The organism is Nocardia sp. N2S4-5 (assembly GCF_044628355.1).
In the GTDB taxonomy this organism is placed as follows: Bacteria; Actinomycetota; Actinomycetes; order Mycobacteriales; family Mycobacteriaceae; genus Nocardia; species Nocardia wallacei_B.
The window spans coordinates 2171869-2229274 of sequence record NZ_JBIUPM010000001.1 but is presented as its reverse complement, the minus strand read 5'-3'; the positions used below and the strand labels follow the sequence as shown (position 1 = coordinate 2229274).

The following is a 57406-nucleotide window of genomic DNA, read 5'->3' as shown; positions in this document are numbered from 1 at the left end:
CCCGACAACTCCGGCATTCTGGTCGCCACCGGGGAACCCTTGCGCGCCAAGGCGTTCACGCTCTCCAGCCGCAAGTGGCCGCACCTGGCCACCCGCGAGGTCGCACTCGTCCGCGCGTCCTTCGGGCGTTTCGGCGACGACTCGCTGCTGTCCTGGTCCGACGACGACCTGATCGCCGCCGCAGCCGCGGACCTGTCGACAGTGACCGGTATCCCGATTACTCCCGTCGCCGCCCGGGTCCAGCGCTGGCACGGCGGCCTCCCGCAATACGCCCCCGGCCACCTCGACCGCGTCGCCACCATCGAAGCCGGTCTCGCCGACCTGCCGGGCCTCGCGGTCGCGGGCGCATACCTGCACGGCGTAGGCGTCCCCGCCTGCGCGGCCTCCGGTGCAGCAGCCGCCGAGCGCGTACTGGCACATCTCGGCTGACCGCATCGCCCGCTTGCCTCCGGCAGAGCGACCGCCGATCGCGCGTCCTTACGTCTCGGCTCATCGCATCGCCCGCTGATCTCGGGCACCGCGGTTGCCGAGCGGGTGCTTGCGCCCCCCGGCTGATTGTTTTGCCGGGTGGCTTTGGGTGCTGTGGGTGTCGAGTGCGTGCTTGCACAACGCGGCTGGCCGTATGGCCTGCTGACTTCGGGCACGGCGACCGCCGAGCGAGGGCTGGTGCACCTCGGCTGATTGTTTTGCCGGGTGGCTTTGGGTGCTGTGGGTGTCGAGTGCGTGCTTGCACAACGCGGCTGGCCGTATGGCCTGCTGACTTCGGGCACGGCGACCGCCGAGCGAGGGCTGGTGCACCTCGGCTGATTGTTTTGCCGGGTGGCTTTTGGTGCCGTGGGTGTCGGGCGCGCACTTGTACAACGCGGCTGGCCGTATCGGCCGCGGACTTCGGGCACGGCGGTTGCCGAACGGGTGTTGGTGCAACTTGGGTGATTGCTTTGCTTGGTGGTGATGGGTGCTGCGGGCTTCGGGCGCGTGCTTGCACTACCCGGCGTACCGTATCGCCCGCTGACCTCGGGCACGGCGACCGCCGAGCGAGGGCTGGTGCTCCTCGGCTGATTGCTTTGTCGGGTGGTCTTGGGTGCCGTGGGTGTTGAGCGTGGGCTCGCGCAACTTGGCTGGCCGTATCGCTTGGTGGTCTCGGACATGGTTGTCGCCGAGGGGGTGCTGGCACGTGTGCGCCGATTGCATTGTGTAGTGGCTTGGGGGCGATGGGGTGAGGTGATCGGCGGCGGGGTCGTGGCGGTGGGTGGTGTGGTGGGACGGAGGTGTGGTGTGTGGGTGATTTGTGGCATGCGTGGAGCGTGGCAGCGGATACCGACAGCTGGCGATTCCCGCACGCTTTGCCTTGTCGCGCACGGCGTTTCGGCGGCGAGTCGGGGTGCGGGAACATGCACGGGGTGCGGCGGTGCGGGGGTGTGATCGGCAGTGGCAGGATGGGGGCATGGCGCGACTCGATTACCAGGCTCTCAACTCGACCATCCGGTACCTGATGTTCTCGGTGTTCCAGGTGCAGCCCGGGGTGCTGGGTGAGGATCGGGAGGCGGCGATCAAGGAGGCGAGGGAGTTCTTCGACTCGCTGGGCGAGCGCGGCGTGGTACTGCGCGGCATCTACGACGTCGCGGGCATGCGGGCGGACGCCGATTTCATGATCTGGACGCACGCCGAGCGCATCGAGGAGTTGCAGTCCGCCTACGCCGACTTCCGCCGCACCACCGAACTGGGCCGGGCCAGCGCGCCCGTGTGGAGCAATGCCGCACTGCACCGCCCCGCCGAGTTCAACAAGAGTCACGTCCCGGCCTTCCTCGCGGGCGAGGAGCCGGGCAACTACATCTGCGTCTACCCGTTCGTGCGGTCCTACGACTGGTACCTGCTGCCCGACGAGGAGCGCCGCAAGATGCTCGCCGACCACGGCAAGGAGGCTCGCGGCTATCCCGACGTGCGCGCCAACACGGTGTCGTCGTTCGCGCTGGGCGACTACGAGTGGATTCTCGCCTTCGAGGCCCCCGAACTGCACCGCATCGTCGACCTGATGCGCGATCTGCGCGCCACCGAGGCCCGCCGGCACGTCCGCGAGGAGATCCCGTTCTTCACCGGGCCGCGCGTGGAGGTCGAGAAGCTGATCGCCGCCCTGCCCTGAACCGGTCACTTACACCGGCAGCCCCGGATTTTCGGGTCATGCGGAGGGTGCGGCTCCGGTCGTAAAGTTCATCCGTCCTCTCCGTCTGTTGCGTTGTCCGAGGGGTGCAGGCGCAACGAGATGGAGTTGATGCAGTACCGCTTGTCGGTCGGGGTCGGATAACCCTCCCCTTCGAAGACGTGGCCGAGGTGGCTGTGGCAGTTCGCGCACAGCACCTCGACGCGGCGCATGCCCAGCGAGTCGTCGGTACGCAGCAGCACCGCGTCCGAGTCGGCCGGGTCGAAGAACGAGGGCCAACCGCAATGCGAATGGAACTTCTCCGTGCTGCGGAACAGCTCCGCGCCGCAGGCCCGGCACGTGTACACCCCGCCGGTCTCGGTGTCGGTGTACTCGCCGGTGTAGGCACGCTCGGTCCCCGCCTCCCGCAACACCGCGTACTCCTGCGGCGACAACCGCGCCCGCCACTCCTGCGGCGAGAGCTGAATCTTCGGTGCCGGTAGTGAGGTATCGGAGTCGGAACTCATGCACACAGTCTAATGGCTGATGCTGCCGCCGGATGGTGTCGGCCGCATCGCACGAAGAAACGAAATAGGCCCGGCGTTTTCGCCGGGCCTATGTTCATCTACGACGGAAATTTACGCCCGGTCGAATTCTCCGGCTTGCACACCGCTCGTGAAGGCTTCCCACTCACTCGGGGCGAAGACCAGCGCCGGGCCGGTCGGGTTCTTGGAGTCGCGAACGCCGACCAGGCCCCCATCGAGGTGGGCTACCTCCACACAATCTTGGCCACCCCCGCTTCGGCTGGACTTGAACCACTTCGCCCCGGTCAGGTCTATGTTCACTACACATACTCCTTGGCTACCTGCCGCAGTAAATGCTTGCTGTCTGGCTGTGCCAATGCTACTCCGTGGATCGTGTCGAACGCCTTGCGATACCTCTGCACGCTGTCGGTTCGCTCCAGATACATGGGGCCCGTATAGCTTTCGACGTAGACCACGGGCGGCTCGTGTGGGTAGCCCCTACTGTCCACGCCGAAGTCGAGGAGGGTGAAGGGTCCGGCCGCGACACCCAATGGGAAGCCCGCAGAGTTGGGTAGTATCCGCACCCGCACGTTCGCGGGCATGTCGGCAAGGTGCCGGAGCTGCTTCGCCATGACGTGTGGGCCGCCGACGACACGGCGCAGAACTCCCTCGTCTACCACCAGATCAACCGACAGGGGAGACACCTTGCGCATGATCAGATGTTGTCGTTCTCGTCGAACCCGAACGCGCCGTTCGAATTCGGCGACGGTGTCCTCAGGGAAGAAGCGCGCATCGAGCGCTCGCGCGTAATCCGGTGTCTGGAACAGGCCGGAGATCACGTCCGGTCGGTAGATTCGCAGTTCCTCGGCCGCCGCTTCGAGACCCATGTACAGATTGAAAGTCTCTTTGATTGTGTCGCCGAACTGGTGCCACCAGTTGGGCACTTTCCCCTGCGCCGCCAGGACTTTCAGCGCGGGGAGCATGTCGCGGTGTTCGTACAGCTCGCACAGCGCCTCCAAGTGCTCGTCGTGGATCACCGATGCCGCGCCGGTTTCGAGGCGCTGTAAGGTGCCGTCGCCTACGCCGATTGCCTTGGCCGCGTTGCGGATCGACATGCCGTAGGCCTGGCGCATGTCGCGCAGGTAGCGGCCCAGTTGCCGCCGGGGCACGCCGGTGGTCGGGTTCGCATTCGTCGGTCGGCCCTTGGTCCCGCTCATCTGTGGTTCCTCCGTCGGTCGTGGATCACGTGTAGCCCTACTCGTGGATCACGGGTACCGAATTCTGTGGAACACCGCGCGGACTTATTTTGGATCATCCACTGGGACAACGTAGAAATTGGCGCGAATTACTAATCGGATGATCCAAATGAGTTCTGCGTGTGCTTCGATCCCCGTTGTGTACCCGGTTGCGCGGCTGACGTTCTCTCCCCGTCCGGCGCTGCGAGCCGGGTACACCCTACACCCAGCATCGAAGCCCAGGGAGTTGTTTGATGAGCAGAGCCAAAGGTGAACCGCCACAACATGTTCCGGTTCGAAAGTCGAACTCGTACGGGGAGGAGCCGTGAGCTGGGCGGAAGTGTTCAAGAGCCCGGTGGCAATCGGCTATCTGGACAAGGATGTTTCCGGATTACGGCAGTCTGCCGACGAAGAGAAAATACGTTCGCATGCAAAACGTTTGGGATACAACCTCGTGAAAACCGTCGCGTTCAGCAGTCGGACCGACCGGCCGATGCAGCGGCTGGTCAATGTGGTCGAACATCTCGGAGTCGAGGCCGTCTTCATTCCTGCGCTGCATCATCTCGACGGCTCGGACATTCCGCGGAAATTGCACGAGATCGCCACCGTCATCACGGTTGATCCGGAAAGCACATATCGGCGAATGCGCCGGAGAGCTGTGTCCGGATATCCGACGAAGTCCGAGTAGAGCACCTATGGAGGTGGGCTGGGTGAACGACAGGCATTTGCGGACGGTGACCGACCCGGCGACGCGGCGGGTGCGGGAACTCGCTGCGCGGGCCGGGCGGGCGGGTTATCGGCTGGTCCGCGGCTGGCCGCCACACGCGTGGCATCTGCTCGACGCCGAAGACGGCGAGCAGATCCACACGGCCGCGACGCTCGACCTGATCGAGCGGATCCTTGATGAGTGAGATGGATCCCGGCCAAAAGCATGCCGGGATGACGGGGCTGCGTATGCCGGGATGACGGGGCTGCGTATGCGCCGGGATGACGGGGGCTGCGTATGTCGGGATGACGGGGGCTGCTCCTGGCGGGATAGCCGGGGCTGTGCGTGGCGGGATGACGGGTCTGCGGGGGTTACGTGAGTGCGCTCGCTTGAGATTGCGTGCGGGGCTCGGCTCGGTTCTCGTCTTCGCCGGTTGTGTCGGAGATGTCGTTGCCGTTGTGGTGTTCGCCCGGGGATGCCGTCGACGGGGCAGTGGGCTCCGGCTGCTTCACGCCGTCGGGCAGCAGGAACACGGGGTCGATTCCCGAGCTCAGCCGCCCGTCGCGCCGGGCTGCCAGGTAGCGGTCGCCGAGCACGCAGAACACCACGATCAGCAGCAGGCTCCAGCCGAGGGTGACGCGCAGGTACTCGAGCGTGCGCCCGGTGCTCTGCCAGTGGTCGAGCAGCCATTTCTCGTAGGTCATGAAGCCGAAGATGGCCAGCCACGCCGGCCAGTTCCGCAGTACCGAATTACGCAGCGCCACCGTCATCAGGAACGGGAACAGGAGCATCGAGTAGTACTGCTGGCCCAGCGCGGTCACCACGAATTCGGCGGTCAGCAGCACGCCCGCGGCGGTGCAGATGAAGAACAGCTCGTCGTGCAGGTAGTAGCGGTACAGCAGCCACAGCGAGACCAGCACGACCGCGCCCAGCAGGATGCGGATGGTCCAGGTCAGCCACGAGTCCAGGCCCCAGTACGCGGCGCTGCCGGGGATCGAGCTGTTGAAGTAGTCGCGCGCCTTGAGCGAGTAGGGCAGGGTCCGGTGCAGGTAATCCATCGGATCCTTGATCAGCGGCCACGCGATCGCCATGAGCGCCACCGGCACGCCCAGCCCGGTGATGAACACTCGCCACTGCCGCCGTGCCAGCGGTATCAGCAACAGTGGCGCCAGCGTGGGTTTCACCGCGATCGACAGCCCCATCACCAGCCCGGCCACAAGGTCCCGCCGCCCGAGCAACAGGTGGATGAACAGCACCTCGGCCAGCAGAATGCAGCCGTTGACGTTGCCGAAACCCAGTGTGTTGATGACGGTTTCGGAGGCGAACATCAGCAGCAGCGTCAGCGGCGCGGCGTAGGAGCGCACGCTGAGCTTGAACAGCTTCAGCAGCAGGTACCACGCCAGCACGATCGCCACCGCGTTCAGCGCCACGAACAGCCACTTCGACTTCTCCGGGTCGATGACGGCGAGCGGCGCGACAAGCAGGGTGCCACTGGGCGGGTACAGGTAATGGGGATCGACGAGGTCGAAGTTCTCACCGTAGATCGGCTGGCGGTTGAGGAAGGCCAGCGACGCCCGGTAGACGGGCGCGAAATCGTCGGTGATGTTGAAGTTGGTGCCCTCGATGAATACCTGATGCAGCACGGTCATGACCGCGAACGGCCACAGTGCGAAGTTCAGGACCTCGGTGGTGGTCCGAGCAGTGCGAGGCTCGAGCTGGCGAAGGAACACTGGGGCACGGTACACCGGAAACCTCCGAATGGTTGCTCGGACCCGGTGTTCGGCGTGCGTTCGTGTCGCGAATACCGTCTCAGGCGGGGCAGGCGGTGCCGTCCTGCGGAAGCTTCGCGTCCTTCGCGTATTCGTTGATGTACCGCTGGGCGCAGCCGGTGTGGGTGAAGACCGGATGACCCCAGCCCTGCCACTCGACGGAGGCGGTGCGCGCCCCGGCCGCGCCGAGCACGCCGGTCACCGCGGGCCGTCCGTCGCCGCCCACCACCGGGTCCGCGGCGGCGCCCAGCACCAAGACCGGGCCGGAGTACTTCTCCGGCAGCTGCGGCGGACTGGGCACCGGCCACGCGCTGCACGCCATCAGCCGGGTCGCGGCGGCCTTGCCGAACGCCGGATATTGCCCGCCCCAGGCGGTCACGAGGTCCTTGGCCCGAGTCGGCGTGGCGGGCTGCTGGTTGTCGCTGCAGCGGGCGACGAACTGCCCGTCCGAATCGACGGCCGCCGATTCGCGCAGCACCAGGTTGTCGAGCGAGCCGCGATCGCCGCGCCCGGCGGCGGCCAGCGCGTCGGCGAGTTCGGTGATGTGGCCGACCTGGTCGGCGCGCGGATCGCCGAGGAAGCCGGAAATGGTGGTGAGCAGTACGCCCGCCGACAGGTCGCCCAGCTGCCCCGCCGCCGCGCGGTTCACCAGATCGGTCACGGCCGCACGGGGATTGGCGCCCAGCGCGCACCCGATCGCGGCACAGCGCTGCGCGAAACCGGTCAGCGCCGCCTCCGCGCCCTTGACCCGCTGCTCGGCCCGCCCGACCGCGTCGGCGTTGACGGCTTCGGGGGAGTCGAGCACCAGCCGGGAGAGGTGATCGCCGTATTTGGCGGCGTAGCTCATGCTCACCCGGGCGCCGTTGCCGGTGCCGAGCAGCGCGATCGTGTCCACCTGCCACTGCTTGCGCAGCTGCTCGATGTCGTCGGCGGCGTGCGCGGCGTCGAAGGTGCCCTGATACGGCTGCAGGAAGTCCTGGCAAGCGATGGTCGCGTCCTGGCTCAGCTTCGCCATGGTGTCCACGGGATCGCCGCCGCCCGGGGCGAATTGGCCGTTGTCGGCCACCGCGCGACGGGTCTCGAGGGGCATGCAGTCGATCGGCTGCGAACTGCCCATGCCACGGCGGTCCACCGCGACGATCGGGTGTTCGGCCAGCACCGCCGCGGCCGGTCCGGCGGCCAGGCCCGCGACGGTGGCGGTGGAGGAACGATCGCTGCCGGAGGTCAGCACCAGCGGTGCGGCCCCGGCCGGAGTCTGCTGCAGCCGGGCTCGCACCGCGCCGTTGCGGAAGGTGCCGAGGATAGCGCCGCCGGCGTCGATCGGCGTCGAGTACTCGGCGCATTCGATGATCACGCCGGCGGGCGGGGCGCCCAGACCGAGCAGATTGAAGGTCGGCACCGCGCATTCACGCCAGCTCAGGTCGGTTTTGGGGGACTGCAGCGCGGGTGGCGCGGGCGCCGCCGAGACGGTCGATTTCGCGCCACCGGCCTCGTGCGGTCGCTCGACCGCGACGCCGGGCCGCTCCGAGGGCCCCGCGCCGCACGCGGCGACAGTGAGGAGAACCGTCAGCGATGACGTCGCCAGCAAGGCGGCCCGAGTCCAGCGCATGCGCTACAGCCTGCCAGGTCCGGCGCGCCGTTTCAGCCTTGGGTCGCGGCGCGCTCCCATCGGGTCAGCAGCGTGCCGTCGTCGTCGACGAGCACCTGACGCAGGGCCATCGGGGTCGGCAACGCGTTGGGCGACACTGCGATTCGACCCGCCGTACCCCCGACGAGCAGGGGAGACAGGGTCAGGCACAGCTCGTCGGCGGCACCGGCCGAGATCAGTTCGCCGAACAGCGACGGCCCGCCCTCGCACAGCACCCGCAGCAGCCCGCGGGCCGCCAGCGCCGCCCGCAGGTCCGCGCCGGTGACCATGGTGTCGCCCGCCTCGATCACCTCCGCGCCCGCCTCGGCGAGCAACCGCTTGCGCGCGGCGGGGGCGGCCGCGGTGGTGAACACCAGCGGCGCGCGCTGGGTGTCGGTGAACAACCGGCAGGTCGGGTCCAAGGCGGCGCTGGCGCTGACGACCGCGACCGGCGGCGGCGCGCCGTCCGGGGCCCCGCCGAGGCCGTGCTGGTAGAGGCGGGTGCGCCGATGCGTATCGGTGCGGGCGCCGGCGTAGTTCTCCGCCCGGACGGTGCCCGCGCCGACCAGGACCACGTCGGCGAGATCCCGCAGGATCATGAAGACATCGTGGTCGGCGGTCGTGCCGAGCGCGCCGGCCCGCCCGTCCACGGTGACCGCGCCGTCGATGCTGGACACGAAGTTGACTCTGATCCACGGCGATTCGAGCCGGGCGGGATAGGCGTACAGCCGCACCAGGTCGTCCTTGGTGAGCGCTGTGAACTGGATCGCATTGGGAGCACGCTGCATAAGTTCCGATCACACCACGTCAGTACGCTACTCGCGTGCAACAACGCCTCGCCGATCGTCATCCGGAGGTTCCGGCCGATCAGCTCATCGCCCAGATGGTGCCGCCGCCCACCTTCGACGAGGTGAGTTTCGCCTCCTACATCCCGGATCCGAAGGAGCCGACCCAGGCGGCGGCCGTGGAGAAGGCCGAGCAGTTCGCCGGGAAGGTCGCGAAGATCCACGCGGCGGCCGGGAAGAAGAATCTGTTCGGAAAGAAGAAGCAGGTCGACGGTGCCGGGCTGTACCTCGACGGCGGCTTCGGTGTCGGCAAGACGCACCTGCTGGCCTCGATCTACCATGCCTCGCCCGCGCCGAAATCGTTCGGCACCTTCGGTGAGGTCACCAATCTGGTCGGCGCGCTCGGCTTCACCAACGCCGTGGATCGGCTGGCGGGCAACAGCGTGCTGTGCATCGATGAATTCGAACTCGACGATCCCGGCGACACCATGCTGGTGTCGCGGCTGCTGACCGAGCTGACCGCGCGCGGGGTGTCGGTGGCGGCGACCTCGAACACGCTGCCGGATCAGCTGGGCGAGGGCCGGTTCGCCGCTCAGGACTTCCTGCGCGAGATCCGCAAGCTGGGTTCGCTGTTCGACGCCGTGCGCGTCGACGGCCCGGACTACCGCCACCGCGACCTGCCGCCCGCGCCGGAGCCGACCGCGTCCGATCGGCTCACCGAGAAGGCCGCGGCCACACCGGGTTCCACCCTGGACGACTTCGACGAACTGCTGCAGCACCTGAGCACGCTGCACCCGTCGCGGTACGGGGCATTGATCTCCGGCGTGTCGGCGGTGTTCGTGTCGAACGTGCACACCGTCACCGATCAGGCGGTGGCGCTGCGCGTGGTGGTGCTGGCCGACCGGCTCTACGACGCCGGCATTCCGGTCACCGTGTCGGGGGTGAAGCTGGACCGGATCTTCTCCGAGGAGATGCTCGGCGGCGGCTACCGCAAGAAGTATCTGCGCGCGATCTCGCGGCTACTGGCGCTGTCCCGGTTCGAGGTATCTGCCTGAGCGGTCGCGGTGCGAGGTGCCTGCGTGAGTGGTCGCGGTGCGAGGTGCCTGCGTGAGTGGTCGCGGTGCGAGGTGCCTGCGTGAGTGGTCGCGGTGCGAGGTGCCCGCGTGAGTGGTCGCGGTGCGAGGTGCCCGCGTGAGTGATCGCGGTTCGAGGTGTCTGCTCGAGCAATCGCGGTTCACAGTGCCTGCTCGAGTTGTCGCGGTTCGAGGTATCTGCCTGAGCGAATCGGGGGCCGAGCTGCCCGTCTGAGCGACTGACCAGTCGGCGTAAGGTGAGCAATCGAGTTCGCCGACGGCGATGACCGTGCCATCCGCACGACGGCCGTCGGCCCGAGGATGGGAGCTGTCATGGTTCGTCGTTCGACCCGCGGCACCGCGGCGCTGGCCGTCGCCGCCACCCTCGCATTCGCTCCCGTGGCGGGAACCGCGCTGGCCGCCGATCCGCCCGCCGCGACCGCCTCGGTCCTCGACGACACCGTTGATCGCTCGCTGGCACTGCAGGGTGTGCAGAATGCCCGCGACCTCGGCGGCTACCGCACCACCGAGGGCCGCACGGTGGCGACGGGGCTGATGTTCCGCAGCGGCGAATTGAGCAAGGCCACCGACGCCGACCTGACTGTGCTCGCCGATAAGGGCGTGCGGATCGACGCCGACCTGCGCACCTCCTTCGAGCGCGCGTTCGCCCCGGATCGAGTGCCCGCGGGCGCCACCCAGCAGATGGTGGACGTGATCGGGCAAGCGCCGCCGCAGGTCCTGGCCTCGACCCTGACCGCCGGGCCCGATCTGTACCGCGCGTTCATCACCGCGCCGGGCGCGAACGAGGCCTTCGCCGCGGTACTGCGCGACATCATCGACACCCGCGACGGCGCGGTGCTGTTCCATTGCACCGCGGGCAAGGACCGAACCGGCTGGGCGTCGGCGGTCCTGCTCACCCTTCTCGGTGTGGACCGCGACACGGTGAACTACGACTATCTGCTGTCGAACTACTACCGCAATGCCGGGCCGGACGACTCGCTCAACGGCGTGGTGCTCCCGGCGCTCGACGCCGCCTTCGACCAGGTCGACCAGAGCTATGGCGGTTTCGAGAACTACGTGCGCGACGGCCTGAAACTGACCGACGACGACATCGCCGCGCTGCGCGCGAAAATGCTGTCCTGACAGCGACTTCCGGCGCTGCCGGAGTATTCCCGTTGACACGGCTACCGACCGTAGCTACCTTTATGTCCGGTATGGGCACTTTGTTGATCCTTCTGTAGTCGAAACCCGACGCGTAGAGCCACGCTCCGCGTCGAATCCCGCACAGCTCAGGCTTTTTCGCTGATTCTCGCTGTGCGGGTCCATCGACATCCGGCGCTGCCGGAGACAGGAGGATTCGTATGCCTACCGCTGCCCAACTCACCCTTTCCGACGTCACCAAGCGCTACGACGACCGGCTGATCCTCGATCGCGTCTCGCTGACCGTGAAGCCCGGCGAGAAAGTGGGTGTCATCGGCGACAACGGCGCCGGGAAGTCCACGCTGCTGCGCCTGCTCGCCGGGGCCGAACATCCGGACAACGGTGCGGTGACGGTGCAGGCCCCCGACGGTATCGGCTACCTGCCGCAGACCCTCGGCCTGCCCGAATCCGCCACCGTCGCCGCGGCGATCGACCACGCACTGGCCGACCTGCGGGAAGCTCGAGCGCCGACTGCGCGCACTGGAAACCGAACTGGAACACGGTGCCGCACAAGACGAAACGCTCGACGACCGGCTGGCCGTCTATGGCGACCTGATCACTCGCTTCGAAGCCCGCGGCGGCTACCTGACCGATCAGCGGGTCGACGTGGCACTGTCCGCGCTCGGCCTGCCCGGCCTGGACCGCGCGCGTCCGCTGGGCACCCTGTCCGGCGGCGAACGGTCCCGGCTCGCGCTGGCGGCCACCCTCGCGGCCGCGCCCGAACTGCTCCTGCTCGACGAGCCCACCAACGACCTGGACGACACCGCGGTCGCCTGGTTGGAGGAACACCTTGCGGCGCACCGCGGCACGGTGGTCGCGGTCACCCACGACCGGGTGTTCCTCGAGCGCATCACGTCGACTGTGCTCGAGGTGGAGTCGGGCCGGATCACCCGGCACGGCAACGGGTACACCGGGTACCGCGCCGCCAAGGCCGCCGAACGACGCAGGCAGCAACTGGAATTCGAGCGCTGGCGCGCGGAGCTGGATCGCAACCGTCGCCTCGCGGAGTCGAATGTGGTTCGGCTGGAGGCCATTCCGCGCAAGCTGCCGCTGGCGGTGTTCGGGCACGGGTCGTTCCGGACCCGCGGGCGGGGACACGGGGCGGCGGTGCGCATCCGCAACGCCAAGGAGCGGGTCGCCCGGCTGACCGCCGAACCCGTTGCCCCGCCGCCGGATCCGCTGCGGTTCACCGCCGAACCGCGGCGCGCCACAGGGGATGCCGACGGGCCGGTGGCGCTGCTGTCCGGGGTCGCGGTCGGCGATCGGCTGCGCGTGCCCGAACTGCGGATCGAGCCGGGCGACCGGCTGGTGGTCACCGGGCCCAACGGCGCGGGCAAGACCACGCTGATGCGGTTGCTGGCAGGTGAACTCGCGCCGGATGCGGGCACCGCGACGGTCCGCGGCCGGGTCGGGCACCTGCGGCAGCAGCAGACGCCGTGGCCGGAGTCGTGGACCGTCCTGAGCGCCTATGCCGAAGACCGCGGCGGACATCCCGATGAGTATGTCGAGGAGTTGCTGTCGCTGGGGCTGTTTCGCCTAGGCGAACTCGGACTGCGGATCGGGGAGCTGTCCTACGGGCAGCGGCGGCGGATCGAGTTGGCCCGGCTGGTGAGCGAGCCCACCGATCTGCTGCTGCTCGACGAGCCCACCAACCACCTGTCACCGGCTCTGGTGGAGGAGTTGGAGCAGGCGCTGGCGGGATACACCGGCGCGCTGGTGGTCGTCACCCACGATCGGCGGCTGCGCGCGGGGCTGCCCGGAACGCGAATCACGGTGCGCGGCGGCATCGTTCAGAGCTGTCTCTGCATGACGTAGTCCAGGCAGACCTGGGTGCCGACCGCGGTGGTCTTCGTGCCGACGGTGTGGAATCCGTGCTTGGCGTAGAAGCGCCGCGCACGCTCGTTGTCCTGGTTGACTCCCAGCCAGACACCGGCGTAACCACCGCGCCGGGCATCGTCGACGGCCGCCTCCATGAGGGCCGTCGACACCCCGGCGCCGTGGTGGTCGGGCAGCACGTACAGCTTGTTGATCTCGACCATCGGGTCGCCCATCGCCGCGGCGATCTCCGGGTCGGCGGGCGGGCCCGCCACGAGCATGGCGTAGCCGACGATGTCGCCGCCCGCCACGGCCTTGAGCACCGTGCGGCCGGGATCGCTGAGGTAGTCGCCGAAGCGATCGCCCGACAGTATCCGGGCAATAAACGTGTCGATGTCCTCCGGTGCCAGCTCCGGCGGGCAGGCCAGCGGAAACGTCGCCGCCGCAACGTCACTGAGGGCTTCGGCGTCCCACAGACCGGCCCGGTCGACGATGACTGGGATGTCGCTCATTCCTCCAGTACAGCACGGCCGGGTGCGGACGCTGGCGGTTTGCCCGTCTGTGGACGCGGCTGAAAGAACCGCGCCGACACGATCAACGCGGCCGCGAACAGCAACGGCAACAGGTAGGCGATCCGGTGACTGGTCGCACCGGCCACCCCGCCCACCACTCCGCCGCCGATCAGCGTGCCCGCGTAGTTGAACAGGTTGAGCCGGGCGATGAGCGCGTCGAGCCCGCGGCCGCCGGTGAGCCGGCCCGCCTCGCTGAAACACAGCGGCGCGATCACCGGCAATCCGATTCCGGCGACGAGGAATCCCGCGATCGCCACCACCGGATCCGGGGCGAGGACCACCAGCGCCAGTCCGGCGGTCCCGATCGCCGCCGCCACCCGCACCACCGCCCGCGGCCCGAACCGGCGCACCCACAGGTCGCCGGTGAGCCGCCCGGCCAGCGACGCGCCCTGATAGGCCGCCAGCGCCAGCGCCGCGGTCGCCGAGGAGGAAAGCAACTCGTCGCGCAGATACAGCGCCGACCAGTTGCCCACGGCGAGGTCGACCGCGAAGACCAGCGCCATCGCGACGCCGATCGCCAGATAGGCGCGTAGCGGGACGGATCCGGCGGCCGCCGCCTCCTCGGGTTCGGCCTCGGCCTGCCGCGTGCCGAGTAGCCGCGGTCCGAACACCAGCCCGGCCACCAGCACGACGAGCGCGGCCGTCAGCACCGCGACGGGCAGCGAGACATCCAGAGCCTCGCATCCGGACACGAACAGCGCGCCCAGAATCGCCCCCGCACTCCAAGCCGCGTAGAACGACGACAGCACCACCTTGCCGTACCCGTGCTGGATGAAGACCGCCTGCATGTTGGTGCTCGCGTCGACCACGCCGACCGCGACGCCGTACCCGCCCAGCGCGACGAACAGCACCGCGAGCTGGGGCGCCAACGCGATCCCCACTCCGGTGACCGCGATCAACGCCAGCCCGGCACGCAGCGCGGTGCGGCTGGACCAACGCAGCGCCAGCCGTTCGGCCACCACGCTGCCCGCCGCCGCCAGCACCGAGATCAGCACGGTGGCGAGCAGGATCTGGGTGTCGTCGAGCCCGAACCGGTCACGCTGCTGCGGCAACTCGGTGAGGATCACCGCGAGGAAGAAGCCCTGCAATCCGAAGGCCACCGAGTTGGCCGTCCGCGCGCTCCGCACAGTCGATACAGGAATGTATCCGGCGGTCTCCATGGGCGAAGCTTAGCCGCCGTGCGAAGGTCGCGCAGCCCGCGGACCGGATGGCCGGAAGGCGCCGGTGGCGTTTTCGTGAATTCTGCTAATTCCGTGTCGAATTCGCACGTAACGGTGGGTGGCGGCGTTCGATGATCACGCTGGGCTCCCGGTTGGGTAACGAAAATAGTCACGTTCGTGTGAAGGGGGCTGGCAAGTGCGGCAATCTGGAAGGAGCGGGTCGACTGTGGTCCGCTGGGTGTAGGGGAAGTGGTCGCGTGGACACGAGGGAACTGAGCGAGATCGAGCGCGGGCCTACTGCGGTGCTGTCCTCTGCGGAGCCGGCGAATCTGCCGGTGGTCGAACCGAATCCGCGAGGGCATCGGACGGGGGAGCGATGCCGTGAGGCCGGGTGTGGGAACTGTCATTGGGACGTGCAGCGGCTGAAATATTGGCTGCGCGGGCGGCTGCTGGCGTCGGGCGCCGACGACGCCGAGGTGGACAAGGCGCTGGGTGCGCAGACCCCGTCGGTGCTGTGGCGGCGCGGCAACCGGCTGTGCGCGATCGAGGTGCGCAGCGCGCCGGTGTCGCTGGCGCACGCGGCGGAGCGGACGGCCCGGCTGCGCGCCGTCGGCTGCGACGAGGTTTTGTGGCTGTGCCCGCCGGGGTACTGGGTAGGGCAGATGCCGGCGCTGGCCGTCGACGACTTCGCGCCGGAGGGGTGTGATTATCGAGTGGTCGCGGGCCTGGTGGAGGCGGGCCGGTCCGGAGTGGTGGTACCGCGGGAAAAACCCTGGGCGGTAAGGGAATTCATCGAACAGTGGGTGGCCGGGGAACTGGCCTGGGGATACCGCGACGAAACCACAGGAGGATGGGGAACGGTGACCGACTGGGAGGAGCACACGCGCGCACAGGCCCTGGTCATCGCTCAGCAGCGCCGCGAACTGATGAATCAGCGCACCGCTTTGGCCTTGGCGCGCAAGGCCACTCGCGACAAGGCCAAGCAGGTCCACAAGCTGATGCACCGCCTGGAGCGCGCCGAGGAGACCGCCGACGAACTGGACGCCACCCGCCGCCGCCTGGTCGACCACAACCGCGTGGACGCCACCCTCCGCGTCACCATCGCCAAACAGCGCGAGGCCCTCCTGCACTGGCAGCTCATCACCTGCTTCGCGGTGCTGATCATCGTCACCTTCATCGCGGCGGGGTTGATGCTGCGCTGACAGTGCCGGACAACACCCGCAGGCCGTGGCCGGGCGAGCTCACGACCGGCTGGCTCTCCTACGCCAATACGCGGCTTGCGGCGACGGCGCTTGCTGTGCCGAGGGCGGTGCTGCCGGCCACGATCGTCCAGGCCATCGGGCCCAGGGGGACGCAGCCGAAGAAGCGGCTCACTCCGGGCGTCATGATCACCCCGGCCAGTAGTACCCAGCTGCCCGCGACCGTTGTCCACACCAGGGGACTGCGGTGGCCGATGACCAGGGTTTGGCCCAGCTGCGTACCGATGAGGGCCGCCAGCGCCATGGTCTCGGCGCGGCGGCGACGTCCGGTGGTCCGGCCCAGTAGCCAGGCCGTGCCCGCGCCCAGGGCCGTGCAGGTGCCGCGCACCGCGACCGAGCGCAGGAACGCGCCGCCCAGTTCCGCCTGCTCCTCCAGCACGGGTGCGCCCGAGTCGGTGGTCTCGGCGCGCCCGCGTGACAACGCGACCGCCATCGCCGGACCCAGGTCGGTCAGCAGATTCACCACCAGGAATTGGCGGGTGCCGATGGGCGCCTGCCCGGACAGCAGGGTGCCCAGCACGGTGAAGGTGACCTCGCCCGCGTTGCCGCCGACCAGTACGCCGATGGCGTCGCGGACCCGCTGCCACATGCTGCGGCCCTCGGCCAGCGCGTGCAGCAGCACCGACGGGTCGACGCCGTTTTCGGAGCGGGTGAGGATCAGGTCGGCGGCCTCGCGCGCGGCGACCGACCCGCGGGCGGCCAGCCCGATACCGACGTCGGCGGTGCGGATGGCGGCCGCGTCGTTGCTGCCGTCGCCGACCATCGCGACCGTGTGCCCGTGCCGTTGCATCGCCGACACGATGCGCACCTTGTGTTCCGGTGAGACGCGGGCGAATACGGTGGCGCGCTCGATCAGCTCGGCGCGGCCGTCCTCGTCGAGCGCGTCGAGGTCGGCGCCGGTCGCGATGGTGTCGGCGGGGATGCCGAGCTGATCGGCGACCGCGCGGGCGGTGACGGGGTGGTCGCCGGTGATCATCCGGATACCGATGTCGTTGTCCGTGAGCTTCCCGGATCAGGTCCCGCGTCTGCGGGCGGGGATGGTCGGCGATGCCGACGAACCCGAGCAGGGTCAGATGTTCGATCTCGCCGTCGACATCGTCTGGCGCGGAGGGGAAGTCGCGCCGCGCCACCACCAGCACCCGCAGCCCGCGCTCGGCCAGCTGGTGCACGGCAGCCTCCGCGTCGGCACGATCGGCCTCGCTGAACGCCGAAACCCGGTGGCCGCCTTCGCTGTCGGCGCGCAGCACCTGGTCGCAGCGTGGCAGCAGTACCTCCGGGGCGCCCTTCACCGCCAGCCGGATGTGGTGGGCGGTGTGGCCCACGGCCGCCGCGTAGCCGCGGAAGCTCTCGAACGGCACCTCCTCGATGGGATCCCACACGTGCGCGGCCCGGACACCCAGCTGGGCGTCGGCGGCCTCCACCACCGCGCGGTCGGTGGCATGCACCGGCGGGCCGTCGCTCGATCCGGGGCAGGCCCGTGCGGCCGCCCGCAGCAGGCGGCGAGACTGAGCGGAATCGCCGAATTGCCCGGCGCACCATTGGTCGTCGAGATCGGCGAGGGCGACCAGCTGCAACCGGCCGTCGGTGAGTGTGCCGGTCTTGTCGAAACACACCGTGTCGACGCGGCCGAGCGCCTCGATGGTGCGGCTGGAGCGCACCAGGACGCCGTGCCGGGACAGTCGCCGGGTCGCGGCCAGCTGCGCGACCGTGGACACCAGCGGCAACCCCTCCGGGACGGCCGCGACCGCCACCGCCAGACCGTCGGCGAGCGCCGGGCGCAGCGGCAGGCCACGCAGGAAACTCGTTGCGGTGACGGTACTTCCGCCGCCGAGCGTGAACGGCAGCACGCGCGCGGTGAGGGTCCGCAGATGCGCCTGCACGCCGCCGCTGGGTGGCGGCCCGGCCGCGGCCAGCGCCCGTCCGGCCTCGGTGCTGTCGCCCGCGGCGACCACCACCGCGCGAGCGGTGCCGCTGACCACCACGCCGCCCTCGAACACCATGCAGGACCGATCGCCCAGTGCCGCACCGGGAGTGGCGGCGGTGTGCTTCTCGACCGTCACCGATTCTCCGGTCAGGCCCGACTCGTCCAGCTCCAGTCCGTCGGTCTCCAGCAGGCGCGCGTCGGCGGGCACCACCTCGCCGGTGCGCAGGGCGATGATGTCGCCGGGCCGCAGATCGTCGGCGACGGTGAGGATTTCGCCGTCATCGGTGATCCGGCGGGCCTGTAGCCGTTCGCCCAGCAGCAGCCGGTGCAGTGACATGTGGGCCCGGCGCCGTTGCAGCGCCGACACGGCGGCATTGAGGCCGAGCACCGAGCCCACCAGCACCGCGTCGGTGGGCGAGCCGAGCAGCGCCGCGGCGACCGCGCCCACGGCCAGCAGCGGCGTCATCGGGTCGGCCAGCTCACGTCGCATCTGCCGGGCGAGGTCGACGACGGTCGCGGTGGGTGCGGCGAATCGCTCGCCGAGCCGAGCCGCCGCGGCCGTCAACGCGGGCTTGGGCGCGGGTGGCGGGCGATGCGGTTCCGGCAGCCGGGCCAGCACCTCGTCGGGTTCGAGCGCGTGCCACGGCACCAGCGCGATCTGCGCGGGTCCGGCCGCGCGGGCGGCCCGATAACCGCTGCGCAGGCCGCTCACCAGGCCGAGGAGGGTGGCCGCCGCGAGTGGGCTGGTGGCGCGGGCGGGCCGGGAGCGCGCGGGGCCCGAGGCCAGTAGCAGCCCGCTGAGCGTGGCGGCGGACAGTGTCAGGACGCGCCCGCGTTCACTGATTCGCCGGGCCGGGCCCGCCGCGTTGAGGATCTGGCGCGCGCAGCCCAGATCCGGGCAGACGGCGTCGGCCTGCCAGGGAATCACCGTCTCCCCGTCGGCGCCCTGCGTGACCACGCCGATGCCGAGGTCCGCGGCGCTCATCGCCCGACGCACCCGCCCGCTCACGACCGCGACCACATGACCCTGCTCCTGCAGGCGTCGCACCAGGCGCGTGTACGAACTGTTCGCGGACACGAATTCGTCCGCGCTGCGCCGCAATTCGCCGGTATCCTCACCGCCGACCAGCACCACCCGCAGCCCAGCTTTGCGAGCGCAGGCGAGCAACCCCACGGCCTCGGGATGCGGCTCCCGCCCCACCAGCACCTTCCCGACCGCCTGTCCGCGCTCCCGCAGCACACACCAGTGCGGGTCGCCGGGGTCGACGTCGTCGGGCGGCGAGTCCCAGTCGTACTCAGGGATATTCGCGTCGGCTGCAGAGCCGTTCCCGGCCGCATTGGTGCCCGCTCCGTCCGTTCCCTCTGCGCGAGTCCCGGAGCGCACGCCGTTATTCGACTCGCGCTCAGCGGGATTCGCCGACATCGGCGTCTCCGCACCGCCGTGCACCGTGTTGTCCGGTGCCGCCACCGTGTGCGTCCCCGAGTAGGCCTCACCCGAAGTCCGCACAGCCGAGCGGGTTTCGCTCTGCCTCCCCGTTGCTTTCACGGATGCATCGGCATCGGCGTGGTCGGCCGTCGCCGTAGCGTTCGATGGCGGGCTGTTCGGGTGGGGGCCGGAGTGCACCGCGGTTTCCTCGAGCCCGGCGTCGAGTTCGGCTTCCGCGGCAACCTCGCGCGTGAGGCGGAGATCGCGCCGCTGGTGGCCGCGGGGCGGGGGGATGGGGAGGTCGGAGCCGTTGTGCCACATGAGGCGTTGTGCGGCGCTCCAGACCTGATCGGTCGGCCAGTCGCGGTCGAGGGACTCGGCGGCCAGCACCATCGGCCGCGCGCCGCGCAGGATTCGATGGTCGACGACGACCGCGGACACACGGTCCAGGCGCCGCCACACCTGCGGATCGAGGGTGAGGACGCCGCGGGCGGCCATGCCGGCGGACAGGGTGGCGGCGAAGGATTCCCGCCCCGCCCGGGCGGCCTTCGGTACGCCCGAGACCACGGCGTCGGCGGCGTCGCCGATTCCGCGTCCGCCGGCCAGGGTGGCGGCCGCGGCCAGCGTGGAGACGCCGCCGACCTCCTCCGCGCAACGTTCGATCGGCCCGCGCGGCCGCAGCGCCGGTCGTGGTTGCGCCGCATGGTATTCCGTCACGTCGGGGTGGTCCGGGTCGGCGATCAGACTCTCCCAGCGCCGCCACTGCGTGAACCGTGCGGCCGCCTCGACCAGCCGGGCCGTGCGCAGCGTGGCATCGGCGAACAGGCCCGCCGCCTCGGAGTCGAGGGCCTGACCGAACGCGGTCGCGACGGTGATGACCGCCTCCGTGCGGTGCGGCCCGAGCTGGGATTCGAGCATCCCGCGCAGCCGCGGCTGCCCGTCCACCAGCGCGATCGCGGCACGGAGCATGTGGGCGGGAGCGGGCACGGGCAGCACCCGGCCGGTGATGGCCGCGCCCAAGCCGACGACGTCACCGGCAAGTTGCAGCGCCGAGGTGAGCACGGGCTCGCGGTCGGAGGGATGCTCGTGCGTCCGGCTCCACGACCGGACATCCGTGCCCGCCTCCGTCTCGACTCGTTCGAGGATCTCCTCCAAGCGGTCGGGCGACACGTGTTCCGGATCGGCGGCGACGGTGACCCGCCCGGTGGCGGCATTGATCTGAGTCCAGTGGACCCCGGCCATCTGCTCGAGATGCTCGCGCAGCCGCTTGCCGACCTCGGGCCCCCGACGGGTACGCAGGCCCCGCACCTCGGCATGAATGCGGTCGGCATGCACCGTGACTCGGCGCTGCCGTCGTAGCCGTCGCGGATCGACCAGCGCGCCGAACTCGCGGCCGATGCCGTCGGCGAGTTCGGTCGCGGTGGCGCCGAGATCGGAGTTCAGCACTCGGGCCGCCACTCCGCCCGGTCGCTGTACCAGTCCTAGGGTCGCTCCGGTGACGGCGAGTGGCACCCGGATCGGCGCCGTCACGATTCCGCGCAGCGCCCCCATCACTTGGCGCTCGACGCAGGACGAGCCGCCCGCCGACGAGCCGGGGCCTGCGGTCGTGTCCCTGATTCCGACGCCGAGCCGCCGCCCTTCGCGCCGGATGCCGTCTTCGACTCCGCGCGACCCGACCCGCGTTTCCCACTCGGAGCCGCAGTCGTCCCGGAAGGCGTGGTCAACGATTCGCTACGGGCCGTTCGAGACGATTGTGTGTGCGGTTGCGAGGATTCGCTACTGGCCGTTCGGGAGGATTGTGTGCGCGAGGTCGATTCGCGACGGGTTGTGGAAGACGACTTCGCGCGTTTGCGCGAAGTCGGTTCGGTCGACGGGGTCGCGCGCGACTCTCTCCGCGTGTCCGACGGCTCGGTACTCGCGGCCGAGTCCGAGGACGTTGGCCCTTGTGGTGACCTGGCCCGCCGGAGCAGGTAGGCCGTGCCCGCGACGCCACCCGCCGCCAGCGCGATCGGCCATTCCACCAGCCCGGTCAGCCCCACGGCCGCGACGCCGAGAGCGGTCGCCGTCGGCGTATCGATGCGTCCGCGCGCACCGGACACGGCGCCCGCCACCGTCCCCCGCGCGGCTCCGGTGACCGCTCCGACCGCGGCCCCACCGGCGGCCTCGGCGGCGTGTACAGCCGTCGACGCCGTGGCCCGCGCCAAGGTCAACGTCCCCGATGCAATGCTCATCACAACTCCCGGATGTCGGACTGGTTGGCGATGTGGTTGGCCTGCCCCGAAGTGCGGGGAGCAAACATCGTTTCGTCCGATTCGTGACCGTGCGGCGATTCAGACCTCGCGCTCGAGGCGGAACGGTCCGCGCTCCCAGCGCCAGCCGTGCCGCAGCGTCAGGGCGGTGAAGCCGAGCATGTCCATGCCGGTTTCGTCGACATACCGGCGGAACTCCGGCCAGGCGATCGGCCCGGCCGCGAGACGGTTGCGCAGGATGTTCTCGTGCCGGGCATCGACGGTGTGGCGACGCAGGTCTTCCTCGCCGAGCTGGCTCCCGGTGAACACCAGCCAGCCCCAGCCGCGCTCGTGCGCCCAGGCGCGGGCAGCCTCGAGCTTCACCCGATTGCCGTGCACGGCGAGCCGTGCCACCGGGACGACATCGGCCAGCAGCACCCGCCCGTCGGTGAGCCGCGCGGCCACGGTGGGGTAGTGGGTGCGTTCCGCGCCGTCGAGCCGGTAGTCGACCGCGGCGGGACGTTCGATGAACTCGGCGACCTGCTCGCCCTCGTCCAGCATCCGCAGCAGCCGCGCCTCCAGTGCGGTGTCGAAAGTTGTTTCGCGGCCGAGTTTCTCGGCGAACACCGAGCCGCGCGCATCGTCGCCGGAATCCACGGTGGGCACCGGGGTGTCCGGCAGGGCGGCCGGGTCGCCCTGCGCCCATTCGACGCGGCGCAGCAGCGGGATAAGCTGCCCGGCAACGGGTTCGGCATGACGCGCGGTCGGCAGATGCCAGCGTCCGCGCTGCTGCCACCCCGCGATGCGCTGGAAGACGAAGCCCGCCAGCCGTTTCGCGTCGATGAGCGCGTGTCCCGCCAGTCTGAGCCGCAGATACGCGAGGTCCTGCGCGGCGATATCGCTGTCGGTGGCGTAGATTTCGGCCAGCAGGGTGCGCACCAGCCGCTCGTCCAGCCAGCCGACCGGATAGCGCTCGGCGAAGATCGCGGTGTCCGGGTGACCGGTGGCCTGGACCCGGCGCACCATCTGTCCCACGGCACGGGTGTACAACTGCCGCACCCGATCCCGCGACCACCCGTAGCGCGCGCCCATCAGGGTCAGCGTCTCCGGACGCTCGCCGTCGAGACCGAGCCGCTGGGTGATCAGTTCGCGATCGCGCGGACGCTCCTCGGCCTGCGCGGCCACCATCGTCGCCAGGGTCTCGTCGGCCTCCTCGAGCCCGAACGAGAGGCCCTCGCCCGGGTCGTCGAGCAGTCCGGCCCGTGCGTCGTCGATCCGGCTCGTCGTCACCACTTCCGCCCGCCTTCGCTCTTGCGTTCGAAAAGCGTATCCCCGCAACCGGTCTGCGTGTGGTAGCGACGGGTCTCGTGTCGGGGCCCGAATCAGTCCCGGGACCGGCCGGGGATCCCGATTCCGGTGAGCGCCAGCGCCCCGATCCACGCCACGGCCGCGGCGACGGCGAGCAGATGCACGCCGTCCACGAAATGCGCGTCGGCCGGTGACCCGGCGACGGCGCCGAAGACGGCCACACCGCAGGCCGTGCCGATCTGCCGGGCGGTGTTGGAGGTGCCGGTCGCGAGCCCGGACCGATCCGGGGGAGTGGCGCGCACGACCGCGGCCACCACCGACGCGGTGATCAGCCCACCGCCGCAGCCGACCAAGAGGAACCCGGCGAGCAGCGCGGCGATGCCGCCGTCGGCGTGGACCAGGGTGAGCAGCAGGGAACCCGCGGCCGAGACGACACAGCCGAGCCCGATCGCCGTGCGGGGGCCGCGGGCCGCGGTGATCCGCCCCGACACCGGCGCCAGCACCACCAGCGGTATCGCCATGGGCAGCACCGCGATTCCCGCCGCGATCGGCGAATAGTGCCGTACCTCCTGCAAATACAGCATGCCGACGAACAGCAGCCCGTTGAAGATCAGATTCATCGTCAGCGCCACCACGTTGGGAATCAGGAAGTCCTTGCGGCGCAACAGGTCCAGCGGCAGAACCGGATGCTCGCTGCGCGCCGAACTCGCCAGTGCGACGGCGAGGGCGAGCACGGTCACCAGCGCGGACGCCACGGCGGTCGAGCCCGCGTGCCGACCCGCGGAGATGACGGTGAACACGAGGCCGCCCAGAGCGACCACGAACCCCGCCAGACCCGTCACGTCGAACCGCCCGCCGCGCGTCCCGGGCCGGGCGGGCACCGTCCGCAGCGCCGCGACGACCACGAGCGCGGTCAGCGGCACGTTGATCCAGAACACCGGCCGCCAGCCCAGCACATCGGTCAGCACGCCGCCGAGCAACGGTCCCGCGGGCAGCGCCAGCGAGGACACCGCCGCCCAGGTCCCGAGCGCCTTGGCTTGTTCGCCGCGCTCCGGATACACGTCGACGATGACCGCCATCGTGCTGGGGAGCAGCAGCGCGCCGCCGACGCCCTGCACCGCGCGAGCGGCGATGAGCACGGCGGTCGTCGGCGCCAGCGCGCATGCCAGCGAGGCGAGCCCGAACAGCGCGAAGCCCGCCACCAGTACCCGCCGGTGTCCGATCCGGTCGCCGACGGTGCCGGCCGCCAGCAGCAACCCGGCGATGGCGACGACGTATCCGTCCACCACCCACTGCAGGGTCGACACATCGGAGTGCAGGTCACGGCCGATGCTGGGCAGGGCGACGTTCACGATGGTCACATCGAGCAGGACCAGGAACATGCCCGCGCACATCACCGCCAGTACGCGCCCGCGTCGTGTCGCGGCCGGAGCGATCTCGAAAGTCGGACTACTCATATCCGCAGTGTCATCCCGTAACCGTTCGGGATTCGCCGAAGTATGGCCGCCGCCCATGATTCGGTGGGGACCGAAACGTCACCGCGGCAGACTGGTGTCATGACCGACGACCGCCCCCTCTACGGATACACCGACATCGCCGCGGTCGGCGCGCTGCTGGCCGACGCGACCCGGGCGCGGATCGTGACCACCCTCACCGACGGCCGCGCGCTGCCCGCCTCGGTGCTGGCCGCGGAGTCCGGCGTAGCGGCCTCGACCGCCAGCGAGCACCTCTCGCGTCTGGTCGACGGCGGCCTGCTGACCGTGGAACGGTCCGGCCGCCACCGCTACTACCGCTTGTCGAACCGCGAGGTCGCCGCGGCCATCGAGGCCCTGGCGGTGCTCGCTCCCGCGCGCCCGGTCCGCTCGCTGCGCGAATCCACTCGCGCCGCCGCCCTGCGCCGCGCCCGCAGCTGCTACGACCACCTGGCCGGCCGCCTCGGCGTCGCCGTCACGGCCGCCCTACTGGACCATCGCGCACTGGTGCGCACCGACGGCGGCACGGGAACCGAACGCTCCCAACACGATCCGATCTCCGCCCCACTCCGCGAGCACCCGTACGAACTAGGCCCGAACGCCGAGCCCCTGTTCACCGAACTCGGCGTCGACCTCGCCGCCACCACCCACACCCGCCGCCCCCTCCTCCGCTTCTGCGTCGACTGGAGCGAACAACGCCACCACCTCAGCGGCGCCCTCGGCGCCGCCGTCCTCACCCGCATGGAATCGGCGGGCTGGGTCGAGCGAACCGCCACCCGCCGTTCGCTCCGCGTGACTGATTCCGGGGCGCGAGTGTTGGATAAGGTGCTGGGGGTGGGGGTGTGAACGCTCGGGTACCTCGAGACGCAAGAAAGGCCCGGCGTGAACCGAGCCCTTCTTGCGTGAATATTGGTGCGCGATACTGGGATTGAACCAGTGACCTCTTCCGTGTCAGGGAAGCGCTCTCCCGCTGAGCTAATCGCGCGTGGGTGCCTCTTTTAGAGGCGGCGACGGGAATCGAACCCGTGTGCACGGCTTTGCAGGCCGTTGCCTCACCACTCGGCCACACCGCCAACCAAGGCCGGGTTGGCCTTCGAGCGGATGACGGGATTCGAACCCGCGACCCTCACCTTGGCAAGGTGATGCGCTACCAGCTGCGCTACATCCGCATTTCGCTTCCGGAGGCCCTCTCGGTACCTTCCGGCTGCGAGAGAGAACATTAGCCCACGTTCCGCGCTGTCAACAAATCCGCAGGTAAATGCGGGTAAATTCGAATGACAGCGGTGTAGTTCAGCTGGTCGGCACCGCCTTCGCGGACATCGGGCCCAGGTGTGCCGACCGTGCCGCTCGAGCCACCCCGGCCGATCCTCCGCGAGCAACTCCACGCCCACCCGGCCCCTTCTGTCCTCCACCTGAACGCCCGCCAAACTCCCAGCTAGACCCACGATTTGGTGTGACGCCGGTGCTGCGTGTTAAAGTTCCATCCCGTCCGGAACGGCACCACGGAGCCGCCCCGGACATCCACACCACCCGGTCCCATAGCTCAGCGGGAGAGCGCTCGCCTCACACGCGAGAGGTCGCTGGTTCGAAACCAGCTGGGACCACTTTTTATCTTCTTATCTGTCCTTCTCCTCCGCTACCCGGAAATGGCGTCATCCTCTAGATCGCCGATGTAGAAGCGCTAGCCGCGGCTCGCGTTCGCTGGGGTCTATCGGTCCTGCACAACCAGAAATCGGTTGTCGAAACCGGCAAATGGCACTGAGGATGATCGGATGCCTGACTCGGTCGACGGGCGCGCCGGGATCGATGCCGACCTCGTCGAAGGACTGATCGCTGCGCAGTTTCCGTGGTGGAGCCATCTGCCGGTCACGCCGGTGAGCAACGACGGGTGGGACAACCGCACCTACCGCCTCGGCGACGACATGGCTGTTCGGTTACCGACGGCGGTCGGCTACGCACCGGCCGTGATCAAGGAAAGCCGTTGGCTTCCGCGGCTGGCTCCCGCGCTGCCGATACTGATACCGGACGTCCTCGCGACCGGTACCCCCGGCCTCGGTTATCCGTTTCCTTGGTCGGTACGCCGCTGGATCCCCGGGGAGTCCGCTGACCGAGCCCGCATCGACAATCTGACCGAATTCGCGGTCTCGGTCGCGGGATTCGTCCGCGCGTTGCAACGCTGCGACACGACCGGCGCACCGATGGCCGGTGTACACAGCTTCTACCGTGGAGACGCGTTGTCTCACTACGACCGGCAGACCCGGGATTGCCTCGACATGCTTACAGGCTGCCTCGACACCACCGCAGCCGCTTCCGTTTGGGAGGACGCCCTGGCCACCGAATGGACCCGGAATCCGGTCTGGTTCCATGGCGACATCGCGCCCGGCAACCTTCTGGTCGATGACGGGAAGCTCACCGCGGTCATCGATTTCGGCACCTCCGGGGTCGGCGATCCCGCATGCGACCTCGTCCTGGCATGGACAATGCTGTCCGGGCGCAGTCGCCGAGCCTTCCGCCGCACCGTCGCCCACGACGCGGACACCTGGGCCCGTGCCCGCGGTTGGGCGCTCTGGAAAGCCCTGCTGACCCTCACAGATCATCAGGTCACCGACACGCAGCGGGCAGCTCGAGCCCGGCACCAGATCAACGAAATCCTCACTGATCACGCAGATTTCAGCTGATCCAGATCCAACAGACCCCGGCCCAGCGGCATCTGGGTTCGGATACCGCCGCGCCGAGAATCACAACGTGCATAGCGTCGACGAACCAGGTTACCCACGGCTTGGCGACGCCGTCCACGTCAACCTGCACCCAGGGGCACCGCATGGGCGGCCTCCCATACAGCGTTCCGCTACGTCGCCAGACGCGGGAGCCTGCGGTGCGAGCATCTCGGCCGCTTCGCGGGCGTGCCCCGATCGCCATTGAATCCCGCGGGTGCGCGTGCGTCGGAGGGGGGATGGGGAGACGGAACCCGCTGCAGTACACCGGCCGTGCCCGCTTCCGCCGCATGGATCGCTGACGCGCCGGAACCCGCGCCCGCATCCACCACAGTCACCGCGATCGCCGAACCGTCGAGTGATCGGCCGGTGTTCGCCGATGCCAACGACCGGCTGGTGCGGCAGCTGTTCGAGGTCGGTCTGCAACTGCACACGCTGTGCGGGGTGTTCGACCGTTCCGACGCGACTGCCCCGCAGATGCGTGCGGCCGGTGCGGCCGTGGGCGAGGTCCTCGAGGAGTTGGACATCCTCATTCGTGACGCCGGCTTGGACATGCTCGCTGCCACCGTGGGACAGGCCAGAACAGATGGCCGCCGGGCCGATGGCCGTCGCCGCCGAGGCCGCCGCTGACACCCCGACGGGGCCGAGGGGAGCCGTGGTCTCGACCCACCCCGGCACCCTCGGGCTGCCCTGCTGGTACATCACCAAACCCGGCAGCCCGGACAGGCCGTCGCCGGCCCGGTGCCGAAATCGCCGCGTGATCGGCGGTTCCCGGGTTCGTCTGCGGGCCGCTTCTACGCTGGTCCGGTTGGTCGGTTGTGCCATTTCTCAGTGAGAGAGGGTCACCATGATGCAGCGCGCCATCACCGTCGGCTTCGCCGCGGCGGCCGTGGTAGGAGCAGTACTGTCCGTGCCGGGCTGGACCGATGTCGATGTGCCGGCGGCGGAGGAAGCGGGACGGTTGTCCGCGCAGCCGATGCCCCCGCGGCCGTTTCCTCCGCATCCGGGGTACGGGGACCAGAGTCGCCAGGGCCCGCCGGGTGACAGTTCGACGGAGGCTCCGTCTCGTCCGGATCCGAGATCTCGCCCGCACCCGCGGCCCCACCCGCATGAGGACCTGGGGGAGTGGGCCCAGCCGGGTTACTAGACCGCGGACGACGAACAGACCGACCTCGTCGGCGAGGGTGGGCCGATTCCAGGGCGTTGTGAACGGCACGGTCGGGTCCGTGACCGCCGTCGGAGTGGGCGGTGGTGTTGCCGAAGCTGGAGACGCCCAATTCGATACGCCGTGGCGGTTTCCCTCCAGATGAGGTGCGGCGGGGCAGCGCCGAACGGGCCGCTGCTCCGCCGGGGGTTGCTCGGAACAGCGTGCGCGGGGTGTCGATGAGCCGGGTCATGGGGCGCCCGATCAGCCGCCAGGTCGGTGTTGTTACTCGCGTCGGTAGCGGTCTCGGCGCACCACAGCGCGGCATGCGGAACAGGGCGCAGGAGAGGGCCAAGGCGTGTAGATCCTCGGTGAGACCTGCAGGAGGGCGCTTCCTTCGTATGCGAACCGACGTAGTCGCGAGACGTAGTTCTACAATGTTGACACCGGTGGCCGATCGGCGTGTACTCGAAGGACCACAGTGATCCGAGGGATCGTCAGTATTCAGGCGATCGGGACCGCGACCGGCACGATCGTTTCCGGCCGAGACAGGAGCGTCCACGATGACACCACCGACCTCCGCCATCGCGGCGCGGCACAAGACCTTTGCCGACGGTCCCAGGCTTCGAGTCGCGCCCGAATCTCGCCACACCGGGCCCGTCGACGGCGCTTGGTGGCCGCGCGGCGATGACCTCGTCGCCGAGCTCCCCGATCTGGTCGCGGTGCTCACCGCCCGGCTCGGGCCGATCCATCGCGTGATCTACCACCTCGGCAGCTGGGCGCCGGCACCCGGTAAAGCCGCACTCGGAGGCCGGCAGGTGCGCCTCGACGGATACCGGCACCGGTCGGCCGACACCATCGATGTCCTCGCGCTCGACGGCGCGGCCCTCGCGCTGCTGGTCATCCCGCCGCGTACCGACCCCGGCTCGGCCCACGCCGCCATGACGGCAGCGGCCGACCCGGACAACACCTCGACCGTCGAGTCTCTGCTCGCCGTCGCCGCACTACATCGTGACGACGTCGGCGTGGAAACCGTTCGCGCAGAACAACGCTGGGAGTCCGAAGGCGGCGCCGGGGTGCGGATGAACCCCGCCGCGCCCACCTGACGAGCGGCACGGCCGGGCCTCCGGGGATTCGCACTCGACAACCGAACAGAACCACCACCGTGACGTCGTCACAGATCGACCGGTACGAGCAAGGCACACCGTGACGGTCCACGCCCGCCACAGCACACCGGAAAGCCTGTCGCGCAGCAGGTCTCACCGTCACATCCCAACCGAAGCCGCCAACGCGCGTTCCGCGGATTGCTCGCGGTGGCCCGCGGGTCGTGGTTCGCCGGGTGACGGAGTCCCACACCGGCTGGGGTCTCGCGGTGTGCGGGATGCCCGTCGCGGTGCCGTCGAGCGCATAGGCGATCACGACGAACTGCGCACCGCACCACGGGATCCGGCGAAATCGTTCGGACACCAACGCCCGGCAAGTCACCACCGCGCCGCCTAGACCGCCGCGCCACCCGGTAAGTATCGCCGTGTCGGCGTGCACGGCGGTCACGCCCGCGGCGAAGACCTGCCACGACATGTTCGGGGTGACCGCCGTGCGCTCGGCGGAATATGATCGCCTCGGAGTCGATGATCGGCGTGGCAGTCGGTCGGGGAATCGGACGGGGGAGGGATGACCGAATTTCAGCACGGCCCGGATGGACAGCCGACGGGGGAGAGTGCCGAACCTATTGCGCGGCAACCTGTGTCGCCGCCCACCGGGCTTCCACTCGGGCATGTTCCGCCCAGTGCGGAACGCTGGCAGCAGGTCTCCGGATACGCCCGGCCCGGGCGAGGGTTCGGGTCGTCTGCCGCTCCCGCTTCCGGCGGCAGGACGGGCCTGATCATCCTCGGCGTACTCGGACTGGCGGCGACGCTGGCGGTCGGCGTGGTCATCGGCCTGTCGGTGAACGGCGGCGACAGTCGATCCGCCGCGCCGCCGTCATCGAACAGCGCGACCTCGCCCGCGGCTCCGGCCACGACGACTCGCCGGGAGCCCGCGCCCGGGAATTACACGATGACGAGGGTCACCGACGCGTGCGCCCTCGTCGACGGCACACGTCTGCACAAATGGTCGTCCACACCGAAAGAGCCGCCGCAGCACCGGGAATACCCGCCCGACGACTACGACGGCGGCAACCTGTCCTGCTCCATTCGCTATATCAGCGACTCGACCATCCCCGGCGACGCTACTGTCGACGAGGCCGGGATCGGACTCCAGGCCGAATTCACCGGCGCCACGTCGGACCCGGCCTACGACGACTGGAAACAGACCGACACCGCCCCCGGCTCGGGACGGGCCTCCGGTGACCCCGCCGGAATCGGGGCCCGAGCTTACTGGCACACCGCGACGAGTCCGACCGGCAATGCCATGACCTACATCGTGGGCGTACAGGACAGCAACGTCTCCGTGCGTGTGGAAGTCGCCGTCCTGCGCGCGCCGGGCGAAGGTCCGGTGAGCCGGGACGAACTCGGCGCCCTCGCGGAGGACCAGGCCCGGCAGACTCTGGACGGGCTGCGAAACTAGCCAGCCAGGCGCGGTAGCTCCCATAGGGAAACTATTTGTCAACAGAACGCCAATCCGGACCATCTGACGGAACGCCAATTTGGATCATCTGGTCGCTTGGTTGATGGTTCAGTCTTCAGTTGTGCCGGCGGTGGGGACGCGGCCGAGGTCGCGGTCCTTGAGCCGGTAGCTGTCGCCTTTCAATGCGATGACCTCGGCGTGGTGGACGAGGCGGTCGATCATCGCGGCGGCGACGACGTCGTCGCCGAAGACTTCTCCCCAGCGGCCGAAGACCTTGTTGCTGGTCACGATCAGCGAGGCGCGTTCGTAACGGGACGAGACCAGCTGGAAGAACAGGTTGGCGGCCTCGTTCTCGAACGGGATGTAGCCGACCTCGTCGACGACCAGAAGCGGGTAGCGGCCGAGCTTGATCAGCTCGGCTTGCAACCGTCCCGCGTGGTGGGCTTCGGCAAGGCGGGCGACCCAGTCGGCGGCGGTGGCGAACGCGACACGGTGTCCGGCCTGACACGCTCGGATCGCCAATCCGATGGCCAGGTGGGTTTTGCCGGTGCCGGGCGGGCCCAGGAACACCACGTTCTCCTTCGCGGTGACGAAATCGAGAGTGCCCAGGTGGGCGATCACGTCCCGTTTGAGACCGCGAGCGTGTCCGAAGTCGAACTCCTCCAATGACTTCCGGTAGGGGAATCGGGCGGAGCGGATGCGGCCCTCTCCGCCGTGGGACTCGCGAGCGGAGACCTCGCGTTGCAGGCAGGCGACGAGGAATTCCTCGTGAGTCCAGTTCTCGGCGCGAGCGCGTTCGGGCAGCCGCTCCGCGGCTTCCCGCAGCGACGGCGCCTTCAATGCCCGGGTGAGGAAGGTCAGCTCGGCCGTGAAATCCCTTGTCGTGGTAGATGTTTTCGCGATAGTTCGAGCCCGTGGAGGCATCAGGCCACCCCGCCTTCGATATCGACGCCGAGCGCGGCGTCGTAATCGGTCAGGCAACGCTGCTCAACCTCGGGTTCAGGCGCTGGCCGCAGGACACCGATCCGGCCGCGCCGCAACGCTTTCGCTGCTTCGACATGGTCCGGGGCGGACAGGGTTTGATGCCAGGCCCAGATCCGTTCGTGATCGGCCACGATCCGGCCGCCGGAGAACACCCGGACCCGGTTCAGGTCGGCGAGGACCTCGATCCGGCGCCCGATCACCGCCGGATGCACCGAATAGTCGTTGGAGTCCAGGCGAATGTAGTGATCACGCGGCAGCCGGCCCGAGCGCCGCCACCCGGTCTCCGGCGCCACCGGCGGCAACGCCAGCATCGCGTGACGATCAGCGGTGACCCGATCGGTCGGCGCGCAACCCAATGCCCGCCGCGTCCGGCGATTCACCAACTCCAGCCACTCCTCGAGCTGAGTATTGAAATCGGTTGGGCCGCTGAATGATCGACCCGGCAGGAACGAACGCTCGAGATAGTCGTGGGCTCGTTCGATCATGCCCTTGGCTTCCGGATCAGCGGGCTTGCAGACCAGCACTTTCGTGCCCAGGGTTCCCCGGAATGCCTGGCATTCGGCGGTCAGCTCGCTGCGGCCGCCACGCCAGCGCCCGATCGCTCCTTCGCCGTCCCAGACCAAAACCTTTGGCACTGAACCCAATCGGTGAATATGGGCCCACCAGCCTGCGAACAGGTCCTCGGCATGCCGCGACGGGATCAGCATCGCCATCAGCCATCTCGAATACCCCAAAACCATCGTCAGCACAGGCAGCTGTTTGGGGCCTCGGACCTGGCCGAACCCGACCGGCAACTCGATCGGCGGGAACCAGAAATCGCACTGCGCGATCTCTCCGGCCATATACGTCGTTCGCGATGCCGGGTCCGGCGGCAGATACGCCGGCCGCAACTCCGCGACCCGGCCCGAGAGCACCCGGACCGACCGGGTCCAGCCGATCCGCTCGGCGATCACCGTCGACGGCATCGTCGGATACGTCTTCAGCAACTCGCGGATCTGCGGCTCGACAGCGTCCACGATCGACCCCTTCTCCGGGCGCTCGTATTTCGGTGGCCTGTCCGAGGCCAGGGCCCGCTTCACGGTGTTGCGGGACACGCCCATCGTCCGGGCGATCGCCTGGATCGGCATGCCTTCTGACCGGCGCAAACGACGAATCTCGGCCCAATCCTCCACAGCAAGCATCCCTTCGGTCCTCCCTGGCTCGGATAGAGCCAGGGTCACCGACCAGGTGGTCCATTTTGAGTTGCCGCGCGGTGGTCATTTTTCACGTGCTGCCGACACTATTGAGGTATAAAGGCACGAGTAAGGACGCTCGCTCCTCGCCTAGCAGACAAGACAAGTGATGTCCGACGAGTCAGCCAAGTGGCACAGGAATCCCCACGGTCACACTTCACTGAGCCGGGCCGCGTTGGATATTGCCGAGGTGCTTCGAGTGAACGCGCGTATCGGGCGGGACGGAAGCACATACTGGTGTCACCCAAATCTGCCGACTCCATCGATCCCGTCAGCTCCCCTCGGACCGCACCTGTATGCCGGGACCTCCGGAATTGCTTTATTCTTCGCCGGCGTTTGGAGAGTCTACGGTGGCGACGGCTGGCGTGATATCTGCCTCCGAGCGATCACGCCACTGCGAGCTGACATCCGTGAGATATCTGCGGATCCGAATCGAGCACAACGTCTCCAGCAGCCGATAGGGGGGCTCACGGGACTCGGATCCGTCGTCTATGCGCTCGTGAGGATCGGTGACTTATTGGGGGACGAGTCAATCGTGGACGACGCGCAGCGCGCGGCTACCATGATCCTGCCAGATACTATCGCTACGGACCAGAAAATCGACCTCATGGTCGGTAGCGCTGGGGCTGTGCTCGCATTGCTTGCGCTCGACGAGCGGCGGCCGGAAGAGATTCTCGGTGGAGAGTCACCAATCGAGCTTGCCTTGCGCTGTGCGGAGCGTCTCTTGCAAAGCGAAAGATGGACGGTATCAACCGGTTCAGGCGCGGACGGTTTCTGTCACGGTAGGGCCGGAATCTGCACGGCACTGGTGAAGCTGTACGAAAGAACCGGACGGCAGCAGCTCCGGACGTTTCTCCAGCAGCACCTCAGCTCTGACAAGGCTCTCATGTCCTCGCATGGTGAGAGACAGCCCCACCTGAACAGACATTCCCGGCGCTCTTGGTGCAAGGGGGCGGCCGGGATCGCACTCGGAAATATCGCATTGCGTGAAATTCTCTCGCAAGATCCGAGGATGGACGAGTCCGTTTCATTGCTCGAAATCACGGCTGATCCATCACTCTCCGAGACAGACGATCTTTGTTGCGGGAACAGCGGCCGCGTGGACACGCTTATCCATGCCGCGAGCGTACTGCAGGAACCGGCCTACCTCGGTAAGGCGGCTGAACTCGCGGGCAGCATGCTGGAGCGAGCGCAACATCAGGGCCGCTACTCATTGAAGTCTACCCAAGAGGTAGGCGTTGACCTCAGGCTGTTTCCAGGAATTGCGGGAATCGGGTACTCATTCGCGCGCCTCCAGTCAGCCGGCGGGATTCCGTGTGTGGTAGCAATGGAGTAGGGAACGATTGCGCCGTGGGAACTACGGCGCAATTACGAAGGCCTCAACAGCCCGTCGCGAATCAGCCGCCGAACCAGAACGAGCTTGCTTTCCGAGCTTATCGCGTCGGGTAGATCGCAAATACGAAAGTGCTGGTGATCGCGAATATATTCCAGAGTGGAGCTGAGCGCCTTCGGGCCTTGGACACGCTTCGGACCGAACCTGATGGCGGTCGTGTCGTCCGAACTCTCCACAAGACACGCTAGACCACTTCGTTTCTCGACCGCCGAATCGGGGCCGATCTCCTGCAAATTGGCCAACACTGAAAAGTGGCCATCCGCAGGAAAGGTGCGGGCGCCCACTTGCTCTTCGAGTAACGATCGAAGAGCCGCGTCGAACGATAGCTTTTCGCCGAGCTGTGCCCGCAAGAACTCGAAGATGGGCGCCATGCTCTGCTGCGTCTCCCGGTCGGCTACGAAGCCCGGAGGTAGATCTTGGCGGAATTCGGGGTTCTCGAGCGCCGCCAGCTCCATTGCTCTTGTGAAGAAGTCCACCCAGGTGAGCGGATGGAAGGTGATCGACAGGTGTAATGAGAACTCGTCTCCCGCAATGGCTTTGTGAAAGTAGCCGCGGGGCAGATAGAGGACATCGCCGGCCTCCAGCACAGGCTTCTCGCGAAGTGTCAGTTGCTCCTCTGTCCACTCGAGGTTCTCGGCAAGGTGCTGGTTCGAAATTTGGGATGCCAGCGGACGCTCGTATATCGGGTCCCAGATATGCCATTGCTTCGAGCCCCCTAACTGGACAACCAATGTGTCGAGCGTATCGATATGTGCCGGGAATGCTTGCGACCCAGGGGGCGTCAAGAAGAGATTGGAGCCGATGCCCATTCCCAGGGCGTTCTGCAGGTTGATTGCCAGCCGGCCGAACGGAAGCCAGAATTTTTCGGCCGCGATCAGTCGAATGGTATCTCCGGACAGGTATGCATCATAAAAGCGATCCTTGGACAGCCCCGCTGCTGGGGTCAGCGTCGCGCTACGGCCGCTGTCCAGAGCCGGGACGATATGGAGGACATTGTCGGAACTGTTCGCTGCCATCATCAGGCACGCGTCCATGTCGGCGAGCGAAAATAGGCTGCTGAAGTAATCGCGTTCTCGTCGATGCAAAGTCAAGGACGATTTGCCCCAGTAGGCGTCCATGAACTCATGTCTTGTCATGGGGGAGATCAAGCTCTCCAGACTATTGATATCTCGCTGCACCATGTCGCCATGTCCTTCCTCCGGGCGCGTAGTCAGCATGTCCCATTCGGCCCCTCCAAGATCAGTACTGACGGGATTCGACGAGGATGGGCGAGACGTAGCAGCTGGTAACCGATCCCGGCGAGCCCGTCCATCATTCCGGGAGTTTCCACGTCCAGGGGCGTGCCACAACGCCAGCCGTGTTCCTCCATGCTGGTGAGGCTGTGTGATACGCGTTCGGACAGGCGTGTCGCCCAGGCCGTTGTGGGTCGGCTGAGACTGGCTTGCAGAATGAGATCAAGAGATCCCAGGTCACCGTGACAAAGTGAGTGATTCGCCCCGAATCCCTCACGGTACGTCGTTTGCAGAGCGATCTCCAGATCTTCCTTCAAGATCTCGTCGCTGAGGTATCTCTGCATGCTCAGGCGGCTCATTCCGATTCCGCAAGCCCCATGGCACCAGGCAGTCATCTTCCGAGAAGCCTCCCCTCGAGGGGACTTCCTGAGATCTGCCCAATGTCCTGATGAAAGGTGACTATGCTCGAAATCCACTGCTCGAAGAGCGGTGTGAGCATAGATATCATCACCCGTCTTCGCAAAAAGCTCCGTCAATGCCCAGGCGAAGCCGGATGCGCCATGAGAGAACCCGGTCAGGGGTTGAGCAGGGAACAACGTACCAAGCCAGCCAACGCCTCCCGCACTGGATTGTGTCCGCTCTACGAGTCGATCGCCGAGGGTGCGAGCGATATCCAGCGGCCGCTCGGCACCGGTCATTTTGTGCAGGTTCAGGAGTGGGACGATCGCACCCGCTATCCCCTGGATGACGTCCATGTGTTCGTCAGCGTTCGCGAGCTCCTCGACGCGGGAGACCATGGATTCGGTTTCGGTCAGCAAATCTCTGTCATGCCAGAGACCCGAGAGATGTGTCCACAGGTAGATGAGGCCGCCCCAGCCGTCGAATCCGCCGACAAATTCCAGCCCGGCTCGCGGACGGCTCATCTGTTTCCTGAGGGTTACCAGGGCCGCTTTCGCGACGGACCCGAATTCATCCCGCCCGGTCAGTGCTTCCGCATAGGAAAGAAATAGGATAATTCCTGGAAGGCCGCTGTATAGGTCAGTTTTCAGCGGATGTAGCTGCCATCCACGGCTTTCCCCGTACGCCAGCCCGATCCAGGATGCGCTGTTGTTTTTCCATCGAGCGAGTTCGATAAGTCGATCTGCGATCTCCACTGCCTGAGCCAGGAGGCGGTCACGAGTGACGGGTCGAGTTTTGTCAGGCACCTCATAACGTTGAAAGGTGGTCACGTTATTGAGCGCCAGCGTGCTCATCGAGGCTCTGACGTACCAGCGCTGTCTCCGAAGATCTTCTTCTCCGAACAACGCCAGCCGATCCCGGACCACGTCCCAACCCGAGCGGATGAAGAATTTGTCGAGGCGCGTTCCCTGGCTCGTCCAGAGATCCTGTGAGTCGACCTGGGTGACGAAGTACGGAATATCACCACGCCAAAGGTCTCGACGCTCGTTCTGCAGCAGGCGGCGGGCGATGTGAGGAAACTCTGTTCGATCGATGCCGAACCAGAGCCGATCGAAAAGGCATTCACGATCGAGAGCGTCGCTCAAATAGTCAGGATGGTAGCTTTGTTGAAGTATCTTGCCATAGAGCTGGGTAGCCCGGAATACGACACGTACCTCGTCACCGCGCATGGCGAATATAGGACCGTCACAGGACAAGAGTTCGTTGCGATGTGCTTCGATCAGTCTATACATCGATGTGAAGCCAGCTTCAATGTCCGCGACGAAATGAAGCGCATCGAGGGCGGATCCATTCAACTGGGGGGTATTGTGTGCGGTAGACAGCTTACGCCGCTCGAAGGACAATCTCAGTTGATCGGTGCCAGAATTTTCCCACCGCGGCAGGGGATCGATCGACAGCTGCCCTTCCTTCGCGCCGAGACCACTGCGGTCTATTGCGCGGCCGCCCTCACCTTCTCGAAAGATGGGCAATAGCAAGGTGTCGACAACGGAGTTCTTGAGCTCGAACTCCGAGTGTGAATCGTAAGCGTCTGCCTGTGCTTGGCCGTAATCAGGACCACAGAGGGTCTCGAGGTCGATGAGAACCGGGTGCGCGCCTGCGGCGATCAGGTTCTGGTGGTGGAAATCATTGGCGTTCAGTAGGTAGAGGACCGCGAGAAGCGATCCCTCACGAAAATAGAATTGGGATGCTTCCTCTCGGTTACGGCAAGGAGCATTCGAAATAAACTCAGACCAACCGTAGCCACCGCCGTCCAGTGTCTTTGGGGTTCGTAACGCCGGCGCCCCTCTCTCGTGCAGCCAGTCGAGCAAAAGCGCGAAATGTTGGTCGATACGAAGGGACCGTGGTTTATAAAGAATCCGTTCGCTCGAGCCGAAACGCAGGATACATACCTCACGACCTTGACGATGCAGGTCACCCAGTCCCACCTCGATGCTCGTCAGCGGCCCTGGGTCACCATCAGGCCAGAATGTGGCACGGATTCGGTCCCAGTCCGTGCACAGTCGTTCCAGCAGCTCAACGGCAGCATCTGTCCAGTCGTCAACTGAATCGATGAGCAATCTCGCGAGCACCGGATATTGCCGCAAGAAGTCCAGCGCATCGCCGGGATCGCGTAAACCGTCGAGGAAATTCTCGAAACGCTCCTGGGAATCTCCGCCCGTCAGGGTCCCTTGGAGGCCGGCCACACGCATTTCCAGAACCACCGCTCGACTGATCTGTTTGTCGAGACGAGAGATGGCCGCAGAGACCAGCTGATCAATGACCGGTCTCCATTGAATATTCGTGTTCGGCCACGCGCGCGAGAACTCGTCGGCCTTTTCACTTACCGCGGCATGCATTTTAGCGATCAACGGCCCTACTACCGGTGGGCTCGCTAGACGGGAGATTCCCGTTGCAGCGAAAGCACGCTCCACACGGTCGAGCCAGTCCGGTACCTCCGGCAGCCGGCGATGGAGAGAAGCCGCCGATTCGCCGAGCAATGCGGAAAAGGACGTTTCGTCCAGATTATCGAGCGCAAGGCGATCAACAAAGTACTTGTCATCCTGAAACGGGGACTGGGACCTCCACTGCGCCAAGCGGCGCTGAGCAGTCGCAGGCCTCTCAATCTGCGGTAACGGGGGCCGACTCGATTCGCAGCGACTCCAACGCTCCTCCAGCGTGAATGCCGTCCACCACGCAGCGTCGAATAATAAAGGGCCCATAGCCTTCGACGTCCCTTTAATTGAGTGTGCTCCGGATGGTTCACTTTCATCCGGAGCACATCATTCGTGGTTGATCAGCAGGTGCACGTAACCATCAATGCGCCGGACCTCTGGGCGGTTTCTTCCTCTTCTTCCACGGCGCTGGTCGTATAGGCCATCGGCGTGCCGCCTTCGAGTCCGCTGCTGACAGACTCGAGGAATTCGTCGGTGATGGAAGCGGGGCCAATTCCTCCCGCGGCTACGATGGCTTCCTGTTCCGCTGGTTGGAGCGACCGGAAGTAGTCCTTGTCTTTCAGTCCTCGTGCGACTTCGAGCTGTTCGATCATAATGGACTCCTCGGAATATGGTGATATCAACCATCCCCGCGCCACGCATCCCCCGATGGACCCTCTGTAGGGTATGTTCAGAGTACCACGATGGGTGCCTTTGGTCGCGAATTCTTTTGACACAACCGATATTCAGATATTGAAGCCGCACCGCGGGGTTGAACATAAACGAAGACGATTCACTTCATCAACCGGCGGCTGGATCTGTCAGCATCCCGGCGGCAGCCTCCAGTGTTGCCGCGAACGGCGTCTGGTCGAGGTGTACCAGCAGCACCGTCGTGGCCCCGGCCGCGGCGTAGCGGGCGACTCCCGCCCGCACGTCCGCCGCCGTGCCCAGTGCGGTGTAGGCGTCGACAAACCGGTCGGAGACCGCAGCGCGGCGCTCCTCGTGTGTGGACGCCGCGTCGTAAGCAGCGACATCGGTGCCGAAGCCGCAGCGACGCAGCATCGTCCGGTAGCGATCGGCGCCCAAGTAGTTGCAGGCATAACCCCGTACGCTCGACCGGGCGGTGTCCACGTCGTCGGTGGCGGCCGCGGGCATCGCGGCGACGACGTCGAAGCCCTTCATCGTGAGTCCGGCTCGTGCCCGCCCCTCGGACGCGGCCGGCACGATGTAGTCCCGCACCCATTCGACCGGCGTCATCCAGGTGATCAAGCCGTCTGCGATCTCCCCGGCCAGGCGTGCCATCCCGGTGCCGAGCACAGCGAGATAGAGCGGCAACCGGGTGCCGGGGTCGGGACGGACCCGGCCCCGCACCGGCTCGTTGCCCCACCGCGCGCTCGCCGGTGCCACCCGGCCGTCGAGCAGCGGGCGCAGCACCGTCACGTAGTCGCGCATGTCCGCAAGGGGATCGCCCATGCCGACCCCCCAAAGCCGCTTTCCCGCGGTGCTCGAGGACAGCCCGACACCGAGGTCGAGACGCCCGCCACTCGCGGCGGCGAAGGTCATTGCCTCGATGGCCATCGCTGCCGGGGGACGGGTGTAAATTGGGACGATTCCAGGCCCGATCCGGATGCGCGAGGTGGCGGCGAGTAGCCACCCCGCCGTGGCCAGCGCGTCCGACGATCCGTGCTGGGTGTAGGCGGCGGAATAGCCGAGTGACTCGGCGAAACGCACCCGCCGGATGTCCAGCGCGATCGAGGCGGGTGTTAACGGCGCTCCTGTCGCGTACGCGAGTCGGACGGTCGCTGGTTCGGTCACGAGATCACCTGCCTCGATCGAGTACGGGTCGCCGCAGTCCCGGCCCTACTCTTCTCGCGCTCATTTCGCAGCTCGAGAGTGGCGCAATAGGCCGCTCCTTCGTGGTATGTATCGGCGATGACCCATCCGGATTCGTCCGCAAGTAGTTTCAGTTCCTCGTATGTCAAGTAGATGTAATCGAACCACTCGGTACCGAGATCCCGCCAACGAAGGCGGTAGCGAGCCTGGCCCGGATATCGACCTGCCTCCAAATTTCGCTGGACATACGGCTTGGAAAATGCGCACATGGCTAGTGGCTCCACGGTGTCGCAGAGGATTCTGGTTTCTGGTGTGGCAAGGTCCCTGAAAGACCGCAGGATTGATATGGCTTTATCGGGCGTTGCGAGCAATCCGACGTTCTGTCCGAGCAGAAGAATTGTCTCGAATGTGTACGTGCTGAGCGCTTTCGGCGTTTCGTCGATGCTGACGAGGGCCGTGTGCTCGATGCCTCGAACAGCACAGACCTCGAGTGCCCCTTGGGAGGTGTCTGTCACAAGCACGGAAAGGCCTCGTTGCTGAAGCGCAAGCGCGTGTTGTCCTGCACCTCCTCCGATATCCAGAACCCGTCCTGTACTTCGACTCAGGGCCCATCGATAACGCTCCGCCCAGTCCGCTTCATCTTGGAGGAACGCGCCGATGTCGATTTCGATTATCAATCCGTCGTCTCGCTCGATGTAAAGCGGGAACTGTCTCTCGTGGCGAAATCCACCATGGATCATCAGCGCACGACCGAGTGGGTCGCCAATTCTCGGCCGGCATGGCGGGGTTTCCTCGTGTGAATCTGTCGAATGTTTGCTCGTCGACAACAGTCTCACCTCTGGACCGGTGTTCATCGCGCCGCTGAGCGCGAAAGGATTTGAAGGGAACTCGCCGCGGTTGGAGCAAGGTTGTCATGACGCCGAGTTGCGATATGGGCATAGCCAGTATGCGCTCGGCGGATGTGCTCGCCAAGGGCTGAGCGGTGCGGACCCGGTCGCGTCGTGCCGTACCCGCGCGGCGAGCCACGGCTGGTCCGCGCTCGCCGCGCCGCCGCGCGCGTTTACCTGGTACCACAGCGAAGACGATGTCCCCGCCGTAGGTCACATCGCCCACGCCCTCATCTTCCGCCGGACGGTCCTGCGACGCGGTGCGGTTGCATGCGGTGTGCCGAGACCGCCGACGGGAGGTGGCTGCGGTCGCTGACCTGAGCTTCGGCGGCCAGGAATCGTACACGTGATGCACGTGACGGGAATGCGAGAAGCTGATATTCATCGACGGCCGTATGCCGATCGAATTTCGTTGAACGTCTACTGGTGATTTCACCGATTCGCACCGGGGTATGAAAATTGTCCGATTGCTGGGGAATCGCGGACTCGGGCTGATTCATTCTGTATTCTTCCGGGATGGATGTGACCGTCGTCGTCATGGATGGAGTAGCCGATTTCGGTTTCACTGCCTTCCTGGAGGCCCTCGGAATGGCCAACGCATTACGTGACGAACTGCGGGAGCCACCCGGGCCGTGGCGAGTGCGAGTCGCCGCGCTCGGGGACAGCGTCCGCTCGGGTTACGGGCATACGGTGCCCACCATCCGACTCGACGATCTCACCGGCGACCTTGGCCTCGTGGTCGTCCCGGCCGTGAATGTGCTGGGCGCCGAAGCTCTGATCGACCTGGTTTCCGCTCCCGTGAATCGCGCCCTCCTGCAACGGATCCGAGATGCGCGAGCATCCGGATCCCACCTCGCCGCCGCCTGCACCGGGACCTTCTTTCTCGCCGAGGCCGGCGTCTTGGACGGTGCACGGGCAACCACCAGCTGGTGGCTGGGCCCCAGCTTTCGCAAGCGGTATCCGCGCGTCGGGCTCGACGAGAGCCTGACCTTGTGCCGGAGTGATCATGTGACTACGGCCGGGGCCTCGTTGTCACACCTCGATCTGGCGCTTTCGCTGGTTCAGGAGAAAAGTCCCGCTCTGGCCGAATTGGTAGGCAAGTACATGGCGGTGGGCAACCGAAGTACCCAGGCGAACTTCTCGATAGCGGAGGTCGTCGCTCGCGGCAACTCGCTGACCGCGGCTTTCGAACGGTGGGTTCGCGACCACGTCGATCAGCAGTTCAGTATCTCGCAGGCCGCTCACGGCCTCGGCGTCACCGAGCGCAGCCTGCAACGTGCCACGCACGCCGAACTCGGTATGTCTCCCAAGGATTTCGTCGACGACATCAGGCTCGAACGTGCCACACGGCTGCTGTGGACCACCGAACTGACCGTGGACGCTGTCGCCACGAAGGTCGGCTATCTCCACGCGGGCACCCTGCGCAGCCTGGTCCGGCGCCGTCGCGGCATGTCCATGGCCGAGCTACGGGCGGCCAGACGGCCCTGGTAGGCGAGCGGTGCCCGGCGCGGCCCGGCTACGGGTTGTCGGTGCGTTGTTCCGCGAACGATGGTGTTCCCGCGAGCCGGCCGCCGTCGATCGGGAGTCCGGCGCCGGTGACGAAATCCGCTGCGGGGCTGCACAACCAGAGGATTGCCTGGGCCACTTCCGCAGGTTGTCCGAGTCGGCGTAGCGGCAGAGTTCGCGCGACGCCCGCACGAGCCTGCGCACCCGCCCGCTCCAGGCCGTCGGTATGGATCGGCCCCGGAAGAACCGCGTTGATACGGATGCCGTCGGCCGCATGATCGAGCGCGGCGGTACGGGTCAGCCCGATGACACCGTGTTTGGCGGTCACATAGTCGGCGAGCCCGGCGACGCCCTGATCGGCTGCGGTGGAGGCCACGTTGACGATGCTGCCGCCGGCGGTCATCGCTGCGATCTCGTGCCGCAGACACAGGAAGACCCCGCGCAGGGTGACCGAGATCGTGGTGTCGAACTGCCGCGTCGACATCGCGGCCAAGGGCACGGGCCGACCGCCGTGGGCTGCGGCGTTGTTGACGGCCATGTCGAGTCGGCCGAACCGTCCGACTGCGGCCTCCACCAGCCGACCGACCGCGGTCTCATCGGTTACGTCGGTCGGGACGGCGTGGGCAGAACCTCCGCCGTCCGTGATCTCGTCACGCAGGGAATGGAGGGCGGCTTCGTCGCGGGAGGCGAGCACAGTGTGCACACCGGCGGCCGCGAACGCACGCGCTGTTGCCGCGCCGATGCCGCGGCCGGCGCCCGTGATCACGACGACGCGTCCGGTGAATGGATCGTCGAGGGCGGTGGGAGAATTGGTCATACGGAGAGCGTGCGGTGAGGCCTCGCGTCGAAGCATCGGCCATCTGGCCATCCGGCGGTGCGCGGTGGCGCGGTCGGTGGCAGCGCCGAGCCGCCGGCCAGGCTGCGCGGGTTGCGGATCCGCCTGGCCGGCATCGGTTCGGTTCGACACGCCGACCGCGGCCATCGACGCCGTCCTATGTTTCCGGGCGAGGCAGCCAACGCACGGTGCCGAGCAGTAGGCCGAGCATCGTGGGGAATCGCCCGATGGGGACCAGCGGCACGAGCGCGTCGCTGAACACGGCACCCGCCGACAGTGCGCAGAGGGCCGAGAGGATACCCATGGCCACGATCGCGGGTCTGCTGCCGCCGAGTCGGGTCAGGGTGAGCGCCCAGCCGAGGGTCACGCCGCCCAGCAGTAGCGTGTGCACCGGGCCGCCGAGAGCGAAGGCGGCGCGGCCCAGTGTCGCCACGGAGTCGGCGGAAGCGGTCGTTCCTCGGTTCCCGAGCAGCATGACGACCACACCACACGCGGCGAGCGCTACCGCTGCGGCTATCGCCGCGCTGCGGACCACAACGGGCCCGCGCCCCGCCGGCCCTGCGGCCGCGAGTCGGTGACCGAGCAGATCGCCGAATACGGCAACCGCGCCCGCCGCCGCCATCATCAGCGCCCCCGCCGCGATCACCGCCGTACGGTGGCCCGCCCACTGCTGAAGGTCCGTTGCGGGCGCTCCCGGCGCGGGCATGGTCCCGCCCCCGGCTATCGACGGCACGACCACGGAGAGCACGAACAACGCGAGGAAGCCGCACATGGCGGCGATCAAGCTCCGGTCACTGCCGCGGAATCCGGTGTGCGCCTTGGAAATGCGAGTGGACATTGATCACTGCCCCCGTTCGCAGGCTCGCGCGAGCGGAGCTACTGCTGCCCGAGCAATAGCGAGCTGGCCCGCGAGCGTGGGATGGACGCCATCGTCGCCCACGAGGTCCGGCGCCGCAGGTATACCGAATACGGTGGTCAAATCGACCACCGGGCCGCCGAGGCCGCGTATCCCGTCGGCGAGCAGCCGCACGTCGGTGTTGGCCCATGACGAGTGCCCGAATCGGAACGGCGGAAATCCGGCGACGCGGTCTTCGTCGACGGATGCCGGCGTGACCCAGATCCATTGCGGCGAGACCAGAGTCTGCGCGATCCGGCGCAGTTCCGACAGGTTGGCGAGCGAATCACCGAGGCTCACTTGGGTCTTCTGCGCGTCGGGCCCGACTCGTGTCACGTCGTTCCCACCTAACGCGCACACGACGACGTCGGGTTTCACAGCCGCCAAGGTTGCAGGCCACGATCGCAGAATCATGGCGGAGGTGTGGGCCGAGAGACCGCCGTTTACCAGCCGCACCGCGTGATCGGGTCGACGCAGACCGAGCGCGGCGCGGAGTATCTCGACCCAGGACTGCAGGTCATCGGTGAGGCTGTCGCCCGCTACCAGCACCGTGCTCGGACCCGTTGCGGCCCAGCGGTCTACGGCCGCTGTCTCGTCAGTGCCTGCCAGCAGCGTTTCGGCTCCCTCTCGTGCTGCGCGGACGAATCGCTCCCGGGCCGCCTGATAGCTCTCCGGCGAGAGCCCGAAGAGGGCGGGCTGCGCCTCGCGGATGCCGGGCAGGTACCCGTACGACTTGTCGAGGTGCGTGTACTGGACGAGTTTTCCGACGTCCGGACCAGGGTGCCGCCGATCTTCGATCGCGGTCGACTCCATGCTCATCGTGCGCTTGCTTCCTGTTGCGGGGCGGTCGGGATGGGGCCGGCCGCACCGAGCGGGCTGAACTGGATGGTCGCGAGTCGCCACTCGCCGTCTTGCCGGACCGCCGTGTGGGTCACCCGAAACCGGCCGTCGGCGGGACGCCCGGCGAACGTCGCCTCCTGGTCCTGGATGCCGATGACGACCGCCGCGTCGCCGTACTCGCGCACGGAGTCGGGCGCCCAGTCCAATCGCTCGATATGCAGGGCGTCGGGTGCGAACCGAGCGAGCCACTGCGTGCGGTCCAGGACGAAGCCCGCCGGACCCACGAGCGTGAAGTCGTCGGTCCCGAGTCGGTCGAGCAGTGCGCCGTCGCCGGCCAGCTCCGCTGTCACCCAGCGGCGGCACAGGGCCAGCACATTGTCGGTGGTTCCCATGATCATTCCTCTGTCATCAATGGATCACTGATTCCATGACCCTCGCTCGCAGACGTGCCAGAAAGCATCGGCCACATGGCTATTCCGAGCGGACGGGCGGCTCAGGCGCGGATGTCCTGGTCCCGTAGCAGAAAGGTCAGTGCCGTCCTGTTCGGTACGCCGAGTTTGGCGTACACGTGCGCCAGGTGTGCCTTGACGGTGCTGCGGCTCATAAACAGTCGATCGGCTATCTCGGGGTTGCTCAGCCCTTTCCCGACCAGCGCCGAAACCTCCACCTCGGTCGGTGTCAGCAAGCCGAGTACGCCTTCGGCGGTGCTGCGGGGTCCCCGCCCGCGAAGGAGGGCGTGTAGCACCAGGTCCGGGTCCGCTCGCTGGCCGCTCTGCCAGATCTCCTCGAACTCCGCCGTGCCGATTTCCGTGCGAATGCGCGCAACGAGCTGGGCATGTGACCGCGCGTCATCCGGAGGTCTCGGGTGTCCAGTCGTCGAGCGGATGGTATCGGCGACCGCGGCGAGCCGGAGTGCCTCGTCGGTGTTGCCGTTGTCGAATGCGAGTTCGCTCAGTCCGTCCAGAGTGGTCGCGTTACCCAGCGACAATCCGTTGTCTCGCCGCACGAGCAATGCCTGTAGACGAAGTTCGCGCGCCTGCGCTCGTTCGGCCGAAACCAGGCGGGCGTGCTCGTCGAGCAGGTCGGCGAGTTCGAACGGCGCACCGAAATCTGCCAGTAGGCGATGGCCACGCGTGGCCCACTGCTCCGCCTCCCGCGTCCGTCCGAGACGCCGGAGCACGCCCACCAAGCCGGGGACGCACCTGGCGGCGGTCCAGTCCGTTGCCCGATGCTGTAAGCGGTCCACGCCGCGTGTGAACCAGCCGAGCGCCTCGTCGAGGTCGTCCAGCCACAGATGGGTCAGCCCCAACGGGACCACCAGGCCGACGGCGTCGGCCTCCTTGGCCCTGCTCAGCGCGTCCACCAGGGGTTCCAACAGCCGCAACGCACCAGCCAGATCGCCGGACACCGCCAATGCGTGCGCGGTGTTGCCCGACAGCGTGCCGGTGGCGAAGTAGTCACCCAGCGGAGCGGCCAGCTCGATCGCCTGCCTGCCCGTCTCGACCGCAAGGGCCACGCGGCCGTTGGTCAGGTGCGTGTATATCCCGACGCCGGCGGCGAATCCCCCGCAGAACCGATCACGACGCCGCCGTGCGCGCTCGGCGATCCGGTGCGCGAGAACGTCCGCTGCACGGTTACGTCCGCGCGTCACCAGGGAGTATGCCTCGAGCACGCCTGCCCAGTCCGCCGCGAAATCATCACCGTCGGCAGTGGCGATCGACCGGGCCGCGGCCGCTGTCGCCGCGCAGTCGTCGAAGTCGACGAAGAAGCGCGCGAACGCCGACGCGGCAAGGCAACGCCCGCGGGCCTTTTCGTCATCCACCTCACGGGCCAAGGCCACGCCATGCTCGGCTGCTTCCGCGACCTCCGACAACTGCCCGGTGGCCATGGCCAACAAGGCGCGTCCGGCGTGTAGTCGCGCGGTGACACTCGTTCGATCGTCGGGCCGTGTGGCCAGTGCCCGGTCGATGGCCCGCCGACCGAAATCGATCTCGCCGCTGACCAGCCATGCCTCGGCCATCACCGCGGCCAGCTGCCGGGCGCGGTCAGGCTCGGGACCGGTCGCGGTACGGTCCAGACAGGTGGCGATATCGGCGCGGTGGGCCGCGAGAACGGTGCGCCACCGGTCTTGGTCTTCGGCCATGCCCCACTGCGCTCGTTCCGCCAAGGCGAGGTGGAAGTCGAGATGGCGGTCGCGTATGGCGTCGGACTCGCCCGCGGCTTCGAGGCGTTCCACGGCGAATTGGCGGATCGTATCGAGCATGCGATAGCGCAGCTCCCCCTGCGTCTCCACCGTCAGCAGCAGCGAGGCGTCCAGCAGTCGGGCCACACCGCGCAACGGGATGCCGAACGAGCCGATCGTCTCCTCGTCCCCTGCCACCGCGGCGGCCGCCTCCAGCGTGAACGGACCGCTGAACACTCCGAGCCTGCGAAACAATCGCTGCTCCGGCGCGGTTAGCAAATCGTGACTCCAGGCCATGGACGCCATCAGAGTTCGGTGGCGCGGGGTGGTGCAACGAGGCCCTTCGACGAGCAACTCGAGCGCGTGGTCCAACCCCGCGGTGATCTGGGACAGCGACAGCGCGCGGACCCACGGCGCCGCAAGCTCGATCGCCAGCGGCAGATGATCCAGCCGCGCACAGATCGCCGCCACTCTTTCGGAATCCTGCGCGACGTCGAAATCCGGAACCACCAGACAAGCACGGTCTTCGAACAATCGCGTCGACTCGGACGGACGCAGCGGCGGTACCCGCCACACGGTCTCGCCACGGATGCCAAGCGGCTCCCGGGTTGTCGTGAGGACCGTGATTTCCGGGCACTCCCGCAGGATCGACTCCACCAGCTCCGCTGTCGGTATCAGCAGGTGCTCGCAGGTGTCGAGCCACAACATCAGGCGACGGCGGGACAGCGCCGCTGTCAAGGCGGCGAGTTCGGTACCGCCGGGCTCCAGGCTCACGCCGGCCGCGGCCGCCACTGTCGTGGTCAGCATGTGGGCGTCGGCCAGCGGACCGAGATCCACCTCCACGGTGGGGTCGGGCCATTGGTTCCGGAGTTCGGAAGCCAGTCGATTCGCCAAGCGTGTCTTCCCGCAGCCGCCGACGCCGGTCAGAGTGACCAATCGCCGATTCCGGAGCACCCCGACCAACTCTGCCAACTCACGCTCTCTACCCACGAAGCTGGTCAGATCGACCTGCGAACTATTCACGTGCCTGGCCTGTCCACAATAAGAGAATGCCACCGATAAAGAGATATGGACAGCGGAACTACCGGTCCCACTACCGAATTCCGATCCGTGCGGATCATGACTGGCGATTCGACGGATACGCAACGTGCTGGGCGCCGGTATCGTCACCGATTCTCGGTACGAGCATATGCCTACACCAGGCAGCCTTCGGGGTGAAAGGAAACGTGTTGTGAAAATATCGAAGCGGGCTGCCATAGCCCTGGCTGCGAGCGGCGAGACGCTCGTGGTCTCGCTCGCCGCGCTGGTCTTTCTGAGCCCCTCCGCCTCAGCCGACAACTGGAAATGGTTCGAGTGCGGCGGGCACAGCTATCAGTGGTGCCAGCAATCCAAGACCACGCTCGCACGTGAAGGGAACAGGACGCAGGCGATCAATTGGCCCGACCGGGGCTGTACCGCACCGCCGGAGTCGTATGCCTGTCGCATGGGCTTCTGGTACTACGGGTAGCGGGACGCCGTGGTCGGTGACGGCGGTGCAGGTGGGTAACACGACGTGCTGTCGGTTATCGCCGATCCGATACGGCCGCAGAAGAATCAACGCCCGATTCTGCCGATTGAACCGCTGACCTCGGCTGTGTCACCGCCGTGGTGATCCACCGGTCCCTTGGAACCGGCGATTTCACCGATATGGCGTTTACCGCTACCGGAGTACCATCTCGACGGCGAGGCATCGATCTCGTGACCGACTTCAGAAGGAGCCTCAGCTGTGTCACTGGTCCGCGTCCAGAACTTCGCCATTTCGCTCGACGGCTACGGCACCGGCGAGGGGCGGAGTCGTGAGGCACACTTCGGCCACGCGGGCGACAGGTTGCACGAATGGGCGTTCGACACCAAATGGTGGAAGGCCGGGGGTAGCGACGGTGTCGACAACAGCTTCATTCAGCAATTCGATCGGGGGATCGGCGCCGAGATCATGGGTGCGGGGAAGTTCGGCCACCCGGGGTGGCACGAGGAGCCGGACTGGAAGGGCGCGTGGGGGCCGAATCCGCCGTTCCACACGCCGGTCTTCGTCCTCACCCATCACTCGCGCCCGTCGATCGAAATGGAGGGCGGCACCACGTTCCACTTCTTGGATGCCTCGCCCGCCGAGGCGGTCGAGGTGGCCCGGAAGGCGGCGGACGGCAAGGATATCCGGATCGGCGGAGGTCCTACCGTGATTCGTGAGTTTCTGGCGGCCGGGCTGGTCGACCACATGCACGTCGTGGTGGTCCCGATTCTGCTCGGGCGGGGCGTGCGCCTCTGGGAGGGCCTGGAGGGACTCGAGCAGGACTACCGGGTCGAGGCCACCTCCTCGCCGAGCGGTGTCACACATATGACTTTCACTCGCGTGAAATAGCCGAACACAGGGCGTGCTGTACGGTCGCGAAAAAGAGCAGGAGGTATTGACCGACCTGTTGCACCGAGCGCGGACCGGACGTGGTGCTGCCGTAAATCTGACGGGGGAGCCGGGAATCCAGGCTGTGTTCGGGCTCGCCGCGGGCCCGGCCCCCGAACGATTCGCGGTCGGTCTCGCGACCCTCTCGCTGTTGTCGAACCTGGCCTCCGAGCAGTGATGCCGGTGTACACACCCGATTGGGTGGAGGCAGCCGTTCAAGCACACAGACCGACTTGGCCGTCAAGGCTCTGGAACCGCTGCGCCGGTGCGCGGCGGCGGCGCGGTGCGAGGCTTTGCTCGCTGGGCCCGAAGGCGCTGAGGAGGCGTTTCGGCGCGCACTCGAGCTGCACGAAAGCGATGAGCAGCCAATGGAATTCGCTCGGACCGAATACCGTGCGAGGGCACGGTCGCACGGACCCTACCCGCCGGTACGACCACCGGTACTCGGCTCGTCGACGAGGGCCTGTTTCGCCCCGGCTCCGTGCAGGACATCTCGGGTGAGTTCGGCGCGCGAGCTGACTCCCATTTTCACGAAGACCTTCCGCAAGTGGTAGTCGATCGTTCGCGGACTGAGGAACAGCTGAGCCGCGATCTCGCGGTTGGTGAGCCCGGCGGCGACGGACTCGACGATGCGGGCCTCCTGGGGCGTGAGGTCGGCGGCGCGGTCGGTGACCGGGGTCTTGCGCGTTTCGCCCGCGGCCCGCAGTTCGTCGCGTGCGCGGTCGGCCCATGCTCGGGCGCCGAGCGATTCGAATGTCGCCAGGGCGATGCGGAGCGGATCGCGAGCCTCGGTGGGGCGGCGTTCGCGGCGCAGGTGCTGTCCGAACAGAAATTGGGTCCGCGCGTGCTCGAGCGGTTGATCTGTGTGCGCGTGGAGGCCCAGGGCGCGGCGGAATTCGGTGGCGGCGGTGTCGCCGGAGGACGTCAGCGCGCGGCATCTGGCTGCGAGAGCACTGAGGTCGGGCCGGTTCGCCGTGTCCGCCCACCGCGTGAATGCGGCGAGCGGCTCGGCGATCAATTCCGGCCGGCCCGCCGCCGTCGCGGCTTCGACCAGGTCGGGAACGTTGACGATCGCCAGTCCGAGATAGGAACCGCTCGAAGGCGATTCGAAATGTGCCAGCGCCCGGACGGGGCGGTCGGCGGCAAGGTCGAGCAGGCCGAGCGCCCGGTGGGCGATGACGACGGCGCCGGTCATGCCCCGGGCCGAGCCTTCGGCGATCACTCCGAGAGCCAGATCCTCGGCCGATTCCTCCTGGCCGCGCAGCGCGGCCAGCATGGCGAGCGAGCCGCGCAACGCCAGTCCGGCGTTGATCTGTCCCGTTTCCTCCGCGATCTGGCGACCTTCTTCGGCGGCTGCCTCCGCCGAGCGGAAGCGGCCCGCCGCGAGATCGTCGCTTGCCACCCGCCACAGGGCCCAGGGCAGGAACACTGCGGCGCCGAGCCGCCGGGCATGCTGCGTCGCGAGCCTGCACAACCGCCGCGCTCGATCCTTGTGGCCGAGGCCCAGCATGAACCCACTGGCCCACCACAACTGGGCCGGATCGGTCAACTGCTCCACCGCGTCGAGATCCCCGGCCGCCAATCCGGCGTCCTTTCCGGAACGGACCCGGCAGCTGCCGCGAAGCAGGCGCGCGAGGACATCCTCGACCTCGTTACCGGACGGCGTGAGCCGCTCGGCCGCGGCGGCGACCTCTGCCCAGGCGTCGGCATTCGCGCAGAAGGCGGCCTCGTTGTACAGAACCAGCAACGGAAGTGCGAGGGCGACACTGGTTTCGGCCGCCGGGGCGAGGATCGGTCGCAGCAGTGACATCGCTGTCGAGGGATTACCGATGTGCAGTTCCAGCGACGCTTGCAGCCAGAGGACATCCCATCGCCGGGGTTTGTCGCGCTGATCGTGGCCGTAGATGCCCGCGAGCATCGTGGCGGCGCGGTCGAAGTCGCCGCTGGTCCACCAGGCCGCGGCGGATTCGAAGCTGCGCCGGGACCGCTGTCGGCCGGGGGCGCTCAGCTCCGCGCTCCGCGCGAGCAGCGCCGCCGCGGTCGCCGAACTGACGCGGGCCGCGCGGTAGGCCGATCGTTCCAATTCGGCGGCGGTGGCCTCGTTTTCGCCGTCGGCGGCTTGTCCGAGGTGCCACGCGCGCCGTTCGGCCGCGTCGTCGTCGGCTTGCAGCGCGATGGCCAAGGCGTGGTGTGCCTGTCGGCGTTCGTCCGGGTCGGCGCCGTGGTAGACCGCCGACCGGATCAGCGGATGGCGGAATGCGATCACCGAGGCCTCGTCCATGGCGAGCAGATCATCGAGTGCGTCGAGCCCGGCCGACGTCCATTCCACGGCGGGAGCGAGCACGGCGAAAGCGCGGCGCAGCGTGGTGTAGTGCGTGCGGCCGTCGGCTGCGATCAGCAGCATGAGTTGCTGCACAGGCGCACTGAGACGTTGCACCCGACGCAGGAACGCGTGCCGCAACTCCTCGGCGAGCGGCAGTGGTTCCGGCATGATATTCGCACGGAGCACCTCGGCCGGGAAGCTCCCGCAGCGCCAGCGGGTTCCCGACCGCCGCGTCCAGAATCGTCTCCTGCTGGGCGGCGGACAATTCGGCGCCGGCGCGTTCGAGCAGCAGGTCCCGTGCCGACTCGCGATCCAGGCCGGTCAGGGGCACATCGAAGACACCGCTGACCGCCGGCGGGTACTCCTCGGTGCGGGTCGCGATCAGCACCGCGACTCGTTCGGTCGCCAACCGGCGCGCCACGAACTCGAGCACGTGCAGCGACGGCCGGTCCGCCCACTGCGCGTCATCGACCAGGCACACCACCGGCTGTTCGCCGGCCAGTTCGGAGAGCAGCGAGAGGGTCGCCACACCGACCAGGAAACGATCCGGTGTTGCACCGGCCGCCAGCCCGAAAATCGTGCGTAGCGCTCCGGCTTGTGGCGCGGCCAGCCGATCGATCCTGTCGAGCGCGGGCGTGACCAGCCGATGCAGCATCGCGTACCCGAGGTCGGATTCCGGTTCGACACATGTCACGCGGAGCACGCGCATCCCGTTCACGCGGTGCACGGCGTCGTTCAGCAGCGCGCTCTTGCCGATCCCCGGATCCCCATGTATCAGAGCCGCGCCGCCGTGGCCGATCATGGTGCAGCGCAACAGATTTGCCAGTAACGCCCGCTCTCGCTCGCGGCCGCGCAGGACCGGATCGGTTCCTTTCACCATCATGTCTTCGAGCCGGGCCACAAGCAGAACCTATGGCCGACCTCCGGCAAGCGGTAGTGTCGGAACCGACACCTTCCGCACCATCCGCGACATGGACCCCTTTCCGCCGGGTTCGTCACTGCTCGGACCGGTCCTGCCGGGAACCGAACCGCTTGCGAGATATCTCCGCGTGGGCCACACGCCGCAGGACGGCCAGCAGGGCATCGCCGAGGACGGTTCCGACGACCGCGCCTTCGACCACGGCATCGACCGAACCCAGGCGTGCGACCCCGCGGATGTCGGCGGCGGCGACGCGATCGGCGGATTCCGCGTAGCACGACAACGCGTCGAGCACCCATTCGTGCCCGACCTCCCGGAAGGTGCAGAGCACCCCGACCAGATCCTCGATCAGCGCTGACTGCGGCGGCGGCCGCCAATCACGTTCGGCCAGTACGGGTTCGATCAGGCGCATCGCCCATGCCCGGTCCGCGTCGTCGACCCGCACCCGCGGCGCGGGCAGACCGTGCTGGGCCAATCCGAGGATGTCGTGGGTGGAAGTCTGGGGCTCGTCGACGGCGGCGAGGACCTCGCGCACGTCGGCGACCGACAGCCCCCCGATCTCCATCAGCGCACGGACCAGTTTGAGGCGCCGGACGTGTGCGGCGCCGTAGCGGGCCTGGTTGGGGCTGGTCAATTCTCCAGGGGGAAGCAGACCTTCGCGTTGGTAGTACTTGATCGTCGCGACCGCCATCCCGGACTCCCGGCTCAGTTCTGCCATCCGCATGCCCGAGGCGACTCTGGACTCCACCATGCGGATAGTGTAGCTTCCCATTATGGATAGACAAGCTATCCGCTAGGGAACGGGACACGGATTCACATGTACAAACCACTTCTCGTGCTTGCCGCGATCTACCTTGGCGCCATTGGACTTTCGCTGATTCTCGTGCCGGTGCAGTTCGGCGTCGACGCCGTGCCCGAGGACGCGTCGCCGCAATTGATCGCATTGCTCCGGCTGTTGGGCGGGCCGATGCTGGGCATCGCCGTACTGAACTGGATGGCGCGCAAGGCCGCACCGGCGTCGATCCGGAACACGGTCATACTGGCGAATCTCGTCGGCTTCGGCGTGGTCGCCGCCAACGACGTGTGGGGCGTCGCCACCGGTGAGGCGCGCGATCTCGCCAAGCTCTTCCTCGTCGTGCACCTGGCGTTCGTGGTCGCCTTCGTCACCGCGTGGGTGCGGGCGGGCGGAAACCGGCTCTCCGCGCCTCGTGGATAGGCCCGCAAGATGTCGGCGAAACGACCTCCGATGCCAGGACGACGTGCCCGGTTGGACGAAGTTCCCGCAGGTGGCGACCCGTTCCCAACTCTGATCGAGGCTAGTCTGGCACCCGTGCTGGTTGGTCGCGAGAAGGAACTGGCGGCGGTGGCGGCCCTGCTGGAGCAAGCCCGCGCCGGGCAGGGCGCGGCCGTCATCGTGCACGGCGAGCCCGGAATCGGGAAGACCGTGCTGCTGGACAGTCTCGCCTCCGAAGCCGCCGGAGTGCGGGTGCTGCGCGCGACGAGCGTGCCGCAGGAGTCCGAATTCGGTTACGCCACACTGCATCAGCTGCTGCTACCGGTTTTGGGCGAGGTCGATCGATTGCCGGAGCCGCTCGCGGCCGCGCTGCGCGTCGTCTTCGGGCTCGCGGCAGGCTCGGTGCCCGACCCGTTCCTGGTCGGACTGGCGACGCTGTCGCTGCTGTCGGATCTGGCCGGAGATCGGCCCGTGCTGTGTTCGGTCGACGATGTCCATTGGACCGACCAGCCCTCGATGGGTGTGCTGGAGTTCGTCGCGAGACGGCTCGACACGGAACCGATTGTGCTGGTGCTGGCTTCGAGAACGGACGAACGTCCGCCGCTCGTGGTACCGGGCGCACTCGACCTGCCATTGCGCGCACTGGACCGCGAAGCGGCCGGTCGGCTGCTGCTCGAGCGGACCGGTTCGCGACTGTCGTCGGCCGAGCGGGATGTGGTCCTGGACGCGACCGCGGGCAATCCGCTGGCGATCATCGAGCTTCCGGCCGAGGTCATCCGCGACGGTGTGCCGCCGTCCACGCCACTACTCCTCGCCGACCGGTTGCGGGCGGCGTTCCGGGCGCGGGTGGAGCAGCTCACCCGGCCCCGGCAGCGGCTGCTGCTGCTGATCGCGACCGCCGGGCAGCTCCGGCGGGCGGTGTTGGCCCGTGCCGCCGACGAATTCGGTTCGGCGGCAGGAGAACTCGATGCGCTGGACGAATTCGTCGTCGAGACGGACGCGGCGACCATCGCGTTCCGCCACCCGCTGATCTGCTCGGCCGTCTACCACGGCGCCACCGCCTCGGATCGCCGGGACGCGCACCGGGCGCTGGCCGCGGCGACGGGCACTGCCGCCGACGAGATCGAGCGCCGCGCTTGGCATCTGGGGCAGTCGGTGGACGGACCGGACGAGGAAATCGCCGAGCAACTCGATCGAGCCGCCGACGGAACCGCCCGGGTCAGTTCGGCCACCTCCGCGGCGTTGTTCGCGCGGGCGGGCGAGTTGAGCACGGACGGACCGCGGCGTTCGCGGCGGTTCTACCGATCGGCCGCGGCCTGGTGGAACGCCGGGGACCTCGACCGTGCCGGCCGGATGCTCGAACTGATCGACCGGGAGGGCCGGCTCGGCGAGTCGATGCACCGGGATGTGACGTGGTTGCGCGCGTCGATGGAGTTGCACACCGGCATGCCCGCGGATGCGGTCGCCATGCTCCGCCCGCTGATCCCGGCGGTGCTGGAAACCGAACCGCGACAGGCCATTCCACTGCTGATGCTGTTCGGCGAGGCCGGCTACCACGCGAATATGCCCACGGCGTCGTCGGAGATCGTGGAGATCGCGGAACAACTCCCGCTCACGGGGACCGATAGCCACGACGCGCTGCTCAGACTGTTCCGCGGCGCGTTCCGGGTGCGTGCGGGAAAGCCCGACGGCCTAGCGCCCGCGGACAAGGAAATTGTGGCGGGACTTACCGATCCCGCCCTGCTGTGCTGGGCGAGCGGAATTCTGTGGGGCCTCGGCGACCGGGAGCTGGGCCGGCAGCTGAATCGGGCGGCCGTGCGGAACGCGCGGCGCGTCGGCGCGGCGGGGCTCGTGGTCTGGGCCTTGGAACGGGTGGTGAGCGACGACATCGCCGGTGGGAGATTTCGTTCGGCGGAGGCCTCGGCGGAGGAGGGGTATCGGCTCGCCGAGGAGATCGGGCAGTCCAACGCAAGCTGCTGGCATCGCAGCGCCCTGGCCTTGGCGGCGGCGCTGCGGGGACAAGAGCAGCGGGCGCGTGACCTCGCCTACGAGGTCCTGGCCGAGGCGGTGCCGCGTCGCCTCGTGGATATCATTCTCACCGCCAGACGGGCGCTCGGTCTGCTCGATCTGGCCGCCGGTCGAGCCGATGCGGCCTTGGCGAATCTCCAGCCTCCCGGCGACTTCGATCATCCGGGGATGCTGCTGGTGCAGACGCCGGATTTGATCGAGGCAGCCGTGCAAGCGGGCAAGACCGAGCTGGCCGTCCGTGCGCTCGAACCGCTCGTTCGCCGGACCGCCTCGGCGAATTCCCCCGAACTGGGCGCCTTGGCGGCGCGGTGCCAGGCACTGCTCGCCGCGCCCGATTCCGCCGCGGACGACTTCCGTCGCGCGCTCGCGCTGCACGAATACGGTGATCAGCCAATGGAATTCGCCCGAACCCAGCTGTTGTTCGGCGAGTACCTGCGTCGTCGTCGGCGCAAGGCCGAGGCCCGCCCGCCCTTGCGGGCCGCGTTCGAGACCTTCCGATCGCTCGGCGCCACCGCGTGGGCCGAGCGTGCTCGCCGGGAACTGCGCGCGGCGGGGGAGATGGTGGAGTCCGCCCCGGAATTGATCCTGACCGACAAGTTGACGCCACAGGAAATACGCATCGTCGAAGCCGTCGCCGCCGGTCTCACCAATCGTGAGATCGCGGCGCAGATGTTCCTCAGCGCCCGGACCGTCGACTACCACCTCCGCAAGATTTTCGACAAGCTGAAAATGCGATCGCGCGGCGAACTCATCCGCGCGGCCCTCACCGAGCGAGCCGCGCCGCGCTCGGCTCAATTTACCGGCGATCCTGCCGATCCGAAGTATGCGTAGTTGTCGCTACGCTGCGAACACAGGGTCGAAAAAGGGGCCCATGAGCTTGCGGATTCATGTCCTGGAGTGACCAGGAAAAGCACCGAGGTTTGCCATGGCCAGAAAATCGCCGGTCGTGCGCCGTCTGAGCGACGGCAGCATAGCTGTCTACTTCACCGTCGTCGGCCCCGACGGAGATCTCAACGCGGGGCGTCTGACGTACGAGCCCGGCGACGACGATTTCGAATTCTGGGCATCGATGGCGTCGTCGTACGCTCCGGACCGCTTGTGAAACGCGCTCTCGCTGGTGTCACCGCAGTATGTCG

Annotated in this window: 47 protein-coding genes, 4 tRNA genes and 2 pseudogenes (2 of these 53 running past the window's edge); 22 read left to right on the top strand and 31 right to left on the bottom strand. The window is 67.6% G+C overall.

Translation table 11 applies throughout. The features are described from left to right. Both ACFMRZ_RS09775 and hemQ read left to right on the top strand, forming a co-directional pair. Positions 1-429 carry the end of an FAD-dependent oxidoreductase gene (locus ACFMRZ_RS09775; protein WP_400178825.1) on the top strand. The gene continues 1107 nt to the left of window position 1, outside the view, so 429 of the gene's 1536 nt are visible here — the last part of the coding sequence; its start codon lies beyond the left edge, outside the window; its stop codon occupies positions 427-429. 1015 nt (positions 430-1444) lie between these two features. Further along, the gene (gene hemQ, locus ACFMRZ_RS09770) at positions 1445-2140 is read left to right on the top strand and encodes a hydrogen peroxide-dependent heme synthase (protein WP_280272028.1); all 696 of its coding nucleotides are present in this window, start codon (positions 1445-1447) and stop codon (positions 2138-2140) included. Positions 2141-2208: 68 nt separating this feature from the next. On the opposite strand, the gene msrB is transcribed toward hemQ, so the two are convergent. The 3 genes from msrB to ACFMRZ_RS09755 form a co-directional block, all read right to left on the bottom strand. Further along, positions 2209-2664: a peptide-methionine (R)-S-oxide reductase MsrB gene (gene msrB / locus ACFMRZ_RS09765; RefSeq protein ID WP_400178823.1), complete on the bottom strand. Its 456-nt coding sequence runs from the start codon at positions 2662-2664 to the stop codon at positions 2209-2211. 111 nt (positions 2665-2775) lie between these two features. Continuing rightward, positions 2776-2982 carry a DUF397 domain-containing protein gene (locus ACFMRZ_RS09760; RefSeq protein WP_400178822.1) on the bottom strand — a complete coding sequence of 69 codons (207 nt, stop codon included), beginning with the start codon at positions 2980-2982 and terminating at the stop codon, positions 2776-2778. Then, positions 2982-3878, bottom strand: a complete 897-nt coding sequence (locus ACFMRZ_RS09755) for a helix-turn-helix domain-containing protein (RefSeq protein ID WP_400178821.1) — start codon at positions 3876-3878, stop codon at positions 2982-2984. The genes ACFMRZ_RS09760 and ACFMRZ_RS09755 overlap by 1 nt, the downstream gene beginning before the upstream one ends. Positions 3879-4221: 343 nt before the next feature. Here ACFMRZ_RS09755 and ACFMRZ_RS09750 point away from each other — a divergent pair, with 343 nt between their 5' ends. Together ACFMRZ_RS09750 and ACFMRZ_RS09745 are read left to right on the top strand one after the other, a co-directional pair. Continuing rightward, positions 4222-4584, top strand: coding sequence for a hypothetical protein (locus tag ACFMRZ_RS09750; RefSeq protein ID WP_280272024.1), 363 nt, complete (start codon positions 4222-4224; stop codon positions 4582-4584). 22 nt (positions 4585-4606) lie between these two features. Then, a complete protein-coding gene (locus tag ACFMRZ_RS09745; protein ID WP_400178820.1) occupies positions 4607-4807 on the top strand; it encodes a hypothetical protein in 201 nt (66 codons plus the stop codon). A gap of 166 nt (positions 4808-4973) precedes the next feature. On the opposite strand, the gene ACFMRZ_RS09740 is transcribed toward ACFMRZ_RS09745, so the two are convergent. The 3 genes from ACFMRZ_RS09740 to ACFMRZ_RS09730 form a co-directional block, all read right to left on the bottom strand. Beyond that, positions 4974-6332: a glycosyltransferase family 87 protein gene (locus ACFMRZ_RS09740; protein WP_400178819.1), complete on the bottom strand. Its 1359-nt coding sequence runs from the start codon at positions 6330-6332 to the stop codon at positions 4974-4976. Between the two features lie 79 nt (positions 6333-6411). Beyond that, complete coding sequence (locus ACFMRZ_RS09735; RefSeq protein WP_400178818.1) at positions 6412-7980, bottom strand: alpha/beta fold hydrolase; 1569 nt, start codon at positions 7978-7980, stop codon at positions 6412-6414. Positions 7981-8012: 32 nt separating this feature from the next. Next, complete coding sequence (locus tag ACFMRZ_RS09730; RefSeq protein WP_400178817.1) at positions 8013-8786, bottom strand: pyrimidine reductase family protein; 774 nt, start codon at positions 8784-8786, stop codon at positions 8013-8015. A gap of 35 nt (positions 8787-8821) precedes the next feature. Between ACFMRZ_RS09730 and zapE the strand changes: the two genes are divergently transcribed. The 3 genes and pseudogenes from zapE (at position 8822) to ACFMRZ_RS09715 (ending at position 12871) form a co-directional block, all read left to right on the top strand. Then, positions 8822-9838 carry a cell division protein ZapE gene (gene zapE / locus ACFMRZ_RS09725; protein WP_280272019.1) on the top strand — a complete coding sequence of 339 codons (1017 nt, stop codon included), beginning with the start codon at positions 8822-8824 and terminating at the stop codon, positions 9836-9838. 351 nt (positions 9839-10189) lie between these two features. Next, positions 10190-10999: a tyrosine-protein phosphatase gene (locus ACFMRZ_RS09720; protein ID WP_400178816.1), complete on the top strand. Its 810-nt coding sequence runs from the start codon at positions 10190-10192 to the stop codon at positions 10997-10999. A gap of 218 nt (positions 11000-11217) precedes the next feature. Continuing rightward, positions 11218-12871 (top strand): annotated as a pseudogene (locus ACFMRZ_RS09715) (TlrC/CarA/OleB/SrmB family ABC-F type ribosomal protection protein). On the opposite strand, the gene ACFMRZ_RS09710 reads toward ACFMRZ_RS09715, so the two are convergent. Further along, positions 12847-13383: a GNAT family N-acetyltransferase gene (locus ACFMRZ_RS09710; protein ID WP_400178815.1), complete on the bottom strand. Its 537-nt coding sequence runs from the start codon at positions 13381-13383 to the stop codon at positions 12847-12849. The pseudogene ACFMRZ_RS09715 and the gene ACFMRZ_RS09710 sit on opposite strands and share 25 nt — an antisense overlap. Beyond that, positions 13380-14603: an MFS transporter gene (locus ACFMRZ_RS09705; RefSeq protein WP_400178814.1), complete on the bottom strand. Its 1224-nt coding sequence runs from the start codon at positions 14601-14603 to the stop codon at positions 13380-13382. The genes ACFMRZ_RS09710 and ACFMRZ_RS09705 overlap by 4 nt, the downstream gene beginning before the upstream one ends. A 257-nt stretch (positions 14604-14860) precedes the next feature. Between ACFMRZ_RS09705 and ACFMRZ_RS09700 the strand changes: the two genes are divergently transcribed. Further along, positions 14861-15805, top strand: coding sequence for a hypothetical protein (locus ACFMRZ_RS09700; protein WP_400178813.1), 945 nt, complete (start codon positions 14861-14863; stop codon positions 15803-15805). A 58-nt stretch (positions 15806-15863) separates the two neighbouring features. Here the strand turns inward: ACFMRZ_RS09700 and ACFMRZ_RS09695 are convergent, their stop codons facing one another. The 4 genes and pseudogenes from ACFMRZ_RS09695 to ACFMRZ_RS09680 all read right to left on the bottom strand — a co-directional run bounded on the left by ACFMRZ_RS09695 (position 15864) and on the right by ACFMRZ_RS09680 (position 24205). Beyond that, positions 15864-16838, bottom strand: a complete 975-nt coding sequence (locus ACFMRZ_RS09695) for an HAD-IC family P-type ATPase (protein WP_400182815.1) — start codon at positions 16836-16838, stop codon at positions 15864-15866. Between the two features lie 592 nt (positions 16839-17430). After that, positions 17431-18252 (bottom strand): annotated as a pseudogene (locus tag ACFMRZ_RS09690) (HAD-IC family P-type ATPase); the annotation flags it as partial. A gap of 3290 nt (positions 18253-21542) precedes the next feature. Next, positions 21543-22733, bottom strand: coding sequence for a hypothetical protein (locus tag ACFMRZ_RS09685; protein ID WP_400178812.1), 1191 nt, complete (start codon positions 22731-22733; stop codon positions 21543-21545). Between the two features lie 89 nt (positions 22734-22822). Next, entirely contained in the window at positions 22823-24205 is a 1383-nt protein-coding gene (locus ACFMRZ_RS09680; protein WP_400178811.1) for an MFS transporter, read from the bottom strand. 99 nt (positions 24206-24304) lie between these two features. Between ACFMRZ_RS09680 and ACFMRZ_RS09675 the strand changes: the two genes are divergently transcribed. Beyond that, the gene (locus ACFMRZ_RS09675) at positions 24305-25066 is read left to right on the top strand and encodes an ArsR/SmtB family transcription factor (RefSeq protein ID WP_400178810.1); all 762 of its coding nucleotides are present in this window, start codon (positions 24305-24307) and stop codon (positions 25064-25066) included. Between the two features lie 64 nt (positions 25067-25130). Here ACFMRZ_RS09675 and ACFMRZ_RS09670 read toward each other — a convergent pair. The 3 genes from ACFMRZ_RS09670 to ACFMRZ_RS09660 all read right to left on the bottom strand — a co-directional run bounded on the left by ACFMRZ_RS09670 (position 25131) and on the right by ACFMRZ_RS09660 (position 25389). After that, a tRNA-Val gene (locus tag ACFMRZ_RS09670) sits at positions 25131-25205 on the bottom strand. A 17-nt stretch (positions 25206-25222) separates the two neighbouring features. After that, a tRNA-Cys gene (locus ACFMRZ_RS09665) sits at positions 25223-25293 on the bottom strand. Positions 25294-25316: 23 nt separating this feature from the next. Beyond that, positions 25317-25389, bottom strand: a tRNA-Gly gene (locus ACFMRZ_RS09660). Between the two features lie 363 nt (positions 25390-25752). Between ACFMRZ_RS09660 and ACFMRZ_RS09655 the strand changes: the two genes are divergently transcribed. From ACFMRZ_RS09655 to ACFMRZ_RS09635, 5 genes are all read left to right on the top strand, one after another. Then, a tRNA-Val gene (locus ACFMRZ_RS09655) sits at positions 25753-25824 on the top strand. Between the two features lie 132 nt (positions 25825-25956). Continuing rightward, entirely contained in the window at positions 25957-26898 is a 942-nt protein-coding gene (locus ACFMRZ_RS09650) for an aminoglycoside phosphotransferase family protein (protein WP_400178809.1), read from the top strand. Between the two features lie 309 nt (positions 26899-27207). After that, positions 27208-27564: a hypothetical protein gene (locus ACFMRZ_RS09645; RefSeq protein WP_400178808.1), complete on the top strand. Its 357-nt coding sequence runs from the start codon at positions 27208-27210 to the stop codon at positions 27562-27564. Positions 27565-28641: 1077 nt separating this feature from the next. Then, on the top strand, positions 28642-29184 hold the full coding sequence (locus tag ACFMRZ_RS09640) for a DUF5994 family protein (RefSeq protein ID WP_400178807.1): 543 nt from the start codon (positions 28642-28644) through the stop codon (positions 29182-29184). A gap of 565 nt (positions 29185-29749) precedes the next feature. Further along, on the top strand, positions 29750-30643 hold the full coding sequence (locus ACFMRZ_RS09635; protein ID WP_400178806.1) for a hypothetical protein: 894 nt from the start codon (positions 29750-29752) through the stop codon (positions 30641-30643). Between the two features lie 108 nt (positions 30644-30751). On the opposite strand, the gene istB is transcribed toward ACFMRZ_RS09635, so the two are convergent. Further along, positions 30752-31567, bottom strand: a complete 816-nt coding sequence (gene istB, locus ACFMRZ_RS09630; RefSeq protein WP_400178805.1) for an IS21-like element helper ATPase IstB — start codon at positions 31565-31567, stop codon at positions 30752-30754. Then, positions 31567-32808, bottom strand: coding sequence for an IS21 family transposase (gene istA / locus ACFMRZ_RS09625; protein WP_400178804.1), 1242 nt, complete (start codon positions 32806-32808; stop codon positions 31567-31569). The genes istB and istA overlap by 1 nt, the downstream gene beginning before the upstream one ends. A 160-nt stretch (positions 32809-32968) precedes the next feature. Here istA and ACFMRZ_RS09620 point away from each other — a divergent pair, with 160 nt between their 5' ends. Continuing rightward, positions 32969-34195 carry a lanthionine synthetase LanC family protein gene (locus ACFMRZ_RS09620; protein ID WP_400182814.1) on the top strand — a complete coding sequence of 409 codons (1227 nt, stop codon included), beginning with the start codon at positions 32969-32971 and terminating at the stop codon, positions 34193-34195. A 32-nt stretch (positions 34196-34227) separates the two neighbouring features. Here the strand turns inward: ACFMRZ_RS09620 and ACFMRZ_RS09615 are convergent, their stop codons facing one another. The 5 genes from ACFMRZ_RS09615 to ACFMRZ_RS09595 form a co-directional block, all read right to left on the bottom strand. Next, complete coding sequence (locus ACFMRZ_RS09615; protein ID WP_400178803.1) at positions 34228-35433, bottom strand: JmjC domain-containing protein; 1206 nt, start codon at positions 35431-35433, stop codon at positions 34228-34230. Between the two features lie 29 nt (positions 35434-35462). Further along, positions 35463-38516, bottom strand: coding sequence for a type 2 lanthipeptide synthetase LanM family protein (locus ACFMRZ_RS09610; RefSeq protein WP_400178802.1), 3054 nt, complete (start codon positions 38514-38516; stop codon positions 35463-35465). A gap of 200 nt (positions 38517-38716) precedes the next feature. Beyond that, the gene (locus ACFMRZ_RS09605; RefSeq protein WP_400178801.1) at positions 38717-38968 is read right to left on the bottom strand and encodes a hypothetical protein; all 252 of its coding nucleotides are present in this window, start codon (positions 38966-38968) and stop codon (positions 38717-38719) included. 187 nt (positions 38969-39155) lie between these two features. Then, positions 39156-40169 carry an LLM class flavin-dependent oxidoreductase gene (locus ACFMRZ_RS09600; protein ID WP_400178800.1) on the bottom strand — a complete coding sequence of 338 codons (1014 nt, stop codon included), beginning with the start codon at positions 40167-40169 and terminating at the stop codon, positions 39156-39158. After that, positions 40166-41014: a class I SAM-dependent methyltransferase gene (locus tag ACFMRZ_RS09595; protein ID WP_400178799.1), complete on the bottom strand. Its 849-nt coding sequence runs from the start codon at positions 41012-41014 to the stop codon at positions 40166-40168. The genes ACFMRZ_RS09600 and ACFMRZ_RS09595 overlap by 4 nt, the downstream gene beginning before the upstream one ends. A 576-nt stretch (positions 41015-41590) precedes the next feature. Here ACFMRZ_RS09595 and ACFMRZ_RS09590 point away from each other — a divergent pair. Then, positions 41591-42565 carry a GlxA family transcriptional regulator gene (locus tag ACFMRZ_RS09590; protein ID WP_400178798.1) on the top strand — a complete coding sequence of 325 codons (975 nt, stop codon included), beginning with the start codon at positions 41591-41593 and terminating at the stop codon, positions 42563-42565. Positions 42566-42590: 25 nt separating this feature from the next. Here the strand turns inward: ACFMRZ_RS09590 and ACFMRZ_RS09585 are convergent, their stop codons facing one another. The 5 genes from ACFMRZ_RS09585 to ACFMRZ_RS09565 all read right to left on the bottom strand — a co-directional run bounded on the left by ACFMRZ_RS09585 (position 42591) and on the right by ACFMRZ_RS09565 (position 48502). Next, a complete protein-coding gene (locus ACFMRZ_RS09585) occupies positions 42591-43397 on the bottom strand; it encodes an SDR family NAD(P)-dependent oxidoreductase (RefSeq protein ID WP_400178797.1) in 807 nt (268 codons plus the stop codon). Positions 43398-43572: 175 nt separating this feature from the next. Beyond that, positions 43573-44253, bottom strand: a complete 681-nt coding sequence (locus ACFMRZ_RS09580) for a hypothetical protein (protein WP_400178796.1) — start codon at positions 44251-44253, stop codon at positions 43573-43575. 3 nt (positions 44254-44256) lie between these two features. Next, positions 44257-45129: an SGNH/GDSL hydrolase family protein gene (locus ACFMRZ_RS09575; RefSeq protein ID WP_400178795.1), complete on the bottom strand. Its 873-nt coding sequence runs from the start codon at positions 45127-45129 to the stop codon at positions 44257-44259. Then, the gene (locus ACFMRZ_RS09570; RefSeq protein WP_400178793.1) at positions 45126-45542 is read right to left on the bottom strand and encodes a nuclear transport factor 2 family protein; all 417 of its coding nucleotides are present in this window, start codon (positions 45540-45542) and stop codon (positions 45126-45128) included. The genes ACFMRZ_RS09575 and ACFMRZ_RS09570 overlap by 4 nt, the downstream gene beginning before the upstream one ends. Before the next feature lie 101 nt (positions 45543-45643). Next, on the bottom strand, positions 45644-48502 hold the full coding sequence (locus tag ACFMRZ_RS09565) for a LuxR C-terminal-related transcriptional regulator (RefSeq protein WP_400178792.1): 2859 nt from the start codon (positions 48500-48502) through the stop codon (positions 45644-45646). 61 nt (positions 48503-48563) lie between these two features. Between ACFMRZ_RS09565 and ACFMRZ_RS09560 the strand changes: the two genes are divergently transcribed. The 3 genes from ACFMRZ_RS09560 to ACFMRZ_RS09550 all read left to right on the top strand — a co-directional run bounded on the left by ACFMRZ_RS09560 (position 48564) and on the right by ACFMRZ_RS09550 (position 49944). Then, complete coding sequence (locus ACFMRZ_RS09560) at positions 48564-48839, top strand: hypothetical protein (protein ID WP_400178791.1); 276 nt, start codon at positions 48564-48566, stop codon at positions 48837-48839. Positions 48840-49097: 258 nt separating this feature from the next. Further along, on the top strand, positions 49098-49727 hold the full coding sequence (locus ACFMRZ_RS09555) for a dihydrofolate reductase family protein (protein WP_400178790.1): 630 nt from the start codon (positions 49098-49100) through the stop codon (positions 49725-49727). Between the two features lie 46 nt (positions 49728-49773). Then, on the top strand, positions 49774-49944 hold the full coding sequence (locus ACFMRZ_RS09550; RefSeq protein ID WP_400178789.1) for a hypothetical protein: 171 nt from the start codon (positions 49774-49776) through the stop codon (positions 49942-49944). A 240-nt stretch (positions 49945-50184) separates the two neighbouring features. On the opposite strand, the gene ACFMRZ_RS09545 is transcribed toward ACFMRZ_RS09550, so the two are convergent. From ACFMRZ_RS09545 to ACFMRZ_RS09535, 3 genes are all read right to left on the bottom strand, one after another. Beyond that, positions 50185-52170 carry a LuxR C-terminal-related transcriptional regulator gene (locus tag ACFMRZ_RS09545; protein WP_400178788.1) on the bottom strand — a complete coding sequence of 662 codons (1986 nt, stop codon included), beginning with the start codon at positions 52168-52170 and terminating at the stop codon, positions 50185-50187. Continuing rightward, the gene (locus ACFMRZ_RS09540) at positions 52058-52990 is read right to left on the bottom strand and encodes an AAA family ATPase (protein WP_400178787.1); all 933 of its coding nucleotides are present in this window, start codon (positions 52988-52990) and stop codon (positions 52058-52060) included. Before ACFMRZ_RS09540 ends, ACFMRZ_RS09545 begins: the two co-directional genes overlap by 113 nt. 94 nt (positions 52991-53084) lie before the next feature. Next, positions 53085-53759 (bottom strand): MerR family transcriptional regulator, encoded by a 675-nt coding sequence (locus tag ACFMRZ_RS09535; RefSeq protein ID WP_400178786.1) that lies wholly within the window; start codon positions 53757-53759, stop codon positions 53085-53087. A gap of 84 nt (positions 53760-53843) precedes the next feature. Here ACFMRZ_RS09535 and ACFMRZ_RS09530 point away from each other — a divergent pair, with 84 nt between their 5' ends. The 3 genes from ACFMRZ_RS09530 to ACFMRZ_RS09520 all read left to right on the top strand — a co-directional run bounded on the left by ACFMRZ_RS09530 (position 53844) and on the right by ACFMRZ_RS09520 (position 57372). Then, a complete protein-coding gene (locus ACFMRZ_RS09530) occupies positions 53844-54224 on the top strand; it encodes a hypothetical protein (RefSeq protein WP_400178784.1) in 381 nt (126 codons plus the stop codon). 114 nt (positions 54225-54338) lie between these two features. Beyond that, positions 54339-57101 carry an AAA family ATPase gene (locus ACFMRZ_RS09525; protein WP_400178783.1) on the top strand — a complete coding sequence of 921 codons (2763 nt, stop codon included), beginning with the start codon at positions 54339-54341 and terminating at the stop codon, positions 57099-57101. A 94-nt stretch (positions 57102-57195) separates the two neighbouring features. After that, the gene (locus tag ACFMRZ_RS09520; protein ID WP_280276403.1) at positions 57196-57372 is read left to right on the top strand and encodes a hypothetical protein; all 177 of its coding nucleotides are present in this window, start codon (positions 57196-57198) and stop codon (positions 57370-57372) included. A gap of 18 nt (positions 57373-57390) precedes the next feature. On the opposite strand, the gene ACFMRZ_RS09515 is transcribed toward ACFMRZ_RS09520, so the two are convergent. Next, a protein-coding gene (locus tag ACFMRZ_RS09515; RefSeq protein ID WP_400178782.1) for a hypothetical protein crosses the window boundary here: on the bottom strand, positions 57391-57406 show its end. The gene runs 2129 nt beyond the window's last position; the window shows 16 of its 2145 coding nt (coding positions 2130-2145); the start codon falls outside the window, past its right edge; it ends in the stop codon at positions 57391-57393.

Excerpts from the sequence above, each read along its gene's own strand:
- ACFMRZ_RS09520 (WP_280276403.1), top strand. The coding sequence starts at position 57,196 with ATGGCCAGAAAATCGCCGGTCGTGCGCCGTCTGAGCGACGGCAGCATA.
- ACFMRZ_RS09545 (WP_400178788.1), bottom strand. The coding sequence starts at position 52,170 with ATGCTGCTGATCGCAGCCGACGGCCGCACGCACTACACCACGCTGCGC.
- istB (WP_400178805.1), bottom strand. The coding sequence starts at position 31,567 with ATGCCTCCACGGGCTCGAACTATCGCGAAAACATCTACCACGACAAGG.
- ACFMRZ_RS09640 (WP_400178807.1), top strand. The coding sequence starts at position 28,642 with ATGACACCACCGACCTCCGCCATCGCGGCGCGGCACAAGACCTTTGCC.
- ACFMRZ_RS09575 (WP_400178795.1), bottom strand. The coding sequence starts at position 45,129 with ATGAGCATGGAGTCGACCGCGATCGAAGATCGGCGGCACCCTGGTCCG.
- ACFMRZ_RS09620 (WP_400182814.1), top strand. The coding sequence starts at position 32,969 with ATGTCCGACGAGTCAGCCAAGTGGCACAGGAATCCCCACGGTCACACT.
- ACFMRZ_RS09590 (WP_400178798.1), top strand. The coding sequence starts at position 41,591 with ATGGATGTGACCGTCGTCGTCATGGATGGAGTAGCCGATTTCGGTTTC.
- ACFMRZ_RS09720 (WP_400178816.1), top strand. The coding sequence starts at position 10,190 with ATGGTTCGTCGTTCGACCCGCGGCACCGCGGCGCTGGCCGTCGCCGCC.
- ACFMRZ_RS09615 (WP_400178803.1), bottom strand. The coding sequence starts at position 35,433 with ATGGTGCAGCGAGATATCAATAGTCTGGAGAGCTTGATCTCCCCCATG.
- ACFMRZ_RS09695 (WP_400182815.1), bottom strand. The coding sequence starts at position 16,838 with ATGATCACCGGCGACCACCCCGTCACCGCCCGCGCGGTCGCCGATCAG.
- msrB (WP_400178823.1), bottom strand. The coding sequence starts at position 2,664 with ATGAGTTCCGACTCCGATACCTCACTACCGGCACCGAAGATTCAGCTC.
- ACFMRZ_RS09680 (WP_400178811.1), bottom strand. The coding sequence starts at position 24,205 with ATGAGTAGTCCGACTTTCGAGATCGCTCCGGCCGCGACACGACGCGGG.
- ACFMRZ_RS09535 (WP_400178786.1), bottom strand. The coding sequence starts at position 53,759 with ATGGTGGAGTCCAGAGTCGCCTCGGGCATGCGGATGGCAGAACTGAGC.
- ACFMRZ_RS09735 (WP_400178818.1), bottom strand. The coding sequence starts at position 7,980 with ATGCGCTGGACTCGGGCCGCCTTGCTGGCGACGTCATCGCTGACGGTT.
- ACFMRZ_RS09635 (WP_400178806.1), top strand. The coding sequence starts at position 29,750 with ATGACCGAATTTCAGCACGGCCCGGATGGACAGCCGACGGGGGAGAGT.
- ACFMRZ_RS09675 (WP_400178810.1), top strand. The coding sequence starts at position 24,305 with ATGACCGACGACCGCCCCCTCTACGGATACACCGACATCGCCGCGGTC.
- istA (WP_400178804.1), bottom strand. The coding sequence starts at position 32,808 with ATGCTTGCTGTGGAGGATTGGGCCGAGATTCGTCGTTTGCGCCGGTCA.
- ACFMRZ_RS09580 (WP_400178796.1), bottom strand. The coding sequence starts at position 44,253 with ATGTCCACTCGCATTTCCAAGGCGCACACCGGATTCCGCGGCAGTGAC.
- ACFMRZ_RS09585 (WP_400178797.1), bottom strand. The coding sequence starts at position 43,397 with ATGACCAATTCTCCCACCGCCCTCGACGATCCATTCACCGGACGCGTC.
- ACFMRZ_RS09710 (WP_400178815.1), bottom strand. The coding sequence starts at position 13,383 with ATGAGCGACATCCCAGTCATCGTCGACCGGGCCGGTCTGTGGGACGCC.
- ACFMRZ_RS09755 (WP_400178821.1), bottom strand. The coding sequence starts at position 3,878 with ATGAGCGGGACCAAGGGCCGACCGACGAATGCGAACCCGACCACCGGC.
- ACFMRZ_RS09705 (WP_400178814.1), bottom strand. The coding sequence starts at position 14,603 with ATGGAGACCGCCGGATACATTCCTGTATCGACTGTGCGGAGCGCGCGG.
- ACFMRZ_RS09730 (WP_400178817.1), bottom strand. The coding sequence starts at position 8,786 with ATGCAGCGTGCTCCCAATGCGATCCAGTTCACAGCGCTCACCAAGGAC.
- ACFMRZ_RS09605 (WP_400178801.1), bottom strand. The coding sequence starts at position 38,968 with ATGATCGAACAGCTCGAAGTCGCACGAGGACTGAAAGACAAGGACTAC.
- hemQ (WP_280272028.1), top strand. The coding sequence starts at position 1,445 with ATGGCGCGACTCGATTACCAGGCTCTCAACTCGACCATCCGGTACCTG.
- ACFMRZ_RS09570 (WP_400178793.1), bottom strand. The coding sequence starts at position 45,542 with ATGGGAACCACCGACAATGTGCTGGCCCTGTGCCGCCGCTGGGTGACA.